The sequence below is a fragment of the Veillonella fallax genome (assembly GCF_020687175.1).
Lineage (GTDB): Bacteria > Bacillota > Negativicutes > Veillonellales > Veillonellaceae > Veillonella > Veillonella fallax.
The window spans coordinates 1-57,671 of record NZ_JAJEQD010000010.1; the positions used below are offsets into that span (position 1 = coordinate 1).

A 57,671-nucleotide genomic window follows, 5' to 3' on the forward strand; every position below is an offset into this window, starting at 1 on the left:
TAAGGCTATATTTTGCCATAGAAAAACCGACCTCCTTAACGTTAAGATTTTTGGTCTAACATTAAGGGGTCGGTTCATTATTATGAATAGTATGAGCTTTTAATATTTTATATTACTTTTAGTCCGCTAACCCTTGTTCTCTGCCAATAATATCAGCAATTTCTTGGCATAGTGCTTGTAGTTCTTCTTGGTTAGGACCCTCTGCCATTACGCGAATGAGTGGTTCTGTACCAGATGCCCGTACTAAAACGCGGCCTTCATCACCAAGTTCACCTTCTGCTGTCACAATAGCTGCTTTGATAATATCATTATCTTCCCAACCTGTTTTTGTAGCAACACGAACGTTGATAAGAACTTGAGGATACTTAGTCATAATGCCAGCCAACTCAGAAAGTGGTTGGTTTTTCTCTTTCATAAGAGCCGCTACTTGTACAGCTGTTAACATGCCGTCACCAGTTGTATTGTGATCTAAGAAGATTACGTGACCAGATTGCTCACCACCAACGGAAAGGTCATGTTCACGCATGTATTCCAATACATAACGGTCACCAACAGCAGTAGAAACTGTTTTCATTCCTAATTCTTGAGCTGCTTTATGGAATCCGATATTACTCATAACAGTACCAACTACAGTATCATCTTTAAGTTTGCCTTCTTCTTTTAATTTAAGAGCACACAATAGCATGATTTGGTCGCCATCGAGAACTTGACCTTTTTCGTCAACCAATAAGCAACGGTCAGCATCACCATCGTTAGCGATACCGAGGTCTGCATTATGTTGTTGTACAGCTACTTGCAAGCCTTCAATATGTGTAGAGCCACAGTGATGGTTGATATTCAAACCATCTGGATTAACATTGATGTTGATCACTTTAGCGCCAAGGCCAGACAAGATTTCAGGGCCTACACTAGAAGCAGCACCGTTCGCTCCATCATATACAATAGTCAAACCTTCAAGGGATGTATCAATTGTGTGGCGAACAAAGTGAGCGTAGAAGTGAGCTAAATTGCTATTGTACTCAATGGTACCAATGCCATCACCAGTAGGACGTGGCAATTCATTATCTGCACTTTGACGAACATATTGTTCTAACTGATCTTCTACTTCATCTGGCAATTTATAGCCATTGTCATCAAAGAATTTAATACCATTATCTGGATATGGATTGTGAGATGCAGAAATAACAGCACCTGCATCAAAGCCTTGTTGACGTACAAGGTAAGCTACTGCTGGAGTTGGGATAACGCCGGCAATGACAACATTACCACCAACAGAGCAGATACCGGATGCTAAAGCACTTTCAAGCATAGAGCCAGAAATACGTGTATCACGACCAATCAAGAATGTTGGATGTTCTTTTTCTTTACCAAAATAGGTAGCCGCTGCACGGCCTAAATGATAGGCTAATTCAGGTGTTAAAAATTCATTAACAACACCACGTACACCATCTGTACCAAATAAACGAGCCATAATTATCCTCCTCTAGGGATTGTGAAAATCACAAATCCTCATATATTCACTGTTGTGTATTATATCACAATATATACACCACACATATATACTATACAGATATACTATTTTACAGTACCAAAATGAACCTATACTGTAGTTTACTTTACAATACATTTACTACTAACTAGTTAGGTTTTGCATATTTTGCCATGCATATAATGGCAGTTTCTGCGCCATCAAGAGCTGCGCTCATAATACCGCCAGCATAGCCTGCACCTTCCCCCATAGGATAAAATCCACCTACAGTTGGAGAAATACGTTCTTCATTACGCCCCATGCGAAGCGGCGCAGAGGTGCGTGTTTCAACACCAGTCATGCATACCGCAGGATCATCAAATCCATGAATGCGTCGTCCCCAATACGGCAATGCCCGTTCCAGTACGGACGTTACGAATGGTGGCAAGCAATCATGTAAATCGCAATTTACTACACCTGGTTCATAGCTATATGTGCTATCTTGTACACTTGGTGCTTGTGAAAGCCCCAAAAACTGGCCTACGGTCTGAGCTGGTGCATGGAAGTTAGAGCCACCTAATTCATAAGCTTTACGCTCCCATTCACGTTGGAATGCTACACCATCAAGTGGATGGTTACCAAAGTCATCAGGCCCTACATTAACTACGATAGCACTGTTCGCAACACCGCTATCACGAGCATATAAACTCATGCCATTAACAACAACGCCCCCATTTTCAGACGCAGATGCTACAACTTGACCACCTGGGCACATACAGAAGCTATACGCTGTACGGCCTGTTTCTTTATCGTGGTACACAAGAGAATATTCCGCTGCACCAAGACCCAAGCTAGATGGTTCTACACCATATTGGGACTCGTCAATGATAGCCTGATCATGTTCAATACGAACGCCGATAGCAAATGGTTTTGCCGTCATTTCTACATTACGTTTATGCAACATTTCGTACGTATCGCGTGCACTATGACCTACACCAGAAAGCACAACCGTCGTTTCAATACGTTCGTCGCCATTAACTTCAACACCAACGATGCGGTCATTTTCAATAAACAAATCAGTTACTTTGGCACCGAATCTAACCTCACCACCCCATTCGATGATGCGTTCACGCATAGCTTTTACCATGGTACGCAACTTATCTGTACCTACATGAGGTTTATGTTTATACAAGATTTCTTCTGGAGCACCGAACTCTACAAAATATTTGGAGATTTCATGCAATCTTGGATGTGTAACGCGAGTTGTCAGTTTACCATCAGAGAAGGTACCTGCACCACCCTCGCCAAATTGTACGTTAGATTCAGGCTTGAATACGCCCTCCTTCCAAAACGTTTCTACATCTTGGCTACGAGTATCAACGTCTTGACCTCGTTCAAGAACGATTGGACGGTACCCTTCACGAGCTAAATAAAAGGCAGCTAGCATCCCAGCCGGACCAAAGCCCATCACTACAGGACGATGTGCTAAAGGTACATTACCATAAACAATAGGTTCTGGATCCTCTGGAGTAAATACAGATACATCCTTTTGTTTACCTAGTTTTTTCATGATTTGAGTTTCCTTATGAACCTCAACAAACAAGGTATACACAAATACAATATTCGGTTTTTTACGAGCATCTACAGCGCGTCGTACAACGTGAATCGTTTCAATAGCGCCTCGCAATTGGGGATATTTCTTTTCTACAATATCCTTTATATCCGACTTGACCGTAACGGCCACGCGGAGATTTATTATTCTAATCATATCTTTCCTTATTTAAACTATCCTTTTAGGTTAGCAAATTTCTTTCTTATTTGACCTAAATCCTTCAAATTGAACCTACTAGAAATTGGTCATACAATATTATTATACAATATTACTGTAAAAGCTAATACATAATAAACAGAGTATCCCAATAAAGCATTAAAATAGACCCTAATAGAGTTTAATCTTATCCTCTATTAGGGTCTTATTTTTAATTTAGGTTTTTAGTAATAACAATTTTAAAAATTACTATTACATCTTTAATCTCATGAACTACGTAGTTTTCTTTTGTATATCTACCTTAACATGTACTGTAGTAACATTACTATTGACACCACTCGGTAATACTAAGTTGTAATTACCTTGAATGCCCTTCGTTGCACCGGTAAGATCAATTGGTTCTGTTTGAATTTCTGAAACAGAGTCAATCATTTCTTCTCGACCAGTCACAGTTAATTGAGTTGGTGTAACGGATATAGACTTAACTTCATACCCATCAGCTACCGTTCCCGCCGTTGGCACTGTAATAGGAACGGCTTTATCTTTACGCAATAAGTTTAGTTCATATTGCGCTTGACCTTGGCTCGGATTGATGTGTACATCTAATATATTACCAGATATATCCCAAGCTTCTAACGTACTAACAGCACTAAAGTTCTTGGTTTGACCAGCGATATTGACCTTCATAACAACCTTATTTACAGCGTTAACAAGCTGTTTACGTCCAGATACAGTTACCTCTTTCGGTACAATGGTTACTGACTTGAGAGCAACATCGTCGGAGAACTTACCAATCGGAACAATTTCAACCGGTATTTTCCGCTCTGCATATTCGTCTACATTAATTGTTATAGTATCAGGCTTAACCTCAACAAGGCTCATTCCCGCTGGAGGGGTAAATCCAATGGTTACATTATTTTGACCTGGTTTTACACCAGATGCATCAATATACGCACGAAGATTATCTGCCTTTATAGACATAATCGTATCGCGAGGGCCCGAAAGGACAATGCGTGCTACATCAGGTACATCTTCTATAATATAATGGGAATCAAGATTTTGGACTTGAACAGGTACTGTATAGGTTACCTCCATCACAGGGTTCTGATCTCGCATGATAAAGAACCACATGACGATAGCCGCTAGCAATGATAACAACTTAGCTGGCCAATTGCGTTTCAAATGTATCATCATTTTTTTGCCCCCCATTTCCACATACCAGTAATGGTTTGACGAGGGCGTTCCATAAATGTACGCAACGCTTCTTTAATTTGATCTTCCGGTAAATGGCGATAAATATGACCGCCATAGGTGTAGGAAATTGTCCCCGTTTCCTCACTGACCACAACAACGACAGCATCAGTTTGTTCGGACAAACCGATGGCTGCACGGTGACGCGTACCAAGTTCAGTACTCAATGTACGATCCTCAGTTAGTGGCAACAAACACCCTGCTGCACGAATACGTCCATCGCGGATAATCAGCGCTCCATCATGAAGTGGTGTACTAGGAACAAAAATATTTTTAATTAGTTCGCGGCTCAACACAGCATCCATTAAAATGCCTGTATCAACGAAGTCATTGAGGCCCACTTCACGTTCAAAAACGATAAGTGCCCCAGTATGCTCACGAGACATAACGCGAGCCGCCGCCATCACTTCATTGATAGCCATATCCATTTCCTCTTCGTTGACATTCTGTGCCTTACTGAAAATTCGACCACGGCCCAATTGTTCTAAAGCACGACGCAATTCCGGTTGGAATACTACAGGTAATGCGAAGAGAAGAACGGTCATACTTTGTTGCAAAATCCAATTGATAACATATAGATTCAGCAAATGACTCAATAAATTTAGAATCGCTAGCATAACGAGGCCCTTTAAAAGAGAAACGGCCCGTGTATCTTTAAGCAATTTATATAAGTAATAAATACCTACGGCAACGATTAAGATATCAGCAATATCAAGAAGCCTAAAGGTATGTATAAGTGCGTCAATATGCATAAAAATAGCTCCTTATACAAAATAATAAGGTACAACCAACTACTTGGCTGTACCTTATATTTTAACTCATTTTAGAAACACTGTAAATTTATAAACGAGTATAAGATTTTATTTTTTCTATAGTTATGAACTTAAATGTTTTGTGTTTCAATCCACACATCCATTTGACCGCCGCAAACCATACCTTCTTTGACAGCTACATCATCATCGAGTAATACGTCAATTCGACGGTGCGCTTCTTTTTTATTCAAAGAATCAACTGCACTGAGGCGAATTTCATTTTCTGCTCGGCCACCACCGATAGTGCCAAAGATGGAACCATCTGGGAATACAACCATAGATGTACCAGCTTTACGAGGTGTAGATCCACGCGTATACAAAATAGTAGCAACAGCTAATGTTTCATTTTTACGAGCACTTAAATATTCAATAAACTCACGATTCATGGCTCACTCTACCTTTCCGCAATGAGCCGCCTTTTTTTCCACGCACCACTGCCAAATATTCGCTAACGATAGATAATGCAATCTCCTCAGGGGTTTGTGCACCTAAGTCTAGACCAATTGGTGCATATACCATATCTAATTCTTCTTGCGTCCAACCTTGTTCACGCAATACTTCAAATGCATAATGAATACGCTTTTGACTGCCCATAACACCCATATAGGTTGGCAAATAATCGCGCAATTGTTCTAAGCATACATTATCATACTCATGAGCACGAGTAACAATGATAAACCCATTATATTCATCAAGAGGTAGATCATTTTTAAAGTTTTCTAATGGTAAGCATTTACGAGTTACACGTTCATCAAAGAATTCAGGAACTACATATTCTGGGCGGTCATCTACAACGGTTACACGACACCCGATAAATAATAATAAATCGGTAATAGCACGGCTCACATGACCCGCACCCAATACGAGGACAGATGGATCATTTTCTACAGGTTGTACGAAACATTCCGCTTCGCCTACCATGCATAAAGAATTAAGCTTTGCTTTATCTACCATAAATCCTTCGATTGGTGTACCATACAAAACACTACCATCTTCAGCATAAATTGTCTTATCCCCTTGACGAGGGCCAGACAATACAGTAACCATCAGCGTAGTTTCTGTAAGCTGAAGACGGTCTTTCATCACATCATAGATCGTTTCCATCTTGATTCCTTTCATACTCCCATGCAGTAACAGCTTCTAAAACACCGCCACCAACGGCAAGGGATTTATCTGAAATACTATAACAATGAGATTCTTCACAACGAGCATCTACATCGGCCAATTTAAAATGGTCGGATACGATGAGTCCGCTCTTAAGAATACCTCTAAGAATACCTGTAATTTTTGCCCGCACTGGCTCTTTATCTACATAACCAATGACTTCATTAGCTTGTACAGAATCGCCAATATGGCGCTTAGCTGTAAACAGACCAGCCTTTTGTGAGTGAATAACACGTTCATGAGTATAACCACCTACATTACCGGGAATCCCCGTATTAGGCTGCGCTGAACCATCATAGATGCAACGACCTAAGTAATGACCGCGCATGGTTTCAATGACAACATCCACATCATGCCCTGCAGTAAATCCAGGCCCCACACCAATGACGAGATCTGCATCATCACGTTTGGTACCAAGATTCTTTTTACTTAAAATAGCATCTACAACAATAGCTGGCTTCAATGTATCAAGTAGCTCTTCATATGAACTAGTCACAACGGGAATAACACCTTGTGCCAACGTATCTGCTACTTCACTAAGGGCTACATGACGTGCTACAAAGCGTTCCAAAATCATTTCTCCGCGATGTACAGCATTGCCATAACATACTTCACGACGAATCATGGTAGGAATGGCGATTTCGTTAATCACCACAGGATAGCCTGCACGTTTCAATCTATATACAGCGCCAGAAGCGATGTCTCCGCCTCCGCGCATAAGGACTAATGGTTTCATAATGCCTCACTTTCACGTTGTTTCAAACGCTCAAAATCATCGGGTGTGTCAATATCATATCCAACATCGTCACGAATCCACAATTTGATAACATGGTCTTTACCACTACCGCGAATGATAGTTTTGCCACCTTGATCCCCTTGGATATGTTGCAATGATTCAAACCAATGTGAACCAAATAGAACAGGATTTCCCGACTGATAATTCGCCCCATAATGCGGGACGACGATAGTTTTCGAATGAAAGTTATCACTAAATGCACTAATAACCTGATGTACAACATTCCCAGTCAATAGTGGTTGATCCCCTACAGAACAAAGAATGCCGTCTAGCAGTATCGGTGAGTTTTCTACCAAATGACGTACTCCTATCGCTATGGACAGGCCTTGTCCACGCTCAGGATGTTCGTTCTGAACGACTTCAAAGCCATAGCTTGTAACAATGGGTTCTAATTTCTCATGATCCTCACCAGTAACCGCTACAAAAGGTAATTTACAGAATTCAGTAGGTCCTATCGAATCATTCCATCCACAATGAAGAGCCCCACAGACCGCATCTAAAACAGTTTTCCCACGCCAGGGTAAAAGCTGCTTATTACATCCCATGCGCTTGGATTGACCTCCTACAAGGAGGACAATGCCAATATACAAAGGACGACGGTCTATGGGGTCTCTCATGGGACTGAAAGCGGTATTAGATTTTGCTTTCACATAAGTCATGAGTACCTACCGACATTGAATAATGCGACGGATTTCACAACTTGCTTTGTATCCATCAGCTAAGATGATATCGGAAATGTCGCTATCTACAATATGATCAATAAAATCATCAATGATACGATGTTGCACCGTTTCATAACCAGTACAGAACAGAATTTTTTTACCTTTACTGTATTGGAATAAACCTTGTTTATGGAGCACAAGATCAGCCAACATGCGTGGCGTTACAATGGCACCCATATCGCGTTTCACAATATCTTGAACGAGCTCGATGTTATGCACGTGCTCATCATCAAGCGGCGCTCCTAACATTTGTAAATTCACAAGACCAATCGTAGTCTTTGTAAGAGATGGGATGACTGGTTCAGTCGTCTTAGGCGCCTTAAGCCATTTTTCCTTTGCCCCATCTGCTTCCACTACAATTTGCCAGTTCGGATGCAATTTTGCTAAACCATCGATAAGATCACAATCTAAGGAGTCCACTTTTGTTCCTGTAATGCCAGAGAACCACGCACCACAATATCCACGCAAAATACGATCAGTACAATATTCATCAGCTTCATTAATATTTCGAGTATAAATCGGTTCATAATGAGCCACTTGAGATTCATAGAGTCGAGTCGTAGTCGTAACTACGATGGGCTGACCTTTCAGCCTTCCATATTCTACTAATTTTGAAAGCACAGTCGTTTTACCGCCTGCCCCAACAAGGGCCACGATTCCCGGCTGAATCAATCGATTCCAATAGGATGTTTGTGATGTCATAAAACCAGGCCTCCTTAGAAAGGAAAAGTAAATAGAAATCTCTATACTTTATATTTCTCGTCCATAGCCACAAATACCTTCTCAGGTGTCATAGGTAATGTACGAACGTCCGCACCAACTGCATTTTTAATAGCATGTTGAATAGCTGGACTAGCCGTATTAATAACAACTTCACCAATAGATTTGGCACCAAATCCGCCTGTCGGTTCATAAGACTCTACAAAGTCTACATGTAACTCACCGATATCTTGACGGGTTGGAATTTTATAAGTCATAAGGTTATTAGTCTCTAAGCGACCATTATTAGAATAGCGTACATCTTCATACAACGCCATGCCGATAGCTTGTACTACGCCGCCTTCAACTTGAACGCGAGCCAATTTAGGATTGATAACAGTACCGCAATCGATGCAGGAATATGTATGAAGCGGAATAACCTTGCCAGTTTGTTTGTCTACTTTTACCTCTGCAATAGTTGCCATGAATGGAGGTGGGGACGTATGACTGCCCCATGTAGCGAAACCAGACAATTGTTCTGCATTAACGCCTACTAATAATTTTGGAGCTAATTGATGGATATCCATAGTTTGAGAACCATCTTTTGTGGTAGCTACAACGCCATCAAAATCGATGTTTTCTACATCTGTATCGAAGAATTGAGCGAACTTAGCAATAATCTTAGTGCGTAATTCTTCAGCAGCCATTTTCGCCGCCGTACCAGTTACGTATGTTGTACTAGATGCATAGGAACCTGGATCAAATGGTACGATATCTGTATCAGATTCAACAACAGTCATGTATTCCATAGGACAGCCAATGATTTCACAAGCCATTTGAGTCAATACAGTATTAGCACCCATGCCCATATCGGAAGAGCCCGTATACAATGTGTAGTTACCATCATCGCCAAGACGAATTTCTACAGATGCTACGTCAATGTTAGCAACACCAGAACCTTGTAACGCTAATGCCATGCCAAGGCCACCGCGATAACGTTCGTCAATATTCCAAGAATGAGGACGTTCATCCCAACGAGCCATTTCTTTTACGCGATTTACTGTATCTTGGAATAGACCAGAGTCAAGGTATTCATCTGGAGCGTATACCAAGCTTTGTTCACCTTGAGCAATCAAGTTCTTTTGACGCAATTCAGCAGGGTCAATACCCATTTTATCCGCCAAATTATTAACAGCACACTCTAATGGCCATAGCGCTTCAGTAGCACCATAACCACGGAATGCACCGCCTGGTGTATGGTTCATGTACACGCCTTCTGTACCGTAGTGGATAGCTGTCGCTTTATTGTATAAAGGAATGGACTTATGCTCACCAGCTGTAGTAGTAGTGAAACAGTGAGTTGCATGAGCACCTGCATCAGTAATAGAGTCCATATCAATTACTTTGATAATTCCATCTTTTGTAGCACCTACACGGATTTTCCATTCACGAGCATGACGTGTAGTGGAGCAAGTCTGTGCTTCAGTACGATCGTATAAGAGGTAGCATGGTTTCTTCAATGTCCACGCCACAAAAGCTGTCATAATTTCTGTGCAAGCCGTTTGTTTAGAACCGAAACCACCGCCGATACGAGGTTTGATTACGCGAACCTTTGTAGCTGGAATTCCTAATGCACGCGCAATATGACGGCGTACATGGAATACGATTTGTGTGGAAGATACGATAACTACGCGGCCCAATGCATCAACGTAACCATAACTTTGGAATGGTTCCATTGCTGTTTGGCGTGTAGCCTGGTCAAAGTAAGTGCCATCTACTATATAATCACATTTTGCAAGTTCAGCTTCAATATCGCCTACTCGTTTATGATAAGATACGCAAATATTGCGTTTATAATCTTGACCTACAGGGATATTATTATGAATATCATCTTCAGGATGGACTACTGTTTCATGGTCGATAGCCGTATGCATATCGAGTACAGGTTTTTGTACTTCGTATTCAACCTTGATAAGAGGCATCGCTTTAAGTGCTGTAGCTTCATCTTTTGCAACAACAAGAGCCACTTCATCGCCTACATAGCGAACTACAGGGTCTAAAATAAGCGCATCATAAGCAGATGGCTCTGGATAGGTTTGACCAGCCAATGTAAAACGAGTATTAGGCACATCTTCATGTGTAAAGATCGCTTCTACGCCAGGAATCAATTTAGCTTTAGATGTATCGATTGATTTAATGCGCGCCTGTGCATGAGGGCTACGAAGAACCTTAATAACGAGCGCATCTTTTGGAACAAAATCGCCAGTATAAGACGGTTTACCCGTCAAAATACCTTTAGAGTCAACCTTGTCATAAGATTTACCAATGTGCTTATTCATTATTTTAGGCCTCCTTCTAAGAATTTACGAACCCCTCGAAGTTGTGATTCATAGCCAGTACAACGGCACAAGTTACCGATGAGGTATTCACGAATCTCATCATCACTAGCCTTTGGATTTTTACGTTTCAAGTTGATAGCACTCATCATCATGCCAGTTGTACAGAAGCCGCATTGGTCAGCGCCTTCGCTAGCAATACAAGCCGCTAATAATTCAGCCTCTTCTTGCAAGCCTTCTAATGTAGTGATTTTATGACCTGGCGCACGGAATGTAGGATATGCACAAGACAAGATAATTTCGTCATCTACCCATACGGTGCAAAGGCCACAGTTTGTTGTGTCACAGCCACAACGTACGCTATAGTAACCAAGATTACGCAATGTATCCAACAACATTTCATCAGTTGGCACATTAACAGTTACATTTTTATTATTAATATTAAGTACGAGTTCCATTATTGTGCCACCTCCTTAGACAAGCGTTGAACCATAGCTTTTACCATTTCCATGCGATATTCTTTGGAAGCATGAGAGTTAGATTGGTAAACTAACTCTTCAGATGCTAATTGACCTGCTTCTTTTGCTGCACACAATCCTTTTTCTGAAAGCAGAGCACTTGCTTTTTCTGCTAATTGAGGCACGCCAGGTCTTGTACCGATGTACACTTCAACGCCTTTGTCATCACGGCGAAGAGCACCTGTCAACACTGGGAAGTCACCACGAGAGATGCGAAGAGCCTCTACAGCTACAGGCACATCTACTTTAGGGATACGAATTTCCACGAGGATATCACGTTCTCTGTATTTCATATAGTCATGTATGGACATGCGACCGCCTTTAAAAGTAACGATGTCTGCATGTACTGCCATTAATGCAGGAATAATGTCGGAGAAGCCGAAGCGGCTTGCTACAGATCCACCCATAGTAGCAGTGTTGCGGAATTGAATGCCAAGAATTTCTTTAACACCTTTAACAACAGCACCACCACAGAATTGTTGTAATGGCTCAAAACGTTCCACGTCGCCTTGCGTTGCCATAGCACCAATGACAAATTCGTTATCCTCTTCGCGAACATAACGCAAGTCAAGACTAGCCATATCAATCACTGCAGGCCATGTGCGTCGACCTAAACGCAACCAGCAGCCGCCAGCTAGCATTGGGGCAGTTTTGTTTTTTGTGGCTAATTCATAAGCCTCTTCCACCGTCTTCGGTTGTAATACTTTCATAAATGCTAACATAATCTGTCCTCTCAATGGTATACTAATACTAACAGTACTGGATGATAACCATAAAAATACAGATATCACCGAACTACAAACCTAGCAGGAATCTATAGAATTCCTCACGTTTCTTATACTTTTATTTTACCAATTATTCGCTACTAAATCTACGATGAAAGATATAAATTTACAAGAATTTTGCAAAGAATTACATATTTATGAATTTGGTATTGCCCCTTGGCCCCTACCTGAAAATACAAAAACTATTTTGTATGAAAGTAACCCCTGTCCATTTACAGCAGCCGACGTAGAAGAGCGATTGCTAGGAACAACAGAGTTTACGCCCAAAAGCGCTATAGTATGCCTCTTCCCATACTACGTAGAGCGTAGAGGTCCATCTAATCTTTCCCGCTATACATGGGCTACAGATTATCACCTGGTCATTAATGAATATTTAAAAAAACTTACTGAAAAATTACAAAAAATGGATACTTCAGCCCAGTTTTCTATACATTGTGATACCTCTCCTCTCGCAGATCGTTACATGGCCTACTTAGCAGGCCTTGGTTTCTACGGCAAAAACAATTGTTTCATCAGCCCTAAATGGGGTTCCTATGTAGTCATCGGAACAATTTTAACAACATTAGAATTTGAGCCAAATACACCGCTCGATCAATCCTGTATGGGATGCAATCGTTGTATTACGGCCTGCTTGGGCCAATGCTTAGGTCATGACGAATTTAAATATGATACCTGTAAAAGCTACTTAACACAGAAAAAAGGAGAGCTAACAGTCGAAGAAGAAGACATCATCGCTAAGACTCCCCTAGTATTTGGCTGTGATGTATGCCAAGAGGTATGCCCGCACAACAAAGATATTCCTACAACCCCAATTCCTGAATTCCAATCAGTAGAACCGTACATTAATATAGATGAATTAGATTCGCTGACGAACAAAGAATTCAAAGCTAAATATGGTAATCGGGCATTCTCGTGGCGCGGGAAAAAAATATTAATAAGAAATCAAAATATTATTGAACGTAAATAGATATTATAATTTGTTATGCTTTATAAGCTTTACAGGCTTTGACATCTGTTTAGCAAAAACTTATAATAAAATAACAGAGATAGCTAGATGCCTAGGAACGTCCAGCTCATCTCTAAAACTTTATTTGAGATGTAAAATGGCTGTGACGTCTATTAAGATGTTATGGCTATTTTTCGTTTTTACGGCAAATAAGCACTACGAATGCGCCACAAGTGAATAATAAGCTGATGATGCTTACCACTAGGGACAATATTTCAAAATCACTCATAGTCTCACCTCCTCGAACGAGAGAGATGAGCAGAACAACATCTAACTACCTCCTACACTAAAGTATAAATACAAGAAATTACGAAGTATAATGATTAATTGATATGCCACTAATAGTCACATACGTAGGAGATTTGGTATTTTTGCAGAATAAAAAGAGACGACCTCTGGTCGTCTCTTTTTTAATCATTATTTGATTTCGTAGTAGTTTAGTTCATCCAAACTTTTTCCAAGAGCAGGCATATAGGTTTCAAGGAACATATCAACTTCTGGCATATTGAGTGCTTTTAGTTTAGCTAAGATAGAGTCATGTGCTTCTTTAAACTCATCGTTTCCTGCTTTGAGTTCGTTCACACATTTCATATACGCTGAGATTGTATCTGCCGCCTTAACGATGGGCCATTCAGGACTCTCCTCTGCATCTACAATAAAAGGCTTATAGATAGCTTGTAATCGTTCTGGCAAGGTAGATAGCATTTTCTCTTGTGCCAACGTTTCAACTTCGCCATATAGTTCACGAAGCTTTGGATCAAAATATTTAATCGGTGTTGGCATATCGCCAGTAAAGATTTCACTCACTTCATGATACATTGCAATGACAGCTACTTTATTAATGTCTACATTACCACCAAAGTATTCATTTTTGAGTGCCGCTAAGTTATGCGCTACCATAGCTACTTCTAAGCTATGTTCTTGAATATTTTCTGTTTCTGTATTGCGCATAAGGCTCCATCGGTTGATAAAGCGCATGCGTTTTAAAAATGCAAAAAATGAACTCATATATCCCTCTGAACTAAATTACACCGCGAAGTTTAAAACCATAATCAAGGAACTGTACTGCTTCATCCCAACGGTTATCATCGTTAAGCATAACTACAATCATAGTATGACCATTACGTGTAGCTGATGCGATCAAACATTCCCCTGCCGCATTCGTAAAGCCTGTTTTCAAACCATTTGCACCAGGATATTTATTGCGAATGAAATGGTTTGTGGTACGAATTGTTTCAGGTGTACGATTTTGATACGGCACCTTATAATAATCATTAGCGACCTTATCACGGAACATTTGGTATTTCATACCGTATGCTGCAATCATCGCCAAGTCACGAGCCGTGGAGTGATGCCCCATTTGCGTCAAGCCATGAGGATTTAAGAATACACTATTCTTGGCTCCCGCTTTGACAGCAACGCGATTCATATCCTTCGCAAATTTCTCTACAGAACCACTTACATTTTCCGCTACTACAACAGCCGCATCATTACCACTGGCAACCATCATACCTTCAAGAACACCTTCCAAAGTGATTTGATCACCAACGCGTACACCCAGATTGGACTCCTCCATACTTGTTGCATAGCTACTGATAGTTGCTAGTTCATCAAGTTGTGTGCCTTTAAGTTCTAAAGCTGTTAACAAGGTAACCATTTTCGTAGTACTCGCAGGATGCATCCATTTATCTGGATTCTTTGCAAATAAAATTTCCTTTGTATCTGCATCAATGAGGACTACGGCCTCACCAACTGTAGATGGTGGTGCAATATACGCGGCATGAGAAATACTGGCACCGAGAATAACTGCGCCTATAAAGGCTATCATCAAAATAAGTCGTTTCAAAATCATATTTACATTAGTTGTTAAAGATATCATTTATCTCACTTTCTACATTACACATTAATTTTCAGGGCTATCATCAATTGCAACATTCGTTGCGTTTGCCTTTTTCTTAGTCCCCTTAATTTCACCAGTAGAATTATCTACATTTTGAAGATATACAACACGTTGAGGATATGGAATGTCAATGCCATATTTATCGAATGCATCCTTTACATCGGACATAATACTATATTGCACATCTAAGAAGTCTTTCGACTTAACGCGTGCATAGGCAGCAATACGTACAGAGTTATCGCCAAATTCAGAAATACCAATTTCCATATTTTTAGGATTGAGTACACGTTTATCAGCAGCAAAAATATTTTTTAAGATTTTAATTGCTTCATGATGATTATTGTTATAACCAATATCAAAGACGAACGGGATAACCCTTTCGTGAGTATAAGCAATATTAGTTATGGCTTGGGAGGTAAGGATAGAGTTTGGTATATACACATTTCTTTGATCTTTAGTAGTGATAATAGTATACATAAATTGAATAGACTTAACACTACCTACAGTATCTCCAACTTGAATAACATGACCTGCCCTAAAAGGCTTAAATATAAGAATTAATAAGCCTGATGCCAAGTTAGATAAGTTGCTCTGTAATGCTAAACCAATACCTAAACCGAAGGCACCAAAAGCAGCCACAAAGGATGTTGTAGGCACACCAATTTGATTTAAGCAAATCAAAATTAGACCTACTAGCAATGCATAATTGATGATCTGCGTAATAAAGCTCATCGCTGCAGTATCATAAGATGCTTTGGTCATAATGCGAACAGCAAAGGTTTTTACCCATTTAATAGCATAACGCCCCACCCAAAACATAATGAGAGCTAATAATATATTACCCGCTTGTGAAAAGAACCAGTCTCTAAATTGAACTAGAGTATTAGCATCTTTAAAGATCAGCCCAGATATTGTACTTAAGATATCTGACACAGTAAACCTCCTTAGTATCATTTTATAACTAAAGCTCTATACACTATAAATAAACACTATTAAATATAGTAACAGTATATCTATATGCTATAATTTTACATATACATTTACAAAATGATAGTAAAGTTATTATATCGTTATATTACATATATAACAATCTAAATCTAGGGAGACTTATATGTTTAACAATCCATATGAAGCACCACAAGAGCTTGTAACAGGAGGTCATGTAACGAAAGAATTAAATTCCGTTACAGTACACTTTGACGACATCCATTATTCCTTATCTAGTGGTCAACTCAATGGTGGGTATCACCATACATTAGCTGTACGAAATCAACAATTAACCTATCAGATTGAAACAGAAAAAGACTTACCTGGCGGCTCTGTAGCAAATTATTTAGCCCAAGAATTCGAGCATATCGATACACCTGTTCATTTTAGTACAGCACTACTCACATCTGCCACAATGAATCTTCACGCATACGCTAAGGTTGAAGAGCACGATACAATTGTGGAAACCATCGTTACTGCAGGCTATGAAAAAACAGCCCATCGTGCAGGCACAGGCTATTGCTACGAAGAGCGAGATGGCAGTTTCATAGTACCTGGTACCATCAACATTCTTGTCTTTACAAACAAGGCCTTAACAGATAGTGCTATGGTGAAAGCCATCATGACAATTACAGAGGCTAAAACAGCAGCCCTTCAAGATTGGGGTGTTGAAAGTGTACGACTCTATCCATTTATCAATGAGGATATCCCTGATGCAATAACAAAAGAGCGCAAGACATCTGCAACAGGCACCTCTACAGATGGTGTGATTCTCACCATCGATACAAATGGCGATGTATTAACAGATGCAGGCTCCTTCTCCCTATTCGGGGATACATTAGCTAAGGCTGTTTATATAGGTATACAACGAGCCTTAGAAAATGCTATTGGCGCCGAATAAACACACACATCCTAGGCGAAATAAAAACCGCACATCCTAGGCGATCGGGATGTGCGGTTCATTGCATATAAAACTGTTACACACAGTATAATATTTGAAAATGAATATCAAATTAAGATTTGAGAGTTTTTCTCAAATCTTTTTTTATTTTTCTAATTAATACTCATAGAAGAACTGTTGTAACTTTTTAAGGTTTTTAGTTTTAGTAAGGCCAAGCATCAATAAAATACGAGCTTTTTGTGGACTCAATGTATCACTTACAAGATAGCTTGCTAGTGCATCTTGTGGTACGGCAGACACCATGCCACTTCCCGTACGAGAGGCCCGTACAGTTGGGAATACTGTATTTTGTGTTATTTGACGTACATTTTGAGGGATTGTTCCATGCCCTAACCCAGTCAAGATAAGTCCATCAGGGTTAGTCGCCACAACACTCATCGGTACCATATCATCCATGCCACCATAGCAAGTCAAAATGACTACACGCGGCAATTCTTTTAAATCATGTACATCAAAGACAGATTCTTTCGTATGACGACGAGTAGATGCTTTATAATAATGAGCCACTCCATCTTGTACAATGCCAAGATGCCCTACTAATGGGCTATCGAAGGTTGCTACATTCGTTGTATTCCGCTTAGAAACATCGCGTGCTCCATCAACATAGCCATTTAGTACAACAAGTACACCTTTACCTACAGACTCTGGCGTTCTCGCCACTTGAATCGCTTGTAATAGATTAATCGGACCATCTGCACTGATTGCTCCAGCAGGTCGCATAGAGCCAGTGATAACGATAGGCTTATCTGTATGAACAATAAGATTAAGGAAATAGGCTGTTTCTTCCATGCTATCTGTACCATGAGTAATAACAACACCGCCTATATCCTCTTGATCAACTAAGTCTTGTACTAACTTAGATAAATCCAACCAATGCTGTACTGTAATATCGGAACTTTCAATATTACTAAACTGAGTATATGTATATGGACCATATGGTTCTGTGCCAGGTACAGAATCTAGAATCTCATTGAGACCTAGCACACCTGCAGTATAGCCAGTCAAATCTGTATCGGATGCGCCTTGTCCAGCAATCGTACCACCCGTACCAATCAAAGCTATTTTTGTCTCCATATTTCCTCCATCATAAAATACATAAAATAGTGAATCATTTGTTAATCAACGTTGGGGCTGAAAAGAAGGCATCAATTCTAGTTTATGCTTATTAATACGGTTCAAATGATCAATACGTTCTTTTGTTTCTAAATTATCTATTTCACCAGTTCTAATATAGCGATCTAGAACTGCATAGGTAAAACCTAATTTATCTTCATCAGATTGACCACTGAGGCCATCACTAGGTGTCTTATCTACAAGATATTTCGGAATATCTAGGAGTCGACCAATTTGACGAACCTCTTCTACAACAAGATTGGCGAGAGGACTAAAATCCCCTGCACTATCGCCATATTTTGTAGAGTACCCTACATAATCTTCAGAGCCGTTACATGTATTGGCTACACGCGCCCCATTCGGTAAGTTTTGACCAACAGCATATAAGGTTGCCATCCGAAGTCGTGGCGGTGTATTGATAGCTGCATCCTTAGATATATCAGCTCTACCGGTAACAACTCCATACCTTTCGCCTTGAATGATGGCATTTGTTAAGGCTGTATACGCAGCCCCTATGTTCACAATAATATGAGGAATACCTAAGTGATTGACAACAGCCTTAGCATCATCGATATCAGATTGAACGCCGTTTGGCATAAGCACTCCCACTACGCGTTCTGACCCAAGGGCTTCTTTACAAAGGGCCGCCACAATTGTGGAATCCTTACCACCTGAAATACCTACTACAGCGCTACAACTAGGACCATTTTGACTAAAATATTCTTGAATCCATTGAATTAGAGCCTCTTTTGTAGCTTGTGGATTGTCTAACATAAGCCCTCCTATTTCTTCCGGAAAATACGATTTAATAAATCCATTTTCATTTGATAGTATCCTGGACTCATATCAAGGTAATGACGATGTGGATTTTCAAAACGTTGCTCTTCAAGCCAAATTTCAGTTTCTAATTGGTCTTTAACATATTGACGAAGCTCATCTAAAGTTGGTAATTCTACTAGTAATTTTCCATCCTTAATAATGAGTTGTTTCATTTCTTTGAAAGTACAGTTTTCAAAGTACAATTCACGCCACGGTTGTTCTGGATCAATATAACGATATGGTTCGGTTGTATCTGGTACCTCTTCTAACAATGTTAATAAATCTGCAATGGCACGACCTTTCTCATTGTACACGCGGTACACCTTTTTAAATCCTGGGTTCGTAATCTTTTCAACAGATTCGGAAATCTTAATACGAGGCTCCCATACGCCATTTTTTTCAACCCCAGCAATCTTGTAAACTGCACCAAATACAGGGTCACTCTTGGAGGTAATCAGTCTTTCACCAACCCCGAAGATATCGATAGGCCCGCCTTGAATTAACAAGGATGTAATCGTATATTCATCAAGGCTGTTGGAAGCCATAATTTTACAATCTTCTAAACCCGCTTTATCAAGCATGCGGCGTGCTTTTTTAGCCAAGTACGCAAGGTCGCCAGAATCAAGGCGTATACCTTTTAAGCGTTTTCCCATAGGTTCCAATACCTCTTTAGCTACTTTAATAGCATTAGGAACCCCAGAGTTTAATACATCATAGGTATCAACAAGGAATACAGCCCCATCTGGATACACTTCAGCGTAAGCTTTGAAAGCTTCGTATTCAGAATCATGATACATAACCCAACTATGAGCCATGGTTCCACTCACAGGAATACCAAATTGTTGGCCTGCTAAAACAGTCGCCGTAGACTGTACCCCACCAATGTAGGCTGCTCTCGCACCATATACAGCGGCATCCACATTATGAGCTCGACGAGCTCCAAAGTCGGCTACTACACGCCCATCCGCAGCACGAACGATGCGATTAGCCTTTGTAGCGATAAGGGACTGATGGTTCATCATAGTTAGCACTGCAGTTTCTACAATTTGTGCGTCTATGAGAGGAGCTACGATGGTTATAACTGGTTCATTTGGATAAATAATAGAACCTTCTGGGAACGCATATACATCACCAGTAAAGGAAAAATCTTTAAGATAGTTTAGAAATTCCTCACTAAAGATCCCTTGATTCCGTAAAAAACCGATATCACTTTCATCAAAGTGTAGATTTAAAATGTACTCAACGATTTGTTCAAGACCACCAAAAATGGCAAAGCCACCCTTATCTGGATTGCGTCTAAAGAACACATCAAAAGCGACGCGATCCGTATTTTCATGTTGTGTAAAATAGCCGTGTGCCATGGTCATCTCATAAAAATCCATGAGCATACTAATATTGCGACTGTCGTGTTGCATCGGTTCACCAACCTTCTAAAATCTAATGGAGTTAATCAATCGTTAATCGTATATCCTCATTATACATTATTATTCCTATATAGCCAGTACATACATATATTACAGATTTCATTAACTATCCTAATAATCATTCTTGTGATATAACTATATATATACTAACTATTTATATATTCCATATATGTGTCGGTGAAAGTTATCACTGGAATAAACTCTTTTATTGGTATTACAAATTCAGATACTAATAAAAACACTAAGTATTCCGTATAATCAATCAACATATATATCTATTATTTACATGAGAATGAAAGGAACCATTATGGAATCAATCGTTCAAGCAAAACGCGTATTAGAAATATTTAAAGAAATGAGCCAAATTCCTCGTGAATCAGGAAACGAAAAAGGCATCAGCGATTATATCGTAAACTTCGCTAAAAACTTGGGGCTTGAAGTTCATCAAGACGATCAATTTAATGTAGTCATCAAAAAGCCAGCGTCTCCAGGTTATGAAAACCGACCTTCTATCATCTTACAAGGCCATATCGATATGGTTTGTGTACGAGATCATGACTCCAATCATGACTTCTCCAAGGATCCTATTGCAAACATCATCGAAGGTGAATGGATGCACGCAGACCATACTACACTAGGTGCAGATAACGGTATGGGTGGTGCGATGATGCTTGCCATCCTCGAAGATGATAGTCAACAACATGGACCTATGCAATTATTGTTCACTACCAATGAAGAAACTGGCATGGATGGCGCTTTCGCCATTAAAGAAGGCCAAGTAAGTGGCGATTACCTACTCAACCTCGATACAGAGGTAGAGCACGACTTCACTGTTAGCTGTGCTGGCGGTTGTCATGTTCACGTAAACATTCCATTATTGCGTGAAAATAACCAACCTGGTTATGATGCAGGCTTAACTCTTACCGTAACAGGCCTTAAAGGCGGTCACTCTGGTATCGAAATCTGCGAACAACGCGCAAATGCTAACCAAGTATTAACACGCGTACTCTATGACATTCAACAACAATATCCTGTATGCTTAGCATCCTTTGAAGGCGGTGTAAAACATAATGCCATTCCTTCTAAAGCAGTAGCTACATTATCCGTACGCGCTGAAGATGTAGAAGCCATCAAAACTTTAATTGAATACCAAGAGAAACAATATCTCCATGAGTATGGTATCCAAGATCCAGGTCTTAAATTTGTCGTAGAAGATGTCGCAACACCTGATGTAGTCTATGCGGATGATACAACAGAAGCCCTCATTACTTACATCTATCTTGCACAAGATGGTGTTCATTCTGTAAGCAAATCTATCCCAAATCTTGTAGAAACTTCTGACAACATCGCAATCGTACGCGAAAATGAACATACTATTGAAGTACTCATCTCTATTCGTAGTTCTAACAGTAACAGCCTTGAATTCTTAGCAAAGAAAATGCTTCTTCTTGCAAAAACACTTGGCGTATCTGCAGAACGCACTGGTGGCTATCCAGCATGGGAATATGACAAAGGATCAAAACTTGAAGAGCAAGCTATTTCCTTACATAACGAAATGTTTGATACACCAGCGAATGTCAACGCAATTCATGCCGGTCTCGAATGTGGCTTGTTAAAAGGTGTACTACCAAATACACAAATGATCAGCTTTGGTCCTACTATCGTAAGTCCACATACACCAATGGAACGCGTTCATTTACCATCTGTTGAAAATGTATATGTATATCTAAAAGCTTTATTAGCTAAGTTACAATAAACATAAAATAGTAATATTGACTATATACTTTATGTATAATTTGGTATACTAAAGGTAATCTAATTAGAGATTTATATAACGAATTCTCTTCTCACCCTCCTATAAGGAGTTCAGTCAACTCTCCCTCGACTGAGTCTTCTATAGGAGGGATTTTTTTATATTCTTCTCCCAAAATTTGAAATTAATATTTATTCATAGAGGAGTATCTCTTCATATATACGTAAATCGATATATACAATACTTTTCACAATCAATTATGAATATTAAATACATCTGTCACTATACTCATATAAGGTATATAACCAATATATTTAATGAGAATTTTAAGAAAAATAGTACTTTCATAACTATGCATATACCCTAGGGTGTATTTTCTGTGTTATCCTATAGGTGTATACTGTGTTTACATTACTCAGGAGGTACGTATGATCCCTATTGTTATCATATCCGGATTTCTAGGGTCTGGAAAAACAACATTTTTACAACACATACTAAAAGAACATAAATCTACAGATAAAATTTTAATTATAGAAAATGATTTTGGTGAAACCAGCCTCGATGCAGCAAATCTTGCAAAAACAGGGGCTACCATTCGTGAAGTTACATCTGGCTGTATTTGCTGTAGCTTGCAAGGAAATTTCCAACAAGCACTGCTCGACATTCTGCAAAATTACGATGTAGATACCATCTATATTGAACCATCAGGGGTCAGCAAATTAAGCGAAATCATCCATACATGCGAGGATGAAGAGATTGCAAAATCCGCCTATGTTCATGCATCGGTAACCACCGTAGATGCCATGCAAGCACCTATGTTTATCAAAAACTTTGGCCTCTTCTTTAAAGATCAAATCACAAATAGTGATGCCATCTTCTTAAGTCATACCGAAGATATCCAACAAACAAGCATTACAAAACGTATGATTCACGAGTTAGCACCAAATACTCCAATTCACGAAGAAGCATGGAGCACCATTGCGTTACGAGACTATATCAAACGTCTCTATCATTGTCATGATGACCACTCTCTACATGACGAACATCTATTTATGAGCCATACCTTTAAAGACTTGCGTACGCTCACATTAGTTCAATGGAAAACCATCTTAGAAGGTATGCCTGATACAGTACTCCGTGCTAAAGGGATTGTACCGACCGCCGAAGGACCTCATGAGTTGCAATACGGTACCCATTACTGTTCCCTATCCCCTAGTGAGTCCACGGACTATAGCTTAGTTGTTATTGGTACAGATTTTAATGTGCCAATGGTACATAACGAAGTGTGTCAATCATGATACCTGTTTATATCGTTACCGGATTCATCGGTTCTGGTAAAAGTACTTTCATAAATGAACAACTACAATATCGTAAAAAGCTTGGTGGCACAGCATGTATCAGCGCCGAAGAAGGTACTGTATCACTCATCAAAGAAGGATTACAACTCAATCCTGATAGGCTTAGTGCAATTACGCCTAATGAACCCCACACATATAGTTCTATAGCTAATGAAATCGCAAGCTATGTCGACAAGGTAAAGCCTAAAGAAATATGGATTGAATGGAACGGTATGATCAGCTTTCACCAACTAGAAGCCTTGCTATATAGTGATAAGCTGCGCCATCTATTACAAATCGAAAAGGTATTATATCTTTGTACAGACCAATTCGTCGCATCCATTTTGCCTGGTTTAGGTAATGATGTAACAAGCCAATTATATAGTGCCGATTGTATCATCACAGAAACCGATACACATCACGCCTTATTACGGACCTATAACAGTGACGCCAAGATTGTAACTGCGCCAGCGCCAGAAAAGGTAGCAGAATTATGCCGCAATTCTACGTGGGGACTCATACCAAATCTATTAGTTATCGGCATTACAGCCTACATACTATTAGTCACTGCATTCCGTCATGACATTCCTTACTCTATTCATCAATGTTTTGCCATCATTACAGGCCTCATTATTGAGGCTATCCCGTTCCTATTATTAGGAACCATTGGATCAACAGTAATTCGCTATTTCGTACCACAAAGAATACTGCTAAAACTATTAGGAAATCATTCTTGGAAGAGCTATGGTGCCGCTATGGTTAGTGGTTTAGCCTTACCAGTTTGCGACTGTGCTATTATTCCATTATTTAAAGCACTTACAGATAGAGGCGTACCATTATCTGTAGCCATCCTATTTATGCTCGCCAGCCCAATCATCAATCCGATTACTATTCTATCCACCTGGTATGCCTTCCCAGATGATCCAATGATCTCCGTATGGCGTATCATACTTGGCCTTGGCGTAGCTTTATTGGTAGTCTTATCATTCCGTTTTATACCACCATCTACGTCTATGATGAAAGCTAAAACGGCACAGAACCTAAGTTATGAAGAAATCGTCTTAGAATCATCGGAAAGTAAGCATATCAATAAAAGAAGATTACTCATTCATATGGAAAAAGAGTTCTCCCAGCTCTTATTCTATTTCTCCATTGCAGCTTGTGTACTATCCGTAGTACAAGTGTATGGAAAGCCTTGGCTCATCAATGCCGGTATCACATTACCTGATGTGTGGGCCATCCCAATTCTGCTATTATTAGCGTTCTTCTTCTCTGTTTGCTCTACATCAGATGCTATTATAGGCAAATCCTTGAGCACTCTGTTCCCTATGAGCTCAGTCATGGGTTTCCTCATCTTAGGACCTATGCTCGATATTAAAAATGTATATATTTTAAAACAATATATGCCTACATCATTTATTCTTCGTCTAGGCTTAACAATTGTTGTTATATCCTATTTAGCCGCATTAGGTTTTCAATTCTTTTTAAGCTAATGTTTAGTCATTACTATTTCAGTTCTTCATGAATATAAAAGGAGATGATTCTATGAAATTAGGACTTAAAGATCGCTTTTCCATTGTGAAAGGCTTACTTTACCTCATCTTAGGTATCTGCTGTGTATACCTAATCGTAACCGGTCGTTATTTGAACTATATCGCACCACGATATGAACTACTGCTAGGCATTAGCAGTGTAGCTCTCATATTAGGCGGATTGGCTACGGTTATTTGGGCTCCATCGCGCTATTATAAACACAACTGGCGCTCTATCGTACCTATCATTATTCCCGTAGTATTGCTCATCGTTCCCCCTGTCCTTGTGCCTACAACTAGTGTTCAAGGTGCTGCACGCATCAATGATGATACAAACAACTTCGACTTTACAAATGATGCCATCGGCGAGATGATTACTGTTAATAGTGAAAGCAAAGAGCCTGGCATTTCTAAAGATAAAAAAGAAATTGTGTTAAATTCAGATAATTTCTATCAAACAATCGTAAAGGTTGGATCTAATGTAGACCAATACAAAGACTACACAGTATATATGACAGGCTATGTAAACCGCGATGATAACACGCTAAAATCTAATGAATTTACCATCTCTCGTATGGCTATGTCCTGCTGTATTGCTGACGTGGCACCGATTGGCATGACCGCCTATAAACCAGATGGCGATAGTTTAGCCAATGAACAATGGGTTTCTATCGAAGGCAAAGTATCTACACGAGATTTCCACGGTCGTCAACAACCATACGTAGAAATTACAAAAATAAAATCAGCAGAACCTATTTTAGGTTATGTATATCCTTAAACAAACAATCTTAAATCGATAGCCTTAAAGAGGCTTAAATAAATATATAAACAATAAACAAAAACCGAGGCCTAATGCCTCGGTTTTAATAAACATATATTTAGTAAATATATAATAGTATTATATATGGACTATATTATATATGAACTATATTATCGATGTAACTCTTTAACAATTCGTTTGCCAAGAGATGCAGCAACGGCACAAAGGAAGATGTCTGGACCTACTGGAATCAAGAAGCATGTAATAATAACGGCCTCTACCCCAATTGGTTTACCTAAGTACAAATTCATAATGAAGTATAGATAAATCATACCAAGGCCATATACGATAAATAGATTTAATATGGAACCTACTAATAATCGTTTAAAGGAAAGTTTCTCCATAGATTCTGCAATACGACCTACTGCATAAGCACCTACCATAAAACCGATCAAATAGCCAAAGGTAGGTTGTAAAATGTAACCAGGACCACCACCAGATGTAAAAATCGGTACCCCAATTAAGCCTAATACAATGTAAATACCAACACTAGCAGCACCTAATCGACTACCTAACACAATGCCTGCGAGGGTAGTAAATAAGATTTGTAATGTAAATGGACAATTAGGTAATGGTACCCGTATGAAAGCACCTACGGCAATCAATGCCACAAAGAGTGCTGTCATCGTTAATTGACGGGTAGTAATGCGACCTTGTTTCGATACTGTGGAACTCATGGTATACCTCCATTAATAACACATCAACAAACTACTAACTACCTAAATTAAATCACTTGTATTTTTAATTGTCAACTATGCATGTTGACTTTTAGTTAACTATGTAGTCTAATACTATATATACAGCAATTCCAAGTATTTTGTTTTTTTGACCATATATTATAGTTATTATCAATCGTTCATAATAACTAAAAGATATACTCATCTTCATACAAAAAACTTTAAATTTCATTTTATATTCATGTAACAACATTAAATTATACGTAAGTAGATTGAGTAAAATCTACTTTCACAAAACAGTATATAAAAGTACCTTATATTAGGAGGCATTCATTATGAAAAATGTTAAAAAAGTATCAAAGGTATTATGTGCATTTGGCGTTAGTACAGTATTATTAGCAGGCGTAGTTGGCGCAGCTAGCAACCATGCTTACAACAACAATAGCAACTGGAAAGGCGTTGGTAGCGTAGCTCCATCCGCTCAAGCTAACTATTCTGTTGATTACATGGGCGCTGTTACAGTATTCCAACAAAACTTCCCTGGCGCTACTGTAAAATCTATTTCTTACGATGCTAAACATAACCCTTACTATGAAGTAGAAGGTTACTACAACAATCGTGCAGTAGAACTTAAAGTAGACGAAGCAACTGGCCAAATCGTTGGTAAAGAAGTTAAAGGCTATGCTAAAGCAAACAAAACTATTAACGTTCAAAACATCATCATCCCTGAAGTAGCTGAAACAAAAGCTCTTGAAAAAGTTGGTTCCGACTTCCAAACTATGGAATGGTCCGTTGAACGCGAAAACGGTAAAGTTGTATACGAATTCGATATGACAACTGGTGGCGACAAAAAAGCAGAAGTAAAAGTTGACGCTACATCCGGTAAAGTATTGAGCTCCAAAGTAAAAACTACAAAATACTAAGAAGCTCTTTTCATCTAGTGAACCCCTATCCTAACCCACTAAGATGACACACTACACATATAACACACATACTATACACACAGTATCCCAATGGATACACTCTCTAACACACAAACTAACACACAAACTTAGAGAGCCCTATAACTCACAAAGGGCTCTCCCAAAACCCTATCTCACACAATAGGTAAAAGGTCTGTGTTCACACACCACAGACCAAACGTTACACACACTATACTCCCTTTAAAAGACCTTGGATCGTTGAATCCAAGGTCTTTTTTCTATTCCCTATCCTCTATCTTCTATCCTCCAGATATTACTATATATTTATAGATGTCTACCATAACCCAACAATCTAATTTACAATTAACTAGGATACATTCTTCAACACAAAAAGACCTCCCACGAAGGGAGGTCTTTTGTATAAGTTTTATAGGTCTGATAGTTTGTGTTCTATTTCTTAAGCGAGGTCATGCTCAAGAATGTCATTTGTATGTTCTGAAAGTTTGATCTATAGTATTTCCACAATGGAAGTAAGAAATTATGCTTTATCTAAAGCTTGTGCCAAGTCTTCGATGATGTCATCGATATTTTCAAGGCCGATGGACAAACGGATCATATCTGGGGTTACACCAGCAGATTTTTGTTGTTCTTCGTTAAGTTGTGCATGTGTTGTAGATGCAGGATGAATAACAAGGGATTTAGCATCTGCTACGTTAGCAAGGTTGGAGAAGATTTCCAAGGAGTCCACAAGTTTAATACCTGCTTCTTTGCCACCTTTTATGCCGAATGTGAATACAGCACCAACACCTTTAGGGAAGTATTTGTCAGCTAAAGCTTTGTATTTGCTGTCTTCTAATTCTGGGTAACTTACCCATGCTACTTTAGGATGTTTAGTCAAGAAATCTACTACTTTCCGAGCATTTTCTACGTGACGTTCTACGCGCAAGGACAATGTTTCAACGCCTTGCAAGATTTGCCATGCTGCAAGTGGTGTAATGCACGCGCCAGTATCACGAAGCAATTGAGCACGAATTTTTACAGTGAATGGAATTGGCAAATCACCATACACTAAACCATTGTAATGTTCATCACCTTCGGAGAAGCCAGGGTATTTACCAGAACCTTTATAATCGAATTTGCCAGATTCTACTACTACGCCAGCCAATGTTGTACCATGACCACCAAGGTATTTAGTAGCAGAATGTACAACTACGTCAGCACCATGTTCTAATGGACGGAACAAGTATGGAGATGCAAATGTATTATCTACAATCAAAATGATATTGTGTTTATGTGCAATATCAGCTACTGCTTGTACATCGATAAGATTAATACCAGGGTTACCAATGGACTCGATATAAACAGCTTTAGTATTTTCATCAATAGCCGCTTCAAATTCTTCCAAATTATCAGGGTTTACAAATTTAGTTTCGATACCAAAACGTGGCAATGTAGCTGTGAACAAGTTGTAAGTACCACCATACAATGTAGATGCAGCAACAATATTATCGCCAGCATTTGCTACGTTCAAAATGGAATATGTAACCGCTGCAGAACCAGATGCTACTGCGATACCACCTGCACCACCTTCAAGTTGTGCCACACGAGCATCCAATACATCAGTAGTAGGATTGCCAAGGCGGGAATAAATACCACCAGGATTAGTCAAAGCAAAGCGACCAGCTGCTTCTTCTGCATCTTTAAATACGAAAGATGTAGTTTGGTAAATAGGTACTGCACGAGAACCTGTTGGATCTACCGTATGACCGGCATGTAATTGTAATGTTTCAAATCTGTATTGTTTGCTCATTATAACAACTCCTTTATATTAACTATATATTAAGTTCACTCTTTATACCTAGTATAGTACTATGTTTTAAAATTTATGTCTACAATTAATTTATATCGTTATCCATAGCTTGAAGCTATAGCCAATTATACGCCCTCAAAACCTAGAATTAAATCAAGCTCTAAAGAGCAACAAATCAAGCTATCCCCTTTCTTATATATAAAAAAGCCCCTAATTACTTTCCGAGAGTATTTCTCTGTAGAAACCTTAAAAAGTAATTAGGGGAATTTTCTAGTAACGATAATTTAGATATAGGCACCTAAGTTTTTATCGCGTTCAAATTTCATTTTTTGAATTTGTTCAATAATGTACGGTGTCTCTTGGTATACATAGTAATTTAACCAGTTTGTAAATAACAATGTACTTACAGAACGCCAGCGTACGATAGGACGTTGTTTAGGATCATCATCTGGGAAGTAATTTTCAGGAACTGCAATATCCAACCCTCTTTTAACATCTCGTTCATATTCACGATTAAGTGTATCCCAATCGTATTCGGCATGACCAAATACAAAGATATGTTTATTGTCTAAGCTGCGAACAATAGCTGCCCCTGTTGCCTCAGAACCTGCCAACAATTCCAAATCTCGATTTTCCTTAATTTGTTGTAAGGAAACCGTTGTATGACGGGAGTGTGGCATCCAGAATTTCTCATCAAAACCACGTAATAATACTGGACGATCATTGTAAATATCATGTTCGTACACGCCGAATAACTTCTCATCCATAATGGATTTATTTATACCAAAGTGGTGATACAAACCAGCTTGAGCACCCCAGCAGATATAGAACGTAGAGTATACATGCTCTTCGCCCCAATCCATAATCTCTACCAATTCAGACCAATAGTCTACCTCTTCAAAGGGCATTAATTCTACAGGAGCTCCAGTGATAATCATGCCATCAAAGAACTCATCTTTCACTTCATCAAAGGTACGGTAAAACGTTTCTAAATATTGTTCATCTGTATTTTTAGCCTTGCGAGATGCAGTATGCAATAATGTTAAATTCACTTGCAATGGACTATTACTGAGAGCACGTAAGATTTGAGTTTCAGTAACTTCTTTAGTAGGCATCAAATTGACTAGCAATATTTGCAAAGGTCGGATTTGTTGATTTTCCGCCCGTTCTGTATCCATCACGAAAATATTCTCTTGAGCTAATTTCGTAATGGCCGGTAAATTTTTTATTACTTTAATAGGCATATTCTCACCTCTATATATTCTACAATTTGATAACCTAATCGAAACAATTTAACTAATCTAATTAAAAGCCTTTAGCCTCGTAAGCACGTCGCCAAGCTTCGAGCCCTTCTTCTAATACCTTACGAGGGCAAGCGACATTAATACGTTCAAAGTCTTCTCCATCGACGCCAAACATGGATCCCGTATCGAGCCACAATTTAGCTTCATTGATAATCCATTCATCACGTTCCTTAGGGCTTAATGGCAACTTAGAGCAATCTAGCCACATGAGATACGTCCCTTCTGGACGATATACGTGAATTTTCGGCATATATTTTGCTACATAGTCGATGGTGAATTGAATATTATCTTGAATGTATTCTTTTAACTCGTCGAGCCAAGGTGCCCCGACTTTGTAGGCCCCTTCACAACCAACGATGCCCATCGTATTTAACTGGCTATAGCCAGCGCGATCGATTTCTTTAATAAAACGACGACGTAAGGAATCATTAGGAATGAAAATATTACTTACTTGTAAGCCAGCGATGTTGAAAGTCTTACTAGGCGCTGTACATACGATACAGTGTTCTGCATAGCTTTCACCAAGATCAGCAAAAACCTTGTGCGTATGCCCTTTCCAAACAAAGTCAGCATGAATTTCGTCGCTCACGATGAGTACGTTATGTTTAATACAAATGTCGCCGAGACGTTTTAACTCGTCCTCAGTCCACACGCGGCCTACTGGATTATGCGGATTGCACAAGAGGAATAATGTTACATTTTCCTCAACGATAGCCCGTTCAATGCCCTCAAAATCAATGGTATACTTCTCTTCGCCTTTGAGTAATGGCACATTGATGAGACGACGGTCATTATCATCGATAACCATACTAAATGGATAATACACAGGTTGGTTGATAAGCACCCCTTCACCTTCCTTGGTGAAAGCGCGAACCGCCATAGCCAAAGCAAATACAACACCTGGCGTTTTAACGAGCCATTTTTGTTCTGGGTTCCAGTTAAAGCGCGTAGTAAACCAATTTTGTAGCACTTCAAAGTATTCATCATCGGATTCGGTATAACCAAATACGCCATGGTTCACGCGGTCCAACAAGATTTGCTTCAATTCAGGTGGAATTTCGAAATCCATGTCCGCTACCCAGAATGGCAACACATCTGCTGGTTTACCGCGTTTGACAGCAAAATCATATTTCAAGGATTTTGTATGCGTTCTATCTAAAATTTGATCAAAATTATATTGTCCCATAGGAACTCCTTTATTTATTGAAAGCTTGTTCTAAGTCCGCAATCAAATCATCTGTGTCTTCAATACCTACAGATAGACGCAATAAGCGACGTGTGATACCTTTACGCTCTGCATCTTCAGGTTTTAAATCTGGATGTGTTTGTGTTACAGGGTAGGTCAACAAGGACTCTGTACCACCAAGACTTTCAGCAAACTGAATAAGCTCAATGCCTTCTAATACTTTTTTGGCAGTTTCTTCGCTATCTACTTCAAAGGACAACATGCCACCAAAGCCTGTAGTTTGGGCTTTATTGATTTCATAGCCTGGATGTTCTGGAAGGCCTGGGAACAACACTTTTGTAACTTTAGGTTGTTTTTTGAGCCATTCAGCAAGAGCAATAGCATTCTTTTGGTGTTGTTCCATACGAAGTGCCAATGTTTTAACACCGCGGATTACGAGCCAACTATCCATGGCGGACAAACAAGCTCCTACAGTTTTATATGTTAAGCGCAATTTAGCAGCCAATTCATCATCATTTACAATGGTGAAACCAGAAATAACGTCATGATGACCACCGATGAATTTAGTACCGCTATGAACGACAATATCGGCACCCAAATTCAATGGTTTTTGGAAGTAAGGGCTCAAGAATGTATTGTCGATAATAACTAGTGCATTGCGGTCATGAGCTAAGGCACACAAGGCACGAATATCAGTAATCTCCATCATCGGATTTGTTGGGGTTTCAATATAAACAGCCTTTGTATTTGGTTTGAAAGCTGCTTTTACCGCATCAAGATCGGATGTACCAACATAGGTGAATTCGATACCGTTTTGTTCGTAAATATTTGTGAACATACGAATAGAGCCACCGTACAAATCATCACCTAAAATGATGTGATCTCCAGGGGAGAATAGATGGAATACAGCGTCCACTGCGGCCATGCCGGAGGAGAATGCCAATGCATCCTTACCATCTTCAAGACCTGCAATCAATTGTTCCAAACGATCCCGTGTTGGATTAGACTCACGTGTATATTGATATCCTGTTGTATCACCCAACTTTGGATGGGAAAATGTACTAGACATATAAATTGCAGGGGAAATTGCACCAGTGCTATCTGGTCTACCGCTGCCATGAACGCATTTTGTATTAAATTTCATTCCATTCAACTCCTCATATTTGTATACAATATATTAATTATAAAAGTAGACAATGATTAAGGTCAACAAAAAGGGGCACTCATACGCCATGAGTGCCCCTAAAAAGTCATATCTATTTTGAATGGCTTGCCATAACTTCAAGTTAAGTTAGCCTAATTTTTTGTTCGTTTTGTAATAAGCAATGCCAAGATAATACCCAAAGAAGATGTTACTAGCTGCGGCCAACTAGACACAAACAACATAGTATTTACAATCTTCGGTGGAAATTGGAATAGAGAAAAGAATAAAGAATATCCGCCGAACAGAACACCGGCTTTCACTAAAGCTGCCACAACAATAAGCAATACCTTCGGTTTATGTTGTAACCAATAGGCTACAAATACATAGGCAGTCGTGCCAAGGGCCGTAATCAAAATAAACGGTGGCAACGGCAACATTCCTTGTAAATGCGCTACTACAGGCGCAATCCAAGCAATAACGAGACCATTTTTCCAACCATAGCGCCATGTGGCTAGTACAAACGTAGCAGACGTGATGGAACCGATGAGGAACATACTCACCTGGTTAGGAATAAATGGGAAAATAAGGCGCAAGCTTTGCGCTAATAAGGCTACGGCCAACAATAGGCCTGTGCCCGTAATAGATTTGGTAGACATAAGAACCTCCTACTATACAATATAGATTTTTAAGAGGTACTTACCTCATATAGTAAAACTAAGCTTCTACAAAATATAGACGTGCCCGATCATATACCCAATTATAAACATAAGTATACCCTAGGATAACCAATGTCATCGTTATATCCGTCACAAAAGCCATCCAAAAACTCATATGCATCATGTACATAATAATCGGTACAGTAGCGAACATAAATAGACCTTCAAACAATACGGCATGAATCGTACGAATTACAGGTCCCCGCTCTAATCGATCACCTGGTACTAGTTTATCAAAAATCCAGTTAAATACAAAATTCCAAACCATAGCTAGCAAGGAAAAAATAACCATCAATACAAAGGGCTGTCCATCATGCGGAACAAACAACATCACCAAACAACCGATTAAAATACAACCAACCTCATACAAAATCGACTGTACCACACGCTCTGAAGCAGACATAATAAACACCTCCATCAGAAACTAGATAAGAAATTTACTATCACTCTACTATTATATTTATTTTTTTAGATTTGTCGAGCTTTGTGGAGTATTGCCATTTTATGATAGAAAAAGCCGCCATATATCTGTCCAGCGACTTGCGTCAGGATGGAGCGCAGAGAGACATATGGCGGCGGAAAGCCTATCCTAAAAGTGGCATTACGAACTGAATCCATGGAATACCCACCACGATAAAGATTGCAAGGTAGATAATACCAAAGATAGCACCTAATTTCCAGAATTCAGGACCTTTGTTGTAGCCACTAGCAAACCAGATTGGGCTGTGACCTGTACCATATGGTGTAAGGATACCCATAATACCCATTGGTACTAAAAGAATTAACATAACTTGAGCTGGATCAACACCAGGAATTTGAAGAATTAGAGTTGCAAACAAGCCTACCATAGCTGTTACATAAGCAGTGCCAGAAGCAAAGAAGTAGCGAAGCAAGCAGAATGCTAACAATAAACCAAGAACTGCCATTGTAGGATCTAAAGAAACTAAAGAACCACCTGCAGATTTAGCAAGCCATTCTAAGAAGCCTACGTTTTTAAGACCAGAAGCCATAGGCACGAGTGTAGCGAACCAAGTCAAAACATTCCATGCTGGTTTGTTAGCAAGGAAGTCTTGCCATGTCATAATCTTAGTGAAAATCATCAAGATAATAACAATTAAAGCCGTTGTAGTTGGGTTTACTTTGAATGTAGAAGCACCAATCCACAATACAAGAGCCAATACAGAAATCAAGGCCATGAAGATTTCACTACGTGTCATAGAACCTAATTTCTTGTATTCATCTTTTGCCCATGCTGCAATTTCAGGAGAACCTTTTACCTCTGGTTTGCAGAATACATACGTTAACAATGGAGTGATGATAAACAAGATGAGACCTACTGGCAAGAATGCAAGGAACCATGTGCCCCAGTTAGCAGCTACGATACCAGATTTAGCAGACAATTCTAGAGCCAATGGGTTTGGCGCTGCACCAGTCAAGAAAATAGAGCTAGATACACATGTAGTTGCCAATGCTACCCAGTTCAAATAGGAACCAATTTTACGAGGGTTCTTATCTGGGTAAGAATCGAACATTGGACAAATACTAGATACGATTGGGTAAATCGTACCACCAGAGCGAGCCGCATTACTTGGAATAAATGGAGCCAATACAAGGTCAGTAATAGCAATGGCATAACCAAGACCTAAAGAGGACTTACCAAGCTTTGCTACCAAGAACAAGGCAATACGACGGCCAAGACCAGAGTTTTCATAGCCAATACCGATCATGAAGGCTGCAAAGATCAACCATACAATGGCATTAGAGAAACCACTGAGGCCCCAACTGATAGCTTGTGCATCAGTAATCGCCTTTGCTACACCAGTTGCTTTATCTACAACAGGGGCAGGCCCTACTTTAAACAACATAGATACGGTAACTGCAATGATACCGATAAAAGCTGGTGGCATTGGTTCTAAAATCAAACCTACCACGAGGCCCGCGAAAATACTTACGTAAATCCAAGAATTTGCGCTAAGACCTTCAGGAGCACCGATAAGCCATACAAGAATAGCTACTACAAGCGGTGCGAATAATTTCCAATTCAACTTCATTAGAAACTCTCCTTACTACTTCAAAACAAAAAATTGCAAAAAAATGCTTGTCTAGTATATCAAAATTTTTAATATCAGTACATAACATAAAACATAACAGTTATTAATAGATACTAAACTTTTTATAATAGTTCTTCTTAAACTAGTCGTTTTTAATTTTATGCAATATAATATAAATATCGAAAATTATTAATTTAAGTAAATCACTAAAAGGATTTAAATGAAACCATTTATACATTACATAAAACCGCTATGGTTTCCTGCCATCATCGTATCAATCCTTTCGTTACTCACTGTGGCAGGCACATTATATATACCAACGCTAACGGCATCTATCATCAATGATGGCGTACTCCGTGGCGATTTAGAAATGATCACTAACTCTAGCATGAACATGCTTGTTGTGGCACTACTAACTGTATTATCCGCAATCTTAGGTGTTGCTATGAGTGCTCACATTTCTGCCTCTATGGGCAAGGAACTGCGCAATGATTTGGTGAAAGCCTTACAATACTTCTCCCTTCGTGACTTCACGCACTTTGGTACTGGTACCATATTGATGCGCACAAGCCGAGATGTAGAGAAAATTCAATCCGTCCTCGGGGAAGGTTTAAATATGATTCTACCTATGCCCCTCATGATTTGTGTCGGTCTAGGACTTACCTTCTATAAAAGCTGGCAACTAGGACTCGTCATTCTTGCCGTTATGGCTTTTATGATACTTACCATTATCTTTATTGAAAGCCGTGCCTTACCGTCAATTAAGGCGATGCAACTCAAATTAGATGATATTACCGATCTAGTTCGAGATCACATCGTTGGTATGCCAGTGATTCGAGCTTTCAACAGAAGAACCTACGAAAACGAAAAAGAAATTAGTATTTTTACAGAAACAGCCCAACTCAATAAACGATTACGCCAAACCTTTGCCATCGGTTTACCGACCATATTAATTCTATTTAATATGAGTACCGTTGCCATTCTCTGGGTAGGCGGTTACAACGTCAGCCTTGGTTCCCTACAAGTAGGTGACATCATTGCCGTTATCGAGTACGCTAATCTAATTCTCTTGAGCATGCTCATGGCGATATTCGTCATCATCGACATTCCAGAAGCCATCGTATGCTACACCCGTATTCGTGAGTTGTTAGAACACGAAAACACAGATACATTCCCGGAACCATATAATACTATTGTAACGGCAAGTGATGATATACCACTTTTAGAGTTCCGCAATGTTACGTTCCGTTACGATAATGCGGAGTCTCCTGCGCTAGAGAATATCTCCTTTACCGTACATCACGGCGAAACCTTAGCCATTATGGGCGATATCGGATCTGGTAAAAGTACAATCACTAACCTCATCCCTCGCCTCTTCTCCATTGAGTCTGGAGATATCTTATTTGAAGGCAAATCCATCTATGAATGGAATGTAGATGACTTACGTGCTCGTATCGGCTATGTGCCACAACGAGCTTACTTATTCACTGGCACGATAGAGATGAACGTGCGATATGGTGCAGCACCAAATCAACAAATTGCCGCTCAAGATGTAGAAAATGCGTGTCGCCTCTCTAGAGCAGACGAATTTATCAATCGCCTTGAAGGTGGGTACCAATATGTGGTTGCTCAAGGTGGTACTAATCTATCGGGAGGCCAGCGTCAACGCCTAGCCATGGCTAGAGCTCTTGTGCGCAAACCAGATTTATTTATATTCGACGATAGCTTCTCCGCGCTAGACGGCACCACAGAACGTGCAGTTCGTACAGCATTGCACGAGGAATTACAAAAGGATAACCGTCCTGCTCTCATCTCCGTAGAGCAAAAAGTAAGTGCTGCTAAAAAAGCAGACCATATCTTAATCATCAATCGAGGTCAAGTAGCAGGGTATGGTACGCATGATGAATTAGCTGCAACCTCTACAGTATATAAACAAATTCTAGCATCTCAGGAGGTGACAGAATGAGCCCATTACACCGCTTCCTGATGGAGTCTAAAAGCCAATGGGGTTGGCTAGCACTACTCATCTTAGAGCTTATTACAGCAGCTATGTTTGAGGTATCAGCGCCAGTATTACTTGGCAAGGTCGTAGATGCTATTGTTAGTGGCTTACAAACAGACCAAGACATTAATACAATTTTCGCCTCCATTGATACAATCATCCTATGGCTTATTGCCATTTATGGGGGTCACGCCTTATTCACCTACTTTGGCGAATACATGATGGCCTCTATCGGTTCAAAAACAGTACTCGCTTTACGCACACGCATGAGTACTCATTTATACTCACTACCTATCGAGTACTTTCACGATCACCAACGTGGGGATTTGCTAAGCCGCCTCACCTCTGACTTAGATGCTGTTGCAGAAACCATAGGTGAAGGCGTACCTGGCCTTGTATCTGCCATTATCGGCATTATAGGTGCCACGGCTATGATGATTTGGATCAGCCCTATGCTAGGCATCTCTATCATCGCCATTATTTGTATTGGTATCCTATGTTTAACATGGCTCTCTAAACGGGCTCGTCGGGTCTATCTCAAAAACCAAAGTGCCTTAGGAGCTTTCAACAGTGGCATAGAGGAAATTGTAGTAGGAAAACCGATTATCCAAACCTTTGGTCTTGAAGAAACTACGACTAACCAAGTAAATATTCTGAACGACAATCTATTTAAAAGTATGAGAAGCGCGGCTTTCACCAGTCAGCTCGTAGAACCACTCGTTAAGTTTTTAAATCAAATCACCTATTGCCTTGTTGCAATTCAAGGGGGTCTCATGGTGTTACGAGGTTCTATTTCCATCGGTGATATCCAAGCCTTCTTCCTCTATGTAGGTCAAGTTTCGGACCCTCTATCCCGCAGTTCCTATATACTCACAAAATTCCAAGAAACTTCTGCTGCCTTGGGCCGTATTTACGAAGTCATTGATACACCATCCGAAATCGACAAGGGAAATAAAACATTGGGTGATACAACAACACATCCAGGCACAATCGATTTTGAGCATGTTGATTTTGGCTATACGCCGTCCAATGTGTTTATGAAGGATATCAACATCCACATCCCTGGTGGCTCCATGGTGGCCATCGTAGGTCCTACAGGTGCTGGTAAATCTACTTTGGTAAACCTTATCATGCGCTTCTATGACATTATAAATGGCCGCATCACCATCGACGGTATCGATATTCGCGATGTGTCTCGTGAAAGCTTACACAATACGGTAGGTATGGTATTACAAGATGCTTGGATTTTCACGGGCACTATCGCCGATAATATTGGCTACGGCAAACCAAATGCTAGTCGTGAAGAGATTAAATATGTTGCCAAACTCGCTATGGCAGATCATTTCATTCGCACCTTACCAGATGGATATGATACAGTTCTCAAACGAGGTGGCGATGACCTATCACAAGGCCAACGGCAATTAATCACCATCGCTCGTGCCTTCTTGGCGGATCCAACTATTCTCATCCTAGACGAAGCGACGGCTAACGTAGATACGCGGACCGAGGTAGAGGTTCAAAAAGCTATGAATACCCTCCTTAAGGGACGTACAAGTATCGTCATCGCCCATCGCTTGTCTACAATAAAAAATGCGGACTTCCTACTCGTAGTAGAAAACGGTACCATTGTAGAACAAGGGACACATCACGAACTGATCGAACGTGGTGGTCACTATAAAGAACTCTATGAAAACTATGCAGCAGGTATGACCCTATAGAACAAAGAGATTACTCGCTATTTAAAATTAGGCGTGATTTTGTCTTCAGATTGCTCCACAAACAACAAAAGAACCACTGATAAGCTACAACTTATCAGTGGTTCTTTTGTTTGTGCTCATATACAGCACGTTTCCTATATTCTATTCACCTTTTGGTACGAACCATAGGCCGTTGTTATTTTTTTCCATGTAGTCTTTGAATTCTTGAGAGTGGTAAGCAGCTACAATGTCTTTTGCCCATTGTGCATCTTTGTTCTTCTCGTTAACTACGACTTGTAACAACCATTGTGGTAATACATCTTCATTTGCTAATGCAGTTTTAGGATCAATTTTTGCATTATAGATGATAGCACCGGTAATAACAATATAGTCGAAATCAGTACGTACAGAAGGAATTGTAAGAGATTTCATTTCTGTAAATTTAAGATGTTTAGGATTTTCAATGATATCAGCTTGTGTTACTGTTGCTAAATCTTTGTTAGGATCAAGTTTAATCCAACCGATTTTTTGCAACAATGCATAGGCACGAGCCATGTTAGATGCATCATTTGGTACTGCAATAGTATCACCATCTGCCACTTGGTCTAAAGAGGTTTTAGAACCGCTAAAGATACCTGCTGGCACTGTTGGAATTGGAGTCAACGCTACAAGATGACCATTTTGTTTTTCGTTGAAGTTTTTCATGTATGCTGTATGTTGTTCAACGTTGAAATCTACTTCACCATCGCTCAACACTTGGTCCGCTTGTACCAAGTCAGACATATCTACACCTTTAAAGGTGTAGCCTTGTTTTTCCAAAATTGGTTTTACACCTTTTTCAAACAATTCAGAGTAAGGACCTTGAGACTTACTATAGGATAATTCTTTTTTAGCACCATTATCGCTATTGTTTGAGCCGCAGCCTGCGATAAAAGCTACGCTAAATACTAATGCCGCACCAAGGGCAAGAAGTTTCTTAAATTTCATAGTACATCCTCCTATACTTTCACAATCAATATAACCAAAATCTATGTCATCAAATCAGGAACGACGCGCACGACGTGCAAAGTAGTTACCTATTGTTTGAATAATTTGAACGAAAATAATTAAAATAACAACGGTAAATAGCATCAATGGGAAATTCAACCGTTCATAACCATAGGTGAGAGCCAAATCACCTACACCACCTGCACCAATAGCACCAGCCATAGCAGTAGCACCGATTAGACCAATAGTACCGGTCGTAATAGATAAGATAAGTGAACCCTTTGCCTCTGGTAAAAGGAAATGCCAAATCACTTCAAAATGGGATGCCCCCATCGATTGTGCAGCCTCGATAATGCCTTTATTAACCTCTAAAATAGAGTTTTCAAAGAGTCGCGCAAGATAAGGCGCAATGAATATAACAAGCGGTACGATGGCCGCCGTTGTACCAACCCGAGTACCAACAATCATCTTTGTTAATGGTAAGATAAACACCATCAAGATGATAAATGGGACGGAACGCACAATATTAACAATTGTATTTGTAATGGTGTAAACAATGCTATTTTTAACAATACCATTAGGATTTGTTACCACCAGTGTCACTGCGATAATTAGCCCTAGTACGGTACCAATGAATAGAGACAGGAACACCATATATAATGTCTGTTCTGCAGCTAGTAATAACTGTGAACCTGGCACACCAAGTTCTTGCATAAAGAAGTCCATTATAGTGCCACCTCCTGCCATTCAATGCCTTGGGTTACAAGATATTCTTTTACCTTGCCCACCTCAAGATCGTCGCCAATAAACTGAACAATAAAAATACCAAGTACTGTATGCTCTAGCTCTGTTACGGTAGCAAATAATACACTTGTTTCCAAATCAAAGGTTTTATTAATATGATATAAAACATTATCGGTCGTATTATTTCCTAAGAAGTGCATCTTAAGAATTGTATACGGTCTTTTATCACAAGCCAAGGTATGTTTCACTGTAGATGGAATTTCATCAGGAATAACAGTCCTAACAAATCGTTTCGTTGTTTCATGTTTAGGCTTACTAAACACCTCAAGTACGGAGCCGCTTTCTATGAGCTTGCCATGCTCCATAACCACAACGCGGTTACAAATCTTTTGAATTACATCTATCTCATGAGTTACGATAACTACTGTTACCCCTAGTTCACGATTAACGCGCTCTAATAATTGAAGAATAGACTCTGTCGTATCTGGATCAAGAGCACTTGTTGCTTCATCGCATAAAAGAATCGATGGATCTGTAGCCAACGCACGAGCAATACCTACACGCTGCTTTTGACCACCAGATAATTCTCCAGGATATGCATTTGCTTTATCACCTAAATCAACAAAGTCTAACAAGGTTTTAACCTTTTTATCAATCTCTGATTTAGGGACCTTATTTAGAATCAACGGAATCGCCACATTATCATACACAGATTTAGCATTCAACAAATTGAATTGTTGAAACACCATACCAATGCGCTTACGCACCTTTCTAAGCTCATTAAAACTTAGGCTATTGATATTTACGCCATCTATTTCAACATGACCAGAAGTAGGTACCTCTAAAGCATTAATCATGCGCAACAGTGTAGATTTACCAGCTCCACTGAAGCCAATTATGCCAAATATATCGCCTTTTTCTATGGTGAAGTTTACATCAGATAATGCAGTAACCTTTTGCTTATTAACGTCAAACTCTTTCGTTACGTTTCGTATAGCAATCACTGTACCACCTCTTTCCCCACATTTCAGTGGGAATTAATCTTAATTTTAAAACATATCTTTAAGATATGTTTTAATTATGTACTTAGATTACTACAATTTATAAGGACTGTCAAACAAAAAGAGAACCTTACCCATCAATAGGTTAAGGTTCTCTTTTATATAACGCTTATATTATAAGGGTTTATATCCCTATTTTTATATCTTTTACATCAAATCTAGATGATTCAGACTCTAACAAAATTAACTTATCTATATCGATTAAATAGATATAGGGATCCTAAAATAACAGGTGCCCCAATATAGAGGCCCATATTTGGTATTTCGCCTAATAAAAAGGCTGCTACTATAGCTGCCACAATCGGCGAGATATACATAAAATTAGTTACATCAGACACCTTTTCGGCATGTTCAAAGGCATAGCTCCAGAATACGAATCCTAGTGCACTGGAGAAGAATGCTAAGTACAGCATAGCAAGCTTTGCACTAATAGGTGCGGCTACAATCATATCAATAGCATGATCTGCAAATGGTAATGCCATGATGGCACCGGTAAACATGGACCACATGGCGATGGTGATAGAGTTATACCCTTTCAAGCTAAGCCCGCGATTCAGAATGTTATAAATTGCAAATAGTACCATCCCTATCAACGTCCATATGGCCCCCATAGGAATCGTTAGAGTTGAGTTCCAAAGAATAATAACCGCTACACCTACAAAGGCTGTTACGGTGAAAAGCCAACCAATAGGACGTATTCTATCCTTATAAACAAACAATGCCATCAGAGCTGTTACCATCGGAGTCAATGCCATGATAATACTCGATGTAGCTGCTGGTATTGTGCGAAGCCCTTCATTAAATACGACTTGGTAAACGAAGTTCCCCGTAGCACCTAATAAAATATATATGCCCCACTCACGCCAAGATGTAGGAATGTGTAATCCTTTGAATACACCAATAATCAGCATGAGTATAGCACCACCTACAACTCTTGCTACAGATAGGGTCAAGGCGTCTACAGATTGCAATGCCACTTTGCCAAAAGGGAACGCCGTAGCCCATACGGCAATGGTAGCAGATGCTCCTAAGATAGCTTTCATTCGATTTGTCATTAGCATCCACCTTTCTACGTAGTTCCTAAATCAATTCTATCTAAATAGTACCATAATAAGGACCTAGAATTCCAAGAATATACATCACACTATATCGAATACTTTCTATTTATTGATATGAATTTTCATTATTTAAAGATAATACAAAAATCAAAATTTCAGGAATACACCCTCACAAAATCCAATAAAAACTATATATTTACTGAATTTTAAATGATGAATCTATTATTGTGCAATTCTAAATATGAACTATTCTTACGAAAATCGCATAGCATGTATTGAAAATATATATCATTTAAAATTTGTTAAATCGAGACAAACATTGTACACTATAGGCATAGAAATCTATAGTTATATCCTTTTATGGAGGTGCAAAATGCAACATACTGCATGGAAAGATTTTAACACAGGTGTGTGGGATAAAGCCGTTGATGTACGCGACTTTATTCAAAGAAACTATATCCCCTATGAAGGGGACGATTCCTTCCTTGCTGGTCCTACAGAAAGAACGACAAAATTATGGGATCAAGTAATGAAGCTTTACGAGGAAGAACGTGAAAAAGGCGGCATGCTCGATGCCGATACTTCCGTGGCCACACACATTACTGCCCATGCGCCAGGATATATCGACAAAGACCTCGAAACAATCGTTGGTTTGCAAACTGATAAACCACTAAAACGCGCTATGTTCCCTTATGGTGGCTTGCGTACAGCAAAATCTGCTATTGAAGAATACGGCTTCAAAATGGATCCGCAAACAGAAGACTTCTTCAAAAAGCACCGTAAAACTCACAATGATGGCGTATTTGATGTATATACACCTGAAATGCGTGCCGCTCGTACAGCTCATATCGTAACTGGTTTGCCTGATGCTTACAGCCGTGGCCGCATCATCGGTGACTATCGCCGTATCGCTTTGTATGGTATTGATTACCTTATCGAAGACAAAAAAGAACAATTTAGCATCACAATGGGTGATATGCTGGAAGATGTAATTCGCGACCGCGAAGAAATCCAAGAACAAATTCGTTCCTTGAAAGAATTGAAAGAAATGGCTGCATCTTATGGTTACGACATTTCTGGACCAGCTAAAGACGTTAAAGAAGCTATGCAATGGATCTACTTCGGCTACCTTGGCGCTATTAAAGAGCAAAACGGTGCTGCTATGTCCATCGGCCGTAACTCTACATTCCTAGACATCTACGCAGAACGTGACCTTCGCAATGGCACATACACAGAAGAGCAAATCCAAGAATTCGTAGATCACTTCATCATGAAATTGCGCATGGTTCGCTTCGCACGTATTCACGAATACAACAACTTGTTCACAGGCGATCCTGTGTGGACTACTGAGTCCATCGGTGGTATGGGTACTGACGGTCGTACATTGGTTTCAAAAATGTCCTTCCGTTACCTACATACATTGACTAACCTTGGTCCTGCTCCAGAACCAAACCTCACTGTATTGTGGTCTCCTCGCATGCCAATCGGCTTCCGCCGCTTCTGTGCGAAATTGTCCATCGAAACATCTTCCATCCAATACGAAAACGACGACTTAATGCGTCCTAACTCTGGTGATGACTACGCTATTGCATGCTGCGTATCTCCAATGCGTATTGGTAAAGAAATGCAATTCTTCGGCGCTCGTTCCAACTTAGCGAAATGCTTGCTTTACGCAATCAATGGCGGCGTTGACGAAAAATTAAAGAAACAAATTGGTCCTAAATACCGCCCTATCACTTCCGAATACTTAGAATTCGATGAAGTATGGGAAAAATTCGACGACATGATGGAATGGTTGGCAGGCGTATATGTAAACGCATTGAACATCATTCACTACATGCACGATAAATACGCTTATGAAAAACTAGAAATGGCATTGCATGACCGCAAAGTAACTCGTTGGTTTGCAACTGGTATCGCTGGTTTATCCGTAGTAGCCGACTCCTTGTCCGCTATTAAATATGCTAAGGTAAAACCTATTCGTGACGAAAACGGCATCGCTGTTGATTTCGAAATCGAAGGTGACTTCCCTAAATATGGTAACGATGACGATCGCGTAGATAGCTTGGCAGCAAAAGTTGTTTCCACATTTATGAATAAGATTCGTAAACATCCTACATACCGTCAATCCGTTCCTACTATGAGCTTGTTAACAATTACTTCCAACGTAGTATATGGTACTGCAACAGGTTCCACTCCAGACGGCCGTAAAGCTGGTGAAGCTTTCGCTCCTGGTGCTAACCCAATGCATGGTCGTGATACTCACGGTGCTATTTCTTCGTTGGCATCCGTAGCAAAAATGCCATGGCGTGATAGCTCCGATGGTATTTCCAATACCTTCTCTATCATTCCTGACGCATTAGGTAAATCTGGTGAAACATTTGTGTCCGTTAGCGATTTTGATATTGAGTTAGATCCATCTCAATTGCCTAACTCCAATACAAACTTCGCATGTAGCGAACCGAATGTTACTATAAAGGAAGATAATTAACGTCTTCCATAGTATCGGACTGCTTTCACCGGCACCGATACGAGTGTTAGTCTTGGTTGAAAGGAGGCAATACCCATGAGCAACCAACAACAAGTTGATAACTTGGTAGAGTTATTGGATGGCTACTCCCAAAAAGGCGGTCATCATTTGAACGTTAACGTGTTCACTCGTGAAACATTGTTAGACGCTCAAAAACATCCTGAGTTGTATCCTCAATTGACTGTTCGTGTATCTGGTTACGCAGTGCACTTCAGCAAATTGACAAAACAACAACAGGACGAAGTTATTTCCCGTACATTCCATCAACAAATCTAATCGAGGTTTACTATGACAGGACGTATTCATTCGGTTGAAACGATGGGTACGGTTGATGGTCCAGGCATGCGCATGGTGGTTTTTCTCCAAGGATGCCCCATGCGTTGTGCTTATTGCCACAATCCCGACACATGGAATGAAAGTAGCGATGATGTTAAATTTATGACTGTTGAGGAGTTGTGGGACCAGTACGAACGTAACCGCCAATTTTATACTAATGGTGGTATCACCGTCACAGGTGGGGAAGCTCTAATGCAAATCGACTTTGTTACTGAGCTTTTCACATATTTCCGTGAAAGAAACGTCCATACCTGTTTAGATACAAGTGGAACTTGTTTTGATCCCCACCAAGAGGTGGCCTACCGTAAGCTACTCAGTGTCACTAGTCTCGTCATCCTAGACCTTAAAGAAATCGATCCTGATAAACATCTGTGGTTAACCGGCAAATCGTTAGAGCCTATTCTTGGGTTTGCACGATTGACAGCAGACGTAGAAGTTCCCATTTGGGTTCGTCACGTTGTAGTTCCTACGATTACAGATAATGCAGATCATCACTATCGTCTAGGCTTTTTCCTAGGATCTCTGAAAAACTTACAAGCCGTTGATTGCTTACCATATCACGTTATGGGTACTGCTAAATATAAGGAGTTAGGTCTCACCTATCGCCTAGAGGGCATACCGGCCGCAACAAAAGATTTAGCGGCTAAAGCGACAAGAACCGTGGTGGAAGGCATCAAGGCCTATCGACGCCATTGGTGGAGTCCCATCAAAACACAACATCAATCATAATCAAGTTTGAGGATAACTACCTCCCTTGATATATATACACATATATATTAAAAACTTGATCTATGATAGCCCTAAACAATAGAGCCGCTCCACACAACCAGGGACGGCTCTTATTGTATTTATAGATCGTTTTAATTTCTATTATTTGTACACTAATTTTTGTATGTTCAGCGCACATTTCCTTTGATAGCCTATTTATTTAATATCTATTTATTTAGATACTACATTAATTGGTTCACCTTTAAAGAATGCTTGTACATTGTCACGAATGATGCCTACCAAGCGTTGGCGTGTTTCAAGGCCTTTCCAGCCCATATGAGGTGTGATAATAACATTATCCAGTGTATATAGAGGGCTATCCTCTACTGGAGGTTCTACCTCTTGTACATCAAGGCCTGCACCTGCAATGCGTTTAGCCGCTAATGCTTCACAAAGGTCTGCTTCATTAATGAGAGGACCACGGCCAGTATTTACGATGACTGCACTAGTTTTCATTTTGCTGATAGCTTCTTTATTAATCATGTACTTAGTTTGTTCATTCAATGGGCAATGCAATGTAATATAATCACTATTTTCTAGTAATTCATCAAGACTTACATAACGAATGCCATCTCCATCAGCCTTTGGTGTGCGCGTATGAACCAAGATATTCATCCCCAGTGCTTTTGCTACTTTGATAACTTCCATACCGATGTGACCAGCACCAACAACCCCTAATATTTTACCATTCACTTCTGTGTGGCTCACTTGTAAATATTTTGTGAAATTACTGCGATCTCCTTTAGCGAGCATGCTAATTTGTTTCTGCATGGTAGATGCAAAATTGAGGATCATCATGATTACCGTATGTGCCACGCGTTCAGTACTGTACGCTGGGATGTTGCACACAGTGATGCCTCTTGCCTTTGCTGCATTAAGGTCGATATTATTATATCCTGTACCCGCTTCTACGATGAGTTTTACAGTATCTGGGAATTGTGAAAGCAAATCAGCATTAACAGGAAGCTCTTTTGTTACTACTACACGAGCACCTTGGATACGCTCAATAAGCTCTTCATTTGTACTATTATCATAGACCTGTACATCACTAGATAATACAGAAAAATCTAATGCATGGTCATAATTCATTTTACTTGCATTTACCACTACTACACGTTCGCTCATGAGAACCTCCTACATAGCTATTAAATTTTATAGAGTATACATAATGCCCAAATCTAGGGGTACATACACCTATTAAGGAAAATACTTCTACATAAATTATACTATTATTTATATGAATTTATACTATTAATATCACAGAGAACTATATTAATTAGTATACTTTCACGTTTATTGTATATAATATATGTATAAAAATCATAAAAATAGAATTTCTGTATAAAACTTTCACAAAAGTATTGTGTAATTCCCTAAAAGTTATACAATTATATTAATGTTATATAGAATTGAGGAATACCATGAGACCTACCTATTTGACCATAAATACAAGTCTCGTTCGCGAGAATTTGCGTAAAATTAAAGATAGTTTACCGGAATGGAGCACATCCACAGCTGTTATCAAGGCCAATGGATATGGCCACGGCAGCGTTATGATGGGCCGTATTGCCGTTGAAGAAGGTTATGAATCCTTAGCCGTTGCCATTCCTGAAGAGTCAGTTCCACTTCGCAACGCAGGGATTATGGTACCAATTTATCTACTTGGCCTCACAAGACCTCAGTCCTTTGAGCTTGTAGCAGACACAAATTCCATTCCAGCTGTATGCGAATCTACCGATTTAGAAGCACTCGACAAGGTAGCAGAAAATCACGATATGATTATCCGCGTTGCAGTCGCCGTTGATACAGGAATGCATCGTATTGGTATCAAGCCTGAAGATGCTGTTGAGTTTATCAAACGCGTTGAATCCTACGAAAATCTCGAGGTAGACGGTTTCTTCTCTCATATGAGTAACGCCGATGCGGCGGATCAAAGCCACGCTCATGGACAGGCACAAAAATTCCATAAAATGGTCGATGAAATCCGTGCATTTAGACCTGATGCGGACTATCGCTTCTCTCTTGCCAATAGTGCTGGCTTATTATCCGTAAAAGACAGCTTATTCACCGATGCCCGTCCTGGCATTATTCAATACGGCATTATGCCATCCCTTGATGTGCCAAATCGATTAGGGTTAAAACCGGTCCTTTCCTTCCATAGCGAAGTAGTACATGTACAGCGACTAGAAGCAGGTGAAGGTATCGGTTATGGTTCTACCTATGTAACACCTGAACCAATGACGATTGCTACCATTCCTGTAGGCTATGCAGATGGATATCCTCGTAGCTTATCCAACCGCGGTACAGTCCTCATTCATGGCACACGTTGTCCTGTAGTGGGTCGCATCTGTATGGACCAATTCATGGTGGCCGTTCCAGATACGATTACTGTACAACCAGGTGACAAGGTTGTGCTCCTAGGTTCTCAAGGTCATGAAAGCATCTCTGCACTCGAGATTGCTGCTCTTGCATCTACAATTCCTTATGAAATCTTTTGTGGTTTCTCAGAACGCGTGCCTCGACAATACATATAAAAGGCTAACTATTGTTACTAATAGTAAATACTCCATATACCAAAAGCGCAGATATACATTGTATCTGCGCTTTTCCAATTTCTGCTACGGATTTTTCTTATATGGTACATTTTTATATTGAATGGACATAGAAAAAGCCCGTAATACATGCAGCGGTCTACATGTATTACGGGCTTTCCTGCTCTCCTATACCTAGCGTACTGTAAAGCAGTTACGTTCTTATTGTGAGAGAGAGTATTATATACCAAGTATATAATCTTATGATTGGGAGGGAACCACAATGCATAAGGGGCCCTCTGAACGATAGACGGCATAGGAGAGAGTCAATGTTTGTCTATCCAATCCAGAGGGCTGCGTGTGTGTAATTGTTTATTGTGTGTGTAAGTGTATTGTGTATGTGTGTTGTGTATGTGTGTAAGTGTGTATAGTATTATGTGTTTAGTGTTCGTGTATTAAAGGGGTTTGCTTTACAGTAGGATAGGCTTAGGATTAGCTTATTTTACGGCCATACCTGTTTTAGCATCCAATGCAATGGATACAGGTTTGTTTTGTGCATCATGGAACTCTACAGTATATATAGGTTTACCATTTTGGTTCACTACAGACCAAGAGTTAATACCAGTTGCTACATTGCCAGTTTGTGCGAAGGCTGCATTGATCGCCACATGTGGAGGTAACACAGTACCAGCATCAATAGCACTAGCTTCCATGGATGCATCATATGCTTTAGGAGTACCTTCAGTTACATTACCAGTTGCCACATCTAGAGTCATGGAATGGGCACCACTAGCATTGAAACCGTCTACTTCATAAATAGCAGTTTTGTCGGCAGCTTTGAAGGATACTTTAGTAATCTTAGAGTCGCCATATTTATTTTCAAATTGATCGATTAAATAATTCGCACCAATTACGAAAATACTATTTTGATCGACTACGCCTGCTTGCTTACTTGTTGTGCTAGGTTGTGATTTTCCACTTTTAGAGTTTTTTTCCTCTTTAGTAGTTTCTTTTTTGTCAGCTTTTTTATCTGCTTTTACTTCTTTAGTTTCTTTTACAGCTTTATCAGCTTTAACTGCTTTGTCAGCTTTTACTTTAGGCGCTTTGTGTGCTTGCGCTTTTTTAGTATTTTTTTCGTCTTTATTAGCTTCTACTTTTTTATCTGCTGCACGTACTACTTTAGCTTCGCTAGGAGCTTTTGCTACTGCTGCAGTTTCAATTGTAGGAGTTGCTGCTGCTGGATTAGCTGCTGCTGGAACTACAGTGTCTTGAGCAACTGGAGCTTTTACATCTTGAGTTGCTGTTGGAACTGGTGTAATATCTTTAGCTGTTGGTGTAGCTGGAGTCACTTCAACTTTAGCTGCTGTAGGTACTACTTTAGCAGCTGGAGTTACTTCTACTTTAGCTACTGTAGGAGCTGCTTCTGTTTTAGCTGCTGGAGTCACTTGAATGGTAGGAACTACTTGATGAGTAGCAGGTTCTGCGACAGGAGCTGCAGTAGCTGTTACCTCTTGAGTTACAGGAACTGGTGTTGCTTGTTCAGCTGCTGTTACTGCTACAGTAGCACCAAATACGCCAGCTACTGCTAAAGCAATACTGCTTTTTAAAATAGATTTTTTCATAATATCCTCCTTGATAATCCATATATATGCAAAATTACGCATATATATTTTAAACCAACTCGGTGTTACCGTTATATTTCCAAAACATATATCTAGCGTGGACTGTAGATATATAGTCTGGAAATTCCCGATATATTTGAGTTCTGTCTTTTGACTGGACACATATTATCCATAATCTATGAAATAAAAATGTAGAACCCATCGGTCTAGCTTATTTTGGGGTGAGAATAAAATGAATTTATATGTAATTTAAATGAAATTCTATAGTATTCGATTTGCAATTAAGTATTCTATGAATCAAATCTAAAAAGCTATATATCCCATGTATAAAGGAACCACGGCCTCTCATTGTACTTCTCATAATCTAAACATCCCATTTCATGAGCAAACTTTCACAAAAAAAGCTCCTTAAAACTATCATTTACTACAAAAAAGACAGTTTTAAGGAGTTTAATTGTTATATTTAAAATAATAAGCCCTTAACTATTAAGTTGTATTTACTAATTATAGAAAGGTTTAATCATCAAATTTAACAGATAATAAAGTACCATTCATAGCATCAATTCGTACATCTACCTCTTTGTCACCTTCTGTTCCGAAGCTAACTTTGTATACTATTTTACCTTTATCATACTGTACAGACCACTCATTAAGGCTTGTCGCTTTGCCTTGTGTTTGAGCATACGCAAAATTAACTACTGCTGCTGGCGGTAAGATTTCACGAGGATCAAAGGATTTTTTCTTTAACGATTTATGGAAGTCGCCTTCACGTTTTTCAAAGATTTGATTTGTTGCATAGATATAAGTAAGCTCATACTTGCCACTTTCATCAAAACCTTCTACATCATATCTAATTTGACCACCATCTGCATCAAAAGCGATTTCAGTGATAGCTGCATTTGGATGATTCTGAATAAATGCATTTAATAAACCATTGGCACCTACAATCGCTGCATGGTTTCCATCAACAACGGCAACAGTTGGTTCTACCGCTACTAAATGGGCTGCACTTGCATTTGGCATACCAAACACTGCTGCCAAGGCTAATACAAGGCTACCTTTTACAAATAAGGATTTCATAGGCTCCTCCATCTCTCAAACAGGACCATAGTGTGTATATATACAATTATACACTAAATCGATACGATTTATTAATCTTTATTTATAATATTAATGCATAGACAACTCCCCTATGATACAATGCACGTAGAATATTTTTTACTACAAGTGAGCCGATTATGATTTCATTATATCCTACTATATATCACACATTTCAATGCAAAGCAGATCGATGTGAAAATACATGTTGTCAACTTTGGACCATCGATATCGACAAGGTCACTGCTGAGCGCTATCACACCATGACAGGCCCTCTTGGTGAAAGCTTACGCCAAGCTATCACTGTGGATGATGAAGGCAGCCATTTCGTATTTTCTAAAGCGCAACCAATGTGTCCGTTACTCAATGAAAACGGTCTCTGTAAGGTTGTGCTCGAACTCGGTGAAGAAGGCCTATGCGATACATGCCACATGCACCCACGATTCTATAAATATATTGAAGACCTCGAACTATGTGGGGTTGGTCTATCCTGTGAAGCATCGGTTGAACTACTTGCAGAGGATACTCAATCTGATCAGGTAATCTTTACCATTGAAGACGATAACGGCGAATTTAGTCCTGACGAGCGTTTAACTATTCAGAATATATTTGAATTATTAGCCTTTGATATAGATTCATCATACTTTCAATACAGCCCAAATCCTGATGTACAGTATTATAAAAAACTATTAGAGCTATATAGTACAACAGAGCCTATCGATGAAGAATGGACTGCGCAAATCAATGCATTATCTCATGATATGGACAATCTCATTACCTCTGTACAAACCTATATCGCCAATCATGATATGGGCCTATTTAACAAGGTGTTCCAATATATTTTGTATCGCCAAATCGATATGCTAGCAGACTATTCTTTGGAAGCTATCCTCTCCTACGCAAAGGATGGTGTGGAATATATATTGATGGCTAGTGCTATAGAGGGTTCACCGCTTAAACAAATTGCAAGGTGGTCCCAACAAATCGAATACGATGAAGACAATGTAGACTTACTATTACAACATTATGATTCTCTTCAATAATGACAAACTACTTTTACTAAAATTTCATTCAAAGCAATAAAAACCTCCTAGTATAAAACTAGGAGGTTTTATGTATTTACGCAAATAGTATGCGCATAATCCAGTTATATAAAAGGTTAATAATATATAGAACTACATATACAGCGCCGACTGTAAGAGGCTCTACATTCATAATCCGAGATAAAAGCATAACGGCTACGTAGATAACGGCACCAACGTAGGCTAATGCTAAAGGAACTAATAGGATCATTAAAAATGGCGTAATATAAATGCAAATAATAGATACCAAAATTAATGCTAACCCAAGTGCGCCTGTATAGCCTTCCACATAGGCAGTGCCCATTAATACTTGTTTGAAATCAAATTCACGCTCTAAGAGAACGCTCAATAATTTCCAAAGTATAAAGCTACCTACAAACCAATAGATTCCAAGACCTATGATTTCTCGTAATATAGAGAATATGCCATATACGGCAGGTATAAAGCCAAATAAAAAACCGCCAAAGGTCATAGCCAAAGGTAATAGTATAATGCCTAACGCAAATCCCAAAATATGGGTAGCACACCAACCGGAGAGGCCAGCTTTGATTCCCTTCTCTAAAGTACCAAACCAGAAGATTTCATCGATCCCCTTCTTCGGTGAACGCACCAGCAGGGATATTTCTCGTAAAAATGTCGTATCCATAACTAACTCCGCTCTCAACTACACTATAAGATTAATTATATCATAAATTCCCAGATTTAAATTATATATAATTAATTTTAATATAAATTAAACGACAAAAAAACCGCAAGACTTTCATCTTGCGGTTATACTGCATTACAGTCTTATATTATTTAACTAGGGTATGTACAAATCGGATCCATTGAGGCAATACCGACACTGATAGCAACGCCACAACAAACATAATAATATATGTTTTTACGATACCTAATTCAACATAGCGGCGCATGAGCTGAGCCCCAATAAAGACAGCATAATATTGACTAAACATGGTTACAAGATAGGCCATATTCCCTACATATTTCGGCATAGATAGATAAAATAATATGAGCCCCACTATATGGATCAACACTAATACTACGGTACGCAGTGCATTCGTATAAGCTAAGCCATAGATATAGTTTCGCATCACGCCCCTATAGGTCCCAGTACCACCTAGCAATACTAGTAATCGCCATATAACAAAGGCACCTATGATAATTTGAAAAATTAAAAAGGATGCATTTGCCAAAGCACTAACCAGATCAAAATGTGTGAGACCAGTCATGCGTTTTATGCCTAATGCGGGAGACACAGCTTTCACTATGAACGGCAAAGCATAGGTCGTTACATATAATACAATTGTAGATATTATAAGATTTAGTATAGCTCGAGTATAGGTTCCATTTCTAATAATATTTTGAAAGGATCTGTCACTCAATTTTGTAAATAAATGTAATATGTCCTCATACCAAGTCATAATACTCCTTATATATTATCGAGTTAATGTATATAGCACTTCACATAATAGTGATGCTAAAATAGCAATTAACATAATGCTTAGTCCTTCATAAAAACTGCCATTAATACATGCTCCGGCTATACGCCCCATGGTCTGTAGTAGCAATACAGTACTAAGAATGCATAAAACAATCATGCAAAACCCAATAACGGCTTGCAATAAAATTGGTATGGACGTAAGGATTAACATAATCCCCGCCGTCAGAGTAATCATAGCTACTACTAGTTGAGCAAAGGCCATCATGTGTAAAACACCAGTTACTACGCCACGAATGTAGAACTTACGTTTTTGCAACATAGCGTAACCTAACAAGATACCGGACATAAGCGCCGCTTTTAAAATTACCCACGTAAAGCGACCTACATTCCAAAACTCACGAGGCTTACTTAGCTGCTCAAAAAAGACTTGTATTTCATGCTGCCCTACGGGAAGCGAAAACAATTGCCACTTTACCAAAAGCGATGAATTACGTATAAATGCTCGTATAGCATCTAAATAGACGCTTTCACCAACGATGGTAAATTGATAACATATGAGGGCCAATACCAACATCCATGCAAGCTGTCCATAGGTAACATCATAGTGGTACATGCGCGGATGTTTTTCTTCAATGGGGTTTAATAAGCGATAAACGAACTCTACTAAACCTCCCATCATGCCTCTCACCACCTTTTACACAACAAGAATAGCACCATTCTATATAGAATGATGCATCACACAACACAACGATTACGAATTTATAACAATCATTTTATTTTTAATTCATACTCTGTTCATCATTATAGCACAAAAGCAAGGTATATTCATACCTTGCTTTCATATTTTTCATACTATGTAATTATCTAGATGTAGCAAGCATAACCATGCCTACCAAAATACCAATAAGGACTACTGGAATTAAAGATGCCAAAAGCCCAATACCAAATGTTGCTAGATGTCCCTTTTCGATTTGACGTGCCATAAGTGTTAAGCTCAACCAGAAATACCAAATGTATAACACAATTTCTAAAATAATATAGGTGAAACTAATGATATACAAAAGAGTCTCATCTGCGTAAATATCTAAGCTTAACCCTTGAATGATAAGAATCAAAATCACTTGAATAATCGATAAAACAAGGGATATGAACATAGAATATGCACTTTCATACCAACAAATCTTTAGTATAGACTCATAATTAGTATGAGCACCAAATTTATTAGCCACTGAACTAAAGAGCACTGAATAAATGGCTAATATAGCAAATGCAATTAATGCATAAAAGACTAGTGCAAAAAAGCCTGCCCCAGCCATGACTCCCAACGCAGCTCCTAGCTGTAAAGGTGAAGCACCTAGGGAATAGGACATCCCCGCTTGTATAATCCAACTCACAAGCATACTAATAACAAGCATACCCATGGCACATGCAAACCCTCGGTGAGTTGTACCAAATTCAACAATCTCTGGAATGCCACGTTTAAATGGCGCTCTAATAAGTGCCCAAAGATCTAAATACCATTTTCGTTCCATATGTTCCCCTCCAAATACATCAAAAGCACATATATTTCTATCATTGTATCATAATACACTTTTAAATTAAATATAAATTTATTGTAAATTATGCAAACAAATATAGTAATAAAAAAGTTGATAGACACCTAATAGCATCTATCAACATTTCCATTACATATGTATTTAAAGAGACATAGACAACATAATGCCACCTATGCCAAAGACAAAGGATACGATATAAAATGCAATACCGGTTATCCAAGGACTCAATCCAAATTGCTTAGACATCAGTTGCGCCATGATAATGACATTAAATAGTTCTATGGTGCTTAATCCACCGGATCCGCCTTTAGTATGTAAATCCAAGAAAAGATAAATAGGCGCAGCAAAAAGTACGAAAATCAAATGAATCCAACTAGTAATACAACTATTTAAAAGCATGTCTGCCACAAGTTGCTTATATGTAACCTGCCCCTTAAAGACCTTAAAAATACCATATAAAATACCAGAAGATACAAGAACAAACGCTACAATTCCAAGTACATATCCTATAAGAGGAACTGCTTCAAGTTCTATAGGGCCTATAACCTCCCAAATAAATGTTTTAAAAAATGGACTCTTTGGGAAAATTAGCGTTAATATATATAACCCTATATCAGTTATGATTGCTGATACCACAGCTAATGACAACATATTTTTAACAGTGATAAAACGCATCCATTTTTCTATATATGGGCCAAACAAACCATTCACAATTCTATACCTTATAAATCTTCACTTTTAAACAATTGATATCCTTCAAAATAATAACTATGGTCAAGGCCTTTCATAAATAGTTCTCGATTATTAATATCACTGGTAAGTGCTTTAGATAAAACCGCTTTTATTTCTAAGTCATTTACCGGGCTTCGTTCCATAGCAGACAAATATTGCTCTTTATCAACCTGACTCCAATCGATGGTCTTTTGTAGTTCTGTACACAACATATGATCAAGCCATAATCGCATGCTACGCCCATTACCTTCTCTAAAAGGATGAGCGACATTCATTTCAACATACTTTTCTACAATTTCATCAAAAGTAGATTGCGGCATATCTTCAATGGTTCTAACTGCTTCAGCAAGATACATGACAGGAACAAAGCGGAAATTGCCTTTAGCAATATTCACACTTCGTAATGCACCAGCAAAATCATATATATCTTGGAATAATATAGTATGGATTCTTTTCAAGGTAGTCCACGTACCACTAGGCATATCATTAAGTAAGTTTTCTTCAAACAGTGTTGTTGCTGCTTTTTTACTAATTCGTTCTTCTTCTCTAGCCAATGTTGGGGAATCGGTAATCCCCAATCTATTAGTGATAACCATGTTGGACCTCCTTTTTATTTATTTTCATTATATATATTATACTAT

The 57,671-nt window shown here is 39.2% G+C and carries 53 protein-coding genes; 14 read left to right on the top strand and 39 right to left on the bottom strand.

What is annotated here, in order from left to right:
* Positions 1 to 118: 118 nt before the first annotated feature.
* The 12 genes from glmM to LKD20_RS05950 form a co-directional block, all read right to left on the bottom strand.
* Positions 119 to 1,471, bottom strand: coding sequence for a phosphoglucosamine mutase (glmM, locus tag LKD20_RS05895; protein ID WP_227721155.1), 1,353 nt, complete (start codon positions 1,469 to 1,471; stop codon positions 119 to 121).
* A 166-nt stretch (positions 1,472 to 1,637) separates the two neighbouring features.
* Positions 1,638 to 3,236: an NAD(P)/FAD-dependent oxidoreductase gene (locus LKD20_RS05900; RefSeq protein ID WP_227721156.1), complete on the bottom strand. Its 1,599-nt coding sequence runs from the start codon at positions 3,234 to 3,236 to the stop codon at positions 1,638 to 1,640.
* A 273-nt stretch (positions 3,237 to 3,509) separates the two neighbouring features.
* A complete protein-coding gene (locus tag LKD20_RS05905; RefSeq protein WP_227721157.1) occupies positions 3,510 to 4,430 on the bottom strand; it encodes a CdaR family protein in 921 nt (306 codons plus the stop codon).
* Positions 4,427 to 5,239, bottom strand: a complete 813-nt coding sequence (gene cdaA / locus LKD20_RS05910; RefSeq protein ID WP_156719765.1) for a diadenylate cyclase CdaA — start codon at positions 5,237 to 5,239, stop codon at positions 4,427 to 4,429. Before cdaA ends, LKD20_RS05905 begins: the two co-directional genes overlap by 4 nt.
* A 131-nt stretch (positions 5,240 to 5,370) precedes the next feature.
* Positions 5,371 to 5,685, bottom strand: coding sequence for an XdhC family protein (locus tag LKD20_RS05915; protein WP_227721158.1), 315 nt, complete (start codon positions 5,683 to 5,685; stop codon positions 5,371 to 5,373).
* The gene (locus LKD20_RS05920; RefSeq protein WP_213467968.1) at positions 5,675 to 6,403 is read right to left on the bottom strand and encodes an XdhC family protein; all 729 of its coding nucleotides are present in this window, start codon (positions 6,401 to 6,403) and stop codon (positions 5,675 to 5,677) included. Before LKD20_RS05920 ends, LKD20_RS05915 begins: the two co-directional genes overlap by 11 nt.
* Entirely contained in the window at positions 6,387 to 7,199 is an 813-nt protein-coding gene (gene yqeB, locus LKD20_RS05925) for a selenium-dependent molybdenum cofactor biosynthesis protein YqeB (RefSeq protein ID WP_227721159.1), read from the bottom strand. Before yqeB ends, LKD20_RS05920 begins: the two co-directional genes overlap by 17 nt.
* Positions 7,196 to 7,918: a nucleotidyltransferase family protein gene (locus LKD20_RS05930; RefSeq protein WP_227721160.1), complete on the bottom strand. Its 723-nt coding sequence runs from the start codon at positions 7,916 to 7,918 to the stop codon at positions 7,196 to 7,198. Before LKD20_RS05930 ends, yqeB begins: the two co-directional genes overlap by 4 nt.
* 6 nt (positions 7,919 to 7,924) lie before the next feature.
* Positions 7,925 to 8,683 carry a selenium cofactor biosynthesis protein YqeC gene (gene yqeC / locus LKD20_RS05935; protein ID WP_060923868.1) on the bottom strand — a complete coding sequence of 253 codons (759 nt, stop codon included), beginning with the start codon at positions 8,681 to 8,683 and terminating at the stop codon, positions 7,925 to 7,927.
* Between the two features lie 41 nt (positions 8,684 to 8,724).
* Positions 8,725 to 11,019 carry a xanthine dehydrogenase family protein molybdopterin-binding subunit gene (locus LKD20_RS05940; RefSeq protein WP_227721161.1) on the bottom strand — a complete coding sequence of 765 codons (2,295 nt, stop codon included), beginning with the start codon at positions 11,017 to 11,019 and terminating at the stop codon, positions 8,725 to 8,727.
* Positions 11,019 to 11,474, bottom strand: a complete 456-nt coding sequence (locus tag LKD20_RS05945) for a (2Fe-2S)-binding protein (protein WP_024065760.1) — start codon at positions 11,472 to 11,474, stop codon at positions 11,019 to 11,021. The genes LKD20_RS05940 and LKD20_RS05945 overlap by 1 nt, the downstream gene beginning before the upstream one ends.
* Positions 11,474 to 12,256 carry an FAD binding domain-containing protein gene (locus LKD20_RS05950; protein ID WP_227283275.1) on the bottom strand — a complete coding sequence of 261 codons (783 nt, stop codon included), beginning with the start codon at positions 12,254 to 12,256 and terminating at the stop codon, positions 11,474 to 11,476. Before LKD20_RS05950 ends, LKD20_RS05945 begins: the two co-directional genes overlap by 1 nt.
* A 154-nt stretch (positions 12,257 to 12,410) precedes the next feature.
* Between LKD20_RS05950 and LKD20_RS05955 the strand changes: the two genes are divergently transcribed.
* Positions 12,411 to 13,286: an epoxyqueuosine reductase gene (locus LKD20_RS05955; protein ID WP_227721162.1), complete on the top strand. Its 876-nt coding sequence runs from the start codon at positions 12,411 to 12,413 to the stop codon at positions 13,284 to 13,286.
* A 456-nt stretch (positions 13,287 to 13,742) separates the two neighbouring features.
* Here the strand turns inward: LKD20_RS05955 and yfbR are convergent, their stop codons facing one another.
* Genes yfbR through LKD20_RS05970 form a run of 3 tightly spaced genes read right to left on the bottom strand, consistent with a single transcriptional unit; the run spans position 13,743 to position 16,158 of the window.
* On the bottom strand, positions 13,743 to 14,333 hold the full coding sequence (yfbR, locus tag LKD20_RS05960; protein WP_227721163.1) for a 5'-deoxynucleotidase: 591 nt from the start codon (positions 14,331 to 14,333) through the stop codon (positions 13,743 to 13,745).
* 13 nt (positions 14,334 to 14,346) lie between these two features.
* Positions 14,347 to 15,204: a D-alanyl-D-alanine carboxypeptidase family protein gene (locus LKD20_RS05965; RefSeq protein WP_227721164.1), complete on the bottom strand. Its 858-nt coding sequence runs from the start codon at positions 15,202 to 15,204 to the stop codon at positions 14,347 to 14,349.
* 24 nt (positions 15,205 to 15,228) lie between these two features.
* On the bottom strand, positions 15,229 to 16,158 hold the full coding sequence (locus LKD20_RS05970) for a mechanosensitive ion channel family protein (protein WP_227721165.1): 930 nt from the start codon (positions 16,156 to 16,158) through the stop codon (positions 15,229 to 15,231).
* 178 nt (positions 16,159 to 16,336) lie between these two features.
* Here LKD20_RS05970 and LKD20_RS05975 point away from each other — a divergent pair, with 178 nt between their 5' ends.
* Positions 16,337 to 17,113, top strand: a complete 777-nt coding sequence (locus LKD20_RS05975; protein ID WP_227721166.1) for an adenosylcobinamide amidohydrolase — start codon at positions 16,337 to 16,339, stop codon at positions 17,111 to 17,113.
* A gap of 156 nt (positions 17,114 to 17,269) precedes the next feature.
* Here the strand turns inward: LKD20_RS05975 and LKD20_RS05980 are convergent, their stop codons facing one another.
* Genes LKD20_RS05980 through LKD20_RS05990 form a run of 3 tightly spaced genes read right to left on the bottom strand, consistent with a single transcriptional unit; the run spans position 17,270 to position 20,520 of the window.
* Positions 17,270 to 18,247 carry an asparaginase gene (locus LKD20_RS05980; RefSeq protein ID WP_227721167.1) on the bottom strand — a complete coding sequence of 326 codons (978 nt, stop codon included), beginning with the start codon at positions 18,245 to 18,247 and terminating at the stop codon, positions 17,270 to 17,272.
* A 45-nt stretch (positions 18,248 to 18,292) separates the two neighbouring features.
* On the bottom strand, positions 18,293 to 19,060 hold the full coding sequence (gene nadE / locus LKD20_RS05985) for an NAD(+) synthase (RefSeq protein ID WP_227721168.1): 768 nt from the start codon (positions 19,058 to 19,060) through the stop codon (positions 18,293 to 18,295).
* An 8-nt stretch (positions 19,061 to 19,068) separates the two neighbouring features.
* A complete protein-coding gene (locus tag LKD20_RS05990; RefSeq protein ID WP_227721169.1) occupies positions 19,069 to 20,520 on the bottom strand; it encodes a nicotinate phosphoribosyltransferase in 1,452 nt (483 codons plus the stop codon).
* 316 nt (positions 20,521 to 20,836) lie between these two features.
* Here LKD20_RS05990 and LKD20_RS05995 point away from each other — a divergent pair, with 316 nt between their 5' ends.
* The 4 genes from LKD20_RS05995 (at position 20,837) to LKD20_RS06010 (ending at position 25,929) form a co-directional block, all read left to right on the top strand.
* A complete protein-coding gene (locus tag LKD20_RS05995; RefSeq protein ID WP_227721170.1) occupies positions 20,837 to 22,285 on the top strand; it encodes an aminoacyl-histidine dipeptidase in 1,449 nt (482 codons plus the stop codon).
* Between the two features lie 425 nt (positions 22,286 to 22,710).
* Complete coding sequence (locus LKD20_RS06000; protein WP_227721171.1) at positions 22,711 to 23,580, top strand: CobW family GTP-binding protein; 870 nt, start codon at positions 22,711 to 22,713, stop codon at positions 23,578 to 23,580.
* Positions 23,577 to 25,112 (top strand): permease, encoded by a 1,536-nt coding sequence (locus LKD20_RS06005; RefSeq protein ID WP_227721172.1) that lies wholly within the window; start codon positions 23,577 to 23,579, stop codon positions 25,110 to 25,112. Before LKD20_RS06000 ends, LKD20_RS06005 begins: the two co-directional genes overlap by 4 nt.
* A 52-nt stretch (positions 25,113 to 25,164) precedes the next feature.
* Positions 25,165 to 25,929 (top strand): TIGR03943 family putative permease subunit, encoded by a 765-nt coding sequence (locus tag LKD20_RS06010; RefSeq protein ID WP_227721173.1) that lies wholly within the window; start codon positions 25,165 to 25,167, stop codon positions 25,927 to 25,929.
* Positions 25,930 to 26,081: 152 nt separating this feature from the next.
* Here LKD20_RS06010 and LKD20_RS06015 read toward each other — a convergent pair whose 3' ends face one another.
* Positions 26,082 to 26,648: a biotin transporter BioY gene (locus LKD20_RS06015; RefSeq protein ID WP_039969556.1), complete on the bottom strand. Its 567-nt coding sequence runs from the start codon at positions 26,646 to 26,648 to the stop codon at positions 26,082 to 26,084.
* A gap of 335 nt (positions 26,649 to 26,983) precedes the next feature.
* Between LKD20_RS06015 and LKD20_RS06020 the strand changes: the two genes are divergently transcribed.
* Positions 26,984 to 27,571, top strand: coding sequence for a PepSY domain-containing protein (locus LKD20_RS06020; protein ID WP_227721174.1), 588 nt, complete (start codon positions 26,984 to 26,986; stop codon positions 27,569 to 27,571).
* Between the two features lie 538 nt (positions 27,572 to 28,109).
* Here LKD20_RS06020 and LKD20_RS06025 read toward each other — a convergent pair.
* From LKD20_RS06025 to LKD20_RS06055, 7 genes are all read right to left on the bottom strand, one after another.
* Positions 28,110 to 29,381 (bottom strand): O-acetylhomoserine aminocarboxypropyltransferase/cysteine synthase family protein, encoded by a 1,272-nt coding sequence (locus LKD20_RS06025; RefSeq protein WP_227721175.1) that lies wholly within the window; start codon positions 29,379 to 29,381, stop codon positions 28,110 to 28,112.
* A gap of 284 nt (positions 29,382 to 29,665) precedes the next feature.
* Positions 29,666 to 30,625, bottom strand: coding sequence for a homoserine O-acetyltransferase MetA (gene metA / locus LKD20_RS06030; protein ID WP_005387716.1), 960 nt, complete (start codon positions 30,623 to 30,625; stop codon positions 29,666 to 29,668).
* Between the two features lie 61 nt (positions 30,626 to 30,686).
* Entirely contained in the window at positions 30,687 to 31,871 is a 1,185-nt protein-coding gene (locus tag LKD20_RS06035) for a MalY/PatB family protein (RefSeq protein WP_227721176.1), read from the bottom strand.
* A 10-nt stretch (positions 31,872 to 31,881) separates the two neighbouring features.
* Positions 31,882 to 33,015: a trans-sulfuration enzyme family protein gene (locus tag LKD20_RS06040; RefSeq protein WP_227721177.1), complete on the bottom strand. Its 1,134-nt coding sequence runs from the start codon at positions 33,013 to 33,015 to the stop codon at positions 31,882 to 31,884.
* Positions 33,016 to 33,167: 152 nt separating this feature from the next.
* Positions 33,168 to 33,671, bottom strand: coding sequence for an ECF transporter S component (locus LKD20_RS06045; protein WP_024066506.1), 504 nt, complete (start codon positions 33,669 to 33,671; stop codon positions 33,168 to 33,170).
* A gap of 58 nt (positions 33,672 to 33,729) precedes the next feature.
* Positions 33,730 to 34,134 (bottom strand): PACE efflux transporter, encoded by a 405-nt coding sequence (locus tag LKD20_RS06050; protein ID WP_039969553.1) that lies wholly within the window; start codon positions 34,132 to 34,134, stop codon positions 33,730 to 33,732.
* A 181-nt stretch (positions 34,135 to 34,315) separates the two neighbouring features.
* Positions 34,316 to 35,782 (bottom strand): DASS family sodium-coupled anion symporter, encoded by a 1,467-nt coding sequence (locus LKD20_RS06055; RefSeq protein WP_119209100.1) that lies wholly within the window; start codon positions 35,780 to 35,782, stop codon positions 34,316 to 34,318.
* 220 nt (positions 35,783 to 36,002) lie between these two features.
* Between LKD20_RS06055 and LKD20_RS06060 the strand changes: the two genes are divergently transcribed.
* Positions 36,003 to 37,748: an ABC transporter ATP-binding protein gene (locus tag LKD20_RS06060; protein WP_227721178.1), complete on the top strand. Its 1,746-nt coding sequence runs from the start codon at positions 36,003 to 36,005 to the stop codon at positions 37,746 to 37,748.
* Positions 37,745 to 39,502 carry an ABC transporter ATP-binding protein gene (locus LKD20_RS06065; protein ID WP_227721179.1) on the top strand — a complete coding sequence of 586 codons (1,758 nt, stop codon included), beginning with the start codon at positions 37,745 to 37,747 and terminating at the stop codon, positions 39,500 to 39,502. The genes LKD20_RS06060 and LKD20_RS06065 overlap by 4 nt, the downstream gene beginning before the upstream one ends.
* 141 nt (positions 39,503 to 39,643) lie before the next feature.
* Here the strand turns inward: LKD20_RS06065 and LKD20_RS06070 are convergent, their stop codons facing one another.
* The 4 genes from LKD20_RS06070 to LKD20_RS06085 all read right to left on the bottom strand — a co-directional run bounded on the left by LKD20_RS06070 (position 39,644) and on the right by LKD20_RS06085 (position 43,328).
* Positions 39,644 to 40,468 carry a MetQ/NlpA family ABC transporter substrate-binding protein gene (locus tag LKD20_RS06070; protein WP_005387707.1) on the bottom strand — a complete coding sequence of 275 codons (825 nt, stop codon included), beginning with the start codon at positions 40,466 to 40,468 and terminating at the stop codon, positions 39,644 to 39,646.
* 54 nt (positions 40,469 to 40,522) lie between these two features.
* Entirely contained in the window at positions 40,523 to 41,194 is a 672-nt protein-coding gene (locus tag LKD20_RS06075; RefSeq protein WP_005381510.1) for a methionine ABC transporter permease, read from the bottom strand.
* Positions 41,194 to 42,216 carry a methionine ABC transporter ATP-binding protein gene (locus LKD20_RS06080; RefSeq protein ID WP_227721180.1) on the bottom strand — a complete coding sequence of 341 codons (1,023 nt, stop codon included), beginning with the start codon at positions 42,214 to 42,216 and terminating at the stop codon, positions 41,194 to 41,196. Before LKD20_RS06080 ends, LKD20_RS06075 begins: the two co-directional genes overlap by 1 nt.
* A 245-nt stretch (positions 42,217 to 42,461) precedes the next feature.
* Positions 42,462 to 43,328 (bottom strand): DMT family transporter, encoded by an 867-nt coding sequence (locus LKD20_RS06085; protein ID WP_039969551.1) that lies wholly within the window; start codon positions 43,326 to 43,328, stop codon positions 42,462 to 42,464.
* A gap of 376 nt (positions 43,329 to 43,704) precedes the next feature.
* On the opposite strand from LKD20_RS06085, the gene pflB reads away from it, so the two are divergent.
* The 3 genes from pflB (at position 43,705) to pflA (ending at position 46,926) form a co-directional block, all read left to right on the top strand.
* Entirely contained in the window at positions 43,705 to 45,822 is a 2,118-nt protein-coding gene (gene pflB / locus LKD20_RS06090) for a formate C-acetyltransferase (protein WP_227721181.1), read from the top strand.
* A 75-nt stretch (positions 45,823 to 45,897) separates the two neighbouring features.
* Entirely contained in the window at positions 45,898 to 46,137 is a 240-nt protein-coding gene (grcA3, locus tag LKD20_RS06095; RefSeq protein WP_024066082.1) for an autonomous glycyl radical cofactor GrcA3, read from the top strand.
* Between the two features lie 12 nt (positions 46,138 to 46,149).
* The gene (gene pflA, locus LKD20_RS06100) at positions 46,150 to 46,926 is read left to right on the top strand and encodes a pyruvate formate-lyase-activating protein (protein WP_227721182.1); all 777 of its coding nucleotides are present in this window, start codon (positions 46,150 to 46,152) and stop codon (positions 46,924 to 46,926) included.
* 210 nt (positions 46,927 to 47,136) lie between these two features.
* Here pflA and LKD20_RS06105 read toward each other — a convergent pair whose 3' ends face one another.
* Positions 47,137 to 48,090: a 2-hydroxyacid dehydrogenase gene (locus LKD20_RS06105; protein WP_227721183.1), complete on the bottom strand. Its 954-nt coding sequence runs from the start codon at positions 48,088 to 48,090 to the stop codon at positions 47,137 to 47,139.
* Between the two features lie 296 nt (positions 48,091 to 48,386).
* On the opposite strand from LKD20_RS06105, the gene alr reads away from it, so the two are divergent.
* On the top strand, positions 48,387 to 49,499 hold the full coding sequence (gene alr, locus LKD20_RS06110) for an alanine racemase (protein WP_119206986.1): 1,113 nt from the start codon (positions 48,387 to 48,389) through the stop codon (positions 49,497 to 49,499).
* A gap of 494 nt (positions 49,500 to 49,993) precedes the next feature.
* On the opposite strand, the gene LKD20_RS06115 is transcribed toward alr, so the two are convergent.
* Positions 49,994 to 51,118, bottom strand: a complete 1,125-nt coding sequence (locus tag LKD20_RS06115; RefSeq protein WP_227721184.1) for a PepSY domain-containing protein — start codon at positions 51,116 to 51,118, stop codon at positions 49,994 to 49,996.
* A 516-nt stretch (positions 51,119 to 51,634) separates the two neighbouring features.
* A complete protein-coding gene (locus LKD20_RS06120; RefSeq protein WP_227721185.1) occupies positions 51,635 to 52,198 on the bottom strand; it encodes a PepSY domain-containing protein in 564 nt (187 codons plus the stop codon).
* A gap of 158 nt (positions 52,199 to 52,356) precedes the next feature.
* On the opposite strand from LKD20_RS06120, the gene fliB reads away from it, so the two are divergent.
* On the top strand, positions 52,357 to 53,259 hold the full coding sequence (gene fliB, locus LKD20_RS06125) for a flagellin lysine-N-methylase (RefSeq protein ID WP_227721186.1): 903 nt from the start codon (positions 52,357 to 52,359) through the stop codon (positions 53,257 to 53,259).
* 76 nt (positions 53,260 to 53,335) lie between these two features.
* Here fliB and LKD20_RS06130 read toward each other — a convergent pair whose 3' ends face one another.
* The 6 genes from LKD20_RS06130 to fic all read right to left on the bottom strand — a co-directional run bounded on the left by LKD20_RS06130 (position 53,336) and on the right by fic (position 57,626).
* Positions 53,336 to 53,944, bottom strand: a complete 609-nt coding sequence (locus tag LKD20_RS06130; RefSeq protein WP_227721187.1) for a hypothetical protein — start codon at positions 53,942 to 53,944, stop codon at positions 53,336 to 53,338.
* Between the two features lie 148 nt (positions 53,945 to 54,092).
* Positions 54,093 to 54,557, bottom strand: a complete 465-nt coding sequence (locus tag LKD20_RS06135) for a hypothetical protein (protein ID WP_227721188.1) — start codon at positions 54,555 to 54,557, stop codon at positions 54,093 to 54,095.
* Between the two features lie 180 nt (positions 54,558 to 54,737).
* Positions 54,738 to 55,421 carry a hypothetical protein gene (locus LKD20_RS06140; RefSeq protein ID WP_227721189.1) on the bottom strand — a complete coding sequence of 228 codons (684 nt, stop codon included), beginning with the start codon at positions 55,419 to 55,421 and terminating at the stop codon, positions 54,738 to 54,740.
* A gap of 181 nt (positions 55,422 to 55,602) precedes the next feature.
* Positions 55,603 to 56,274 (bottom strand): hypothetical protein, encoded by a 672-nt coding sequence (locus LKD20_RS06145; RefSeq protein WP_227721190.1) that lies wholly within the window; start codon positions 56,272 to 56,274, stop codon positions 55,603 to 55,605.
* Between the two features lie 165 nt (positions 56,275 to 56,439).
* Complete coding sequence (locus LKD20_RS06150) at positions 56,440 to 57,009, bottom strand: hypothetical protein (RefSeq protein ID WP_227721191.1); 570 nt, start codon at positions 57,007 to 57,009, stop codon at positions 56,440 to 56,442.
* A gap of 11 nt (positions 57,010 to 57,020) precedes the next feature.
* The gene (gene fic / locus LKD20_RS06155; RefSeq protein WP_227721192.1) at positions 57,021 to 57,626 is read right to left on the bottom strand and encodes a protein adenylyltransferase Fic; all 606 of its coding nucleotides are present in this window, start codon (positions 57,624 to 57,626) and stop codon (positions 57,021 to 57,023) included.
* Positions 57,627 to 57,671: the final 45 nt, after the last annotated feature.

What these genes read in the sequence shown, in the direction of transcription:
- LKD20_RS05980 (WP_227721167.1), bottom strand. Translation starts at nt 18,247, where the DNA reads ATGGAGACAAAAATAGCTTTGATTGGTACGGGTGGTACGATTGCTGGA.
- LKD20_RS06140 (WP_227721189.1), bottom strand. Translation starts at nt 55,421, where the DNA reads ATGATGGGAGGTTTAGTAGAGTTCGTTTATCGCTTATTAAACCCCATT.
- LKD20_RS05975 (WP_227721166.1), top strand. Translation starts at nt 16,337, where the DNA reads ATGTTTAACAATCCATATGAAGCACCACAAGAGCTTGTAACAGGAGGT.
- LKD20_RS06145 (WP_227721190.1), bottom strand. Translation starts at nt 56,274, where the DNA reads ATGGAACGAAAATGGTATTTAGATCTTTGGGCACTTATTAGAGCGCCA.
- LKD20_RS06065 (WP_227721179.1), top strand. Translation starts at nt 37,745, where the DNA reads ATGAGCCCATTACACCGCTTCCTGATGGAGTCTAAAAGCCAATGGGGT.
- LKD20_RS06050 (WP_039969553.1), bottom strand. Translation starts at nt 34,134, where the DNA reads ATGTCTGCTTCAGAGCGTGTGGTACAGTCGATTTTGTATGAGGTTGGT.
- fic (WP_227721192.1), bottom strand. Translation starts at nt 57,626, where the DNA reads ATGGTTATCACTAATAGATTGGGGATTACCGATTCCCCAACATTGGCT.
- LKD20_RS05945 (WP_024065760.1), bottom strand. Translation starts at nt 11,474, where the DNA reads ATGGAACTCGTACTTAATATTAATAATAAAAATGTAACTGTTAATGTG.
- LKD20_RS05995 (WP_227721170.1), top strand. Translation starts at nt 20,837, where the DNA reads ATGGAATCAATCGTTCAAGCAAAACGCGTATTAGAAATATTTAAAGAA.
- grcA3 (WP_024066082.1), top strand. Translation starts at nt 45,898, where the DNA reads ATGAGCAACCAACAACAAGTTGATAACTTGGTAGAGTTATTGGATGGC.
- LKD20_RS06035 (WP_227721176.1), bottom strand. Translation starts at nt 31,871, where the DNA reads ATGGGACAATATAATTTTGATCAAATTTTAGATAGAACGCATACAAAA.
- LKD20_RS06045 (WP_024066506.1), bottom strand. Translation starts at nt 33,671, where the DNA reads ATGTCTACCAAATCTATTACGGGCACAGGCCTATTGTTGGCCGTAGCC.
- LKD20_RS05900 (WP_227721156.1), bottom strand. Translation starts at nt 3,236, where the DNA reads ATGATTAGAATAATAAATCTCCGCGTGGCCGTTACGGTCAAGTCGGAT.
- LKD20_RS06120 (WP_227721185.1), bottom strand. Translation starts at nt 52,198, where the DNA reads ATGAAATCCTTATTTGTAAAAGGTAGCCTTGTATTAGCCTTGGCAGCA.
- LKD20_RS05940 (WP_227721161.1), bottom strand. Translation starts at nt 11,019, where the DNA reads ATGAATAAGCACATTGGTAAATCTTATGACAAGGTTGACTCTAAAGGT.
- cdaA (WP_156719765.1), bottom strand. Translation starts at nt 5,239, where the DNA reads ATGCATATTGACGCACTTATACATACCTTTAGGCTTCTTGATATTGCT.
- LKD20_RS06115 (WP_227721184.1), bottom strand. Translation starts at nt 51,118, where the DNA reads ATGAAAAAATCTATTTTAAAAAGCAGTATTGCTTTAGCAGTAGCTGGC.
- LKD20_RS05990 (WP_227721169.1), bottom strand. Translation starts at nt 20,520, where the DNA reads ATGCAACACGACAGTCGCAATATTAGTATGCTCATGGATTTTTATGAG.
- LKD20_RS05955 (WP_227721162.1), top strand. Translation starts at nt 12,411, where the DNA reads ATGAAAGATATAAATTTACAAGAATTTTGCAAAGAATTACATATTTAT.
- nadE (WP_227721168.1), bottom strand. Translation starts at nt 19,060, where the DNA reads ATGTTAGACAATCCACAAGCTACAAAAGAGGCTCTAATTCAATGGATT.
- pflB (WP_227721181.1), top strand. Translation starts at nt 43,705, where the DNA reads ATGCAACATACTGCATGGAAAGATTTTAACACAGGTGTGTGGGATAAA.
- LKD20_RS06060 (WP_227721178.1), top strand. Translation starts at nt 36,003, where the DNA reads ATGAAACCATTTATACATTACATAAAACCGCTATGGTTTCCTGCCATC.
- LKD20_RS06075 (WP_005381510.1), bottom strand. Translation starts at nt 41,194, where the DNA reads ATGGACTTCTTTATGCAAGAACTTGGTGTGCCAGGTTCACAGTTATTA.
- LKD20_RS06010 (WP_227721173.1), top strand. Translation starts at nt 25,165, where the DNA reads ATGAAATTAGGACTTAAAGATCGCTTTTCCATTGTGAAAGGCTTACTT.
- yfbR (WP_227721163.1), bottom strand. Translation starts at nt 14,333, where the DNA reads ATGAGTTCATTTTTTGCATTTTTAAAACGCATGCGCTTTATCAACCGA.
- LKD20_RS05915 (WP_227721158.1), bottom strand. Translation starts at nt 5,685, where the DNA reads ATGAATCGTGAGTTTATTGAATATTTAAGTGCTCGTAAAAATGAAACA.
- yqeB (WP_227721159.1), bottom strand. Translation starts at nt 7,199, where the DNA reads ATGAAACCATTAGTCCTTATGCGCGGAGGCGGAGACATCGCTTCTGGC.
- alr (WP_119206986.1), top strand. Translation starts at nt 48,387, where the DNA reads ATGAGACCTACCTATTTGACCATAAATACAAGTCTCGTTCGCGAGAAT.
- LKD20_RS05930 (WP_227721160.1), bottom strand. Translation starts at nt 7,918, where the DNA reads ATGACTTATGTGAAAGCAAAATCTAATACCGCTTTCAGTCCCATGAGA.
- yqeC (WP_060923868.1), bottom strand. Translation starts at nt 8,683, where the DNA reads ATGACATCACAAACATCCTATTGGAATCGATTGATTCAGCCGGGAATC.
- LKD20_RS06040 (WP_227721177.1), bottom strand. Translation starts at nt 33,015, where the DNA reads ATGAAATTTAATACAAAATGCGTTCATGGCAGCGGTAGACCAGATAGC.
- LKD20_RS06070 (WP_005387707.1), bottom strand. Translation starts at nt 40,468, where the DNA reads ATGAAATTTAAGAAACTTCTTGCCCTTGGTGCGGCATTAGTATTTAGC.
- fliB (WP_227721186.1), top strand. Translation starts at nt 52,357, where the DNA reads ATGATTTCATTATATCCTACTATATATCACACATTTCAATGCAAAGCA.
- LKD20_RS06130 (WP_227721187.1), bottom strand. Translation starts at nt 53,944, where the DNA reads ATGGATACGACATTTTTACGAGAAATATCCCTGCTGGTGCGTTCACCG.
- LKD20_RS05905 (WP_227721157.1), bottom strand. Translation starts at nt 4,430, where the DNA reads ATGATGATACATTTGAAACGCAATTGGCCAGCTAAGTTGTTATCATTG.
- LKD20_RS06085 (WP_039969551.1), bottom strand. Translation starts at nt 43,328, where the DNA reads ATGACAAATCGAATGAAAGCTATCTTAGGAGCATCTGCTACCATTGCC.
- LKD20_RS06015 (WP_039969556.1), bottom strand. Translation starts at nt 26,648, where the DNA reads ATGAGTTCCACAGTATCGAAACAAGGTCGCATTACTACCCGTCAATTA.
- LKD20_RS06005 (WP_227721172.1), top strand. Translation starts at nt 23,577, where the DNA reads ATGATACCTGTTTATATCGTTACCGGATTCATCGGTTCTGGTAAAAGT.
- metA (WP_005387716.1), bottom strand. Translation starts at nt 30,625, where the DNA reads ATGCCTATTAAAGTAATAAAAAATTTACCGGCCATTACGAAATTAGCT.
- pflA (WP_227721182.1), top strand. Translation starts at nt 46,150, where the DNA reads ATGACAGGACGTATTCATTCGGTTGAAACGATGGGTACGGTTGATGGT.
- LKD20_RS05950 (WP_227283275.1), bottom strand. Translation starts at nt 12,256, where the DNA reads ATGTTAGCATTTATGAAAGTATTACAACCGAAGACGGTGGAAGAGGCT.
- glmM (WP_227721155.1), bottom strand. Translation starts at nt 1,471, where the DNA reads ATGGCTCGTTTATTTGGTACAGATGGTGTACGTGGTGTTGTTAATGAA.
- LKD20_RS06000 (WP_227721171.1), top strand. Translation starts at nt 22,711, where the DNA reads ATGATCCCTATTGTTATCATATCCGGATTTCTAGGGTCTGGAAAAACA.
- LKD20_RS05965 (WP_227721164.1), bottom strand. Translation starts at nt 15,204, where the DNA reads ATGATATCTTTAACAACTAATGTAAATATGATTTTGAAACGACTTATT.
- LKD20_RS06025 (WP_227721175.1), bottom strand. Translation starts at nt 29,381, where the DNA reads ATGAGCAAACAATACAGATTTGAAACATTACAATTACATGCCGGTCAT.
- LKD20_RS05920 (WP_213467968.1), bottom strand. Translation starts at nt 6,403, where the DNA reads ATGGAAACGATCTATGATGTGATGAAAGACCGTCTTCAGCTTACAGAA.
- LKD20_RS06105 (WP_227721183.1), bottom strand. Translation starts at nt 48,090, where the DNA reads ATGAGCGAACGTGTAGTAGTGGTAAATGCAAGTAAAATGAATTATGAC.
- LKD20_RS06020 (WP_227721174.1), top strand. Translation starts at nt 26,984, where the DNA reads ATGAAAAATGTTAAAAAAGTATCAAAGGTATTATGTGCATTTGGCGTT.
- LKD20_RS06055 (WP_119209100.1), bottom strand. Translation starts at nt 35,782, where the DNA reads ATGAAGTTGAATTGGAAATTATTCGCACCGCTTGTAGTAGCTATTCTT.